This window comes from Enterococcus sp. DIV0294 (genome assembly GCF_050558155.1).
In the GTDB taxonomy this organism is placed as follows: domain Bacteria; phylum Bacillota; class Bacilli; order Lactobacillales; family Enterococcaceae; genus Enterococcus; species Enterococcus faecalis.
Map to the genome: position 1 here is coordinate 937,501 of NZ_CP187889.1, position 57,671 is coordinate 995,171.

Sequence of the window (57,671 nt, forward strand, 5' to 3'; positions counted from 1 at the left end):
ATAAGTATAGTGCGAATAAATACAAGGGTTACAGAAGAATGTGGGGGTTCTGCATCATCGTCATTAAATGTTCCTGCAGTAGGAATATGAATTTCTGTCATATTATATTCAATAACTTGAACTGTGATGATTGCAACAGTTCCAATGATTGCTAACATAGTAGTCATACTTTCACTCCTCTCTTAATTTTAAATAAAAGTACTTACTTAACTGATTGACTAGAGACTAAAAAGATACATCAACATGAACGTTGAGCTTTAGCACTATACAACGTAAAGATCACTCTTAGCTATTTTGAGAAAAGCCTTCTCCTCGACCAGTCTTGTTCTACTCATTGGTGTCTCTCGACATTTCTGAGCAATAGCCTATGTTTGTATAGGAGCCTCACCTAACTTATTACAAAGAAATAATAGTCTTTTAAGTAACTCTTTGTCAAGACATAAGCAGAAGTCAAAACAGTTCTATTTACAAATGAATGCGACGAACCATTTCTTCTGTTATTTGTTCTACAATATCAATGGTTGTTTTTGGCGAACGTTGATTTCTGGGGATATCGATTGAGTAAATTTTGGCAATACGACCAGGATTTGCATCCATTAATACAACCCGATCAGAAAGTTGAACTGCTTGTTGAACGTCATGCGTGATCATTACAATTGATTTAGTTGCAATTTGATTGTTTAACCAAATTTCTAATAAATCGTTAGATAATTGACTGGCTGTAATGATATCTAAAGCTGAAAAAGGTTCGTCTAAGAGCAATAAGCTAGGTTCGATGGCTAAAGCACGAGCAAAGCCTACACGCTGTTTCATTCCACCAGATAACTCTCTAGGATAAGCTTTTTCAAAACCAGTTAAACCAATCATTTCAATGAGATTACTGACTCTTTTATTTATTTGTTCACGGGAAATTTCTTTACGGTTTTCTAAGCCAAAGCTGATATTTTTTTCAACTGTCAACCAAGGAAAAAGGGCAAAATGTTGAAAAACCATGCCGATATTGGCATCAGGCTCATTAATGATTTTATCTTCAAAAGTAATTTCACCTCTAGTTGTACGAAGAAGTCCAGCAATACTTCTGAGCAACGTTGATTTTCCTGTTCCTGATTGTCCGATAATACTTAAAAATTCATTCGTTTTAACTGTTAAATCAATATTTTCAAGGACTTTTAAATGTTCTGAATGTCCTTCAATTTCAAATTCTTTATATACTGATTTTATGCTTAATAATTCTTTATTTTCCATCGTCTTATTAGATAGGTCAAGGGAAATCACCTATCGTTCTCCTCTCTAGTTTATCTTAAAAATTTAGTCGAGTTGAGTCGTCCAGCTATTAATAGTGAAATTTTTGTTTTGCTGCTCGATATAAAGGTTGCCAAACAAATGCGATACATAAACCAACAACGAAACACATCGCTAAGGTTCCTAAGGCAGATTTATCTTTTACGCCATCGTTTGCCGCAATATATTGTCCTAGGCCAGTAACATCTATTGATTTTTTGCCCCATTGAATGCTTTCTGCTGCGATATCAGCGTTCCAAGCAGCACCAGCAGCGTTAATAATTGCTGTAATGAGGTAAGGTAAAATAGAAGGGATCAAAAATTTTGTCCACCATTGCCATTTAGATAATTTAAAAAGTTTGGTTACGTCACGAATATCATCAGGGATGGCTAAGTAGCCAGCAATTACATTAAAGAAAAAATACCATTGGCAACCAACCATGATGAGTGGTAAAATCCACCATTCTAATTTGTTGAAGCCCATACTAATAATCAACACAATGAATGGAGTATAAACATTTGACGGAATGGAGCCTAAAATTTGTCCAATCGGTTGAACGATACTTAAGCGCCGATTATCATTCGCAACCCAGATTGCTAAGGGAGTAAAGATAATGCCAGCAACGACCATAGCCAAGGTAACCCGTAGCGTAGTATAAAGGGTTAATCTAGGAATCATGCTGAAATCTTGATGGGGCAAGAAATGATAGAGCTTAATAGAACAATAAACTCCGATAATGGTTAAGCTGACATACCATAATGTTTTGAAGAAATGGCGTAATTTTGCTAGTAACCGATAGAGATAGTCTAGCTTGAAAAAGTACCAAACTTTTGGTAAATCGTAAATCCAAAAATGACTGAATTTCACAAAAGCTTTTGAAAAGTATTTCGTTAAAGTTGCTTTTTTTAATAAATGATAAATGATGGATTTAGGTGGCGTCGTACTTTCGACATCTGTTTCATATTTAAAATAATAAGTGGCTCGAACTAAAGGTTGAAAAACTAAAAAGTTTAAAATCACCACATTGATTAATAAGGCAAAAACAGCCCATAAACAGGATTTAAAGTCGGCTCGATTTAATGCTACTTGGATATAAGAACCAATTCCTGGTAAATAAAGGTTGGTTTCTTTAGGAAAGGCAACAGAAGCTTGCTCGCTGGCCACCAAGGCAAACCAAGCCGCAGTTTGAGAAATAATAACGTTCCAAAGTAAGCCAGGAATTGAGTAAACAAATTCAAGACGCCAAAATTTTTCCCAAGCATTGTACTTGAACTGATCGGTCACATTCACTAGATCTGAAGGAATAACTTCCATTATTTGATAAAGAGTCAACATGATGTTCCAAGCTTGACCTGTGAAGATGGCAAAAATAGCAACCGCTTCTGCGCCCATCACATTTCCTGGAAATAAACCAAGTAACCAAGCAGTTGTAAAGGTCAAAAAACCTAGCAATGGAACAGATTCAAGGAAATTAACTAATGGTAAAATGACTCTTCTTGCCGTTTTATATTTTACGGCTAAAATACCAAAAACAAAGGAAAACAGGAAGGACCAAGCCATCCCCACAATCATTCGAAACATGGTTCGAATTGAAAAGTAAAAAAGATTTGATGGAGATAAGAAATCATCTGTTTTACTTGGTGTTGCGAGGAATTCTTCTGAGGGAAGGGTGTGGAGAGGGCGATTCATTTTTAGCCAAGAGAAGACGATGATAAAAATGAAAATGCCTAAAATGATGAGCAAGGTAAGATTCCCGATACTTTTAGCAAGTAGGGTATTTTTCTTAGATGATGCAGTGACAGCTTTCAATTTAAAAACCTCCAATTAATCATATTAAAGAGGTCGCCGAATAAAAGAAGAAGATTATAGGGTAATCACAATAATTGAGCTTTGGCTTTCTGAGACGTAAGAAAAAAATTCTAGTTATCTTAGGAAAGCCTTAATTCGACAATCCCTGCTTTACTCGTTACTGTCTCTCGACATTTCCGAGCGATAACCTGTGTTCTTCAGAGTAACCTCACCTAATATGATTCTATTTGATTTACATGCTTATCATACTCGTGACTAAAAATAAAACAATTTCTAGCTAGTTATACCTGAATTACTGTTTGTTGTTATTCTATTCAATGATTCTTAAAAAGATTGCCCACATTCTGTTTTTTTAGGGGAAAATTATCAGATGAGTATGTTATGTAACCCGAGGTTAATAGCGTAGGATGTTGTATTTTTAGTTTGTCTCGTTTACTGTTAAAGATGTAAGTAGTAACTATAAGTGAATGGCTAAAAAAATTAAAAGTAATCTAGCACCTAAATTAAACAACAAAGAAATTTGTTCAGAAGAAAGGAAATTATGATGATTATTTGGTTAAACGGTGCGTTTGGAGCCGGAAAAACGACCATTGCACATGAGTTACAACAAAAACTTCCCAATGCAATCATTTATGATCCAGAAATTATTGGTAGTGCATTGATGGAGTTAGTTCCCGAAGAAATGAAAGAAAATGATTTTCAAGAGTATCAGGAATGGCGTTGCTGGAATGCTCATTTATTAAAACGAATGTCCAAAGAGTCTGGACGGCCGATTATTGTTCCAATGACCCTTTATAAAAATGAATATGAAGAAGAGCTGATTGGATATCTGAGACGAGCAGGCATTGACGTTTATCATTTTTTGTTAGCGGTCGAGAAAGAAGAAATTTTACAGAGATTATTGAAAAGAAATGATGGAACTTTTGAATGGGGGAAAAATAAGTTGCCCGAAGTACTTGAAGGTTTTCGTCAGATTAAGTTTACCGAGATTTTTAGAAATCATTCAGCTGACACGACAGAAATTGTAGCATCCATTCTTAATAGAATAACCGAATAAAAATAAAATAAGGGACCTAAGCCGAAATGACTTAGGTCCCTTATTTTCTACTTCTTAAGATAATCAACTACCAGCTACCCTGATTTCTTCAAACTTTAAGACCGCACATTTACGACAATCTATTTTTACACTGTCAAAATTTTCTTTCAAGTCTTGCATTTTGTTATTTTTAGCAGTATATTTTAGGTGTACCTAAAATATATTAGAGGTTAACCTTCTAACGGGAAGGGCCTTTTAAAATTATTGCAAAACGAAAGAAGGAATTGAATTGAAAAATTCAGAAGAACATGAACCAAAGCAAAGACATCATTTGATTGAATATGCAAATGGTCCTTCGCTTGAAGAAATTAATGGCACCATCGACGTGCCTAAAAATATGAGTTTTTGGAAAACGTTATTTGCTTACTCAGGTCCAGGAGCATTGGTAGCAGTGGGGTATATGGATCCAGGAAACTGGTCTACTTCAATTACTGGGGGACAAAATTTTCAATATTTATTGATGTCGATTATTTTAATTTCCAGTTTGATTGCAATGTTGCTCCAATATATGGCTGCTAAATTAGGCATTGTTTCACAGATGGATTTAGCACAAGCGATTCGTGCTAGAACTAGTAAGACGTTAGGTATTGTATTATGGATTTTAACAGAGTTAGCAATTATGGCTACAGATATCGCTGAAGTTATCGGGGGCGCAATTGCCTTATATTTATTATTTCATATTCCTTTAGGTCTGGCTGTCTTCATTACGGTATTTGATGTTTTACTTTTGTTGTTATTGACAAAAATTGGTTTTAGAAAAATTGAAGCTATTGTTGTTGCTTTAATTGTTGTTATTTTTGTGATTTTTGCTTATCAAGTGGCATTGTCAAATCCAGTATGGGGAGATGTAATTAAAGGGCTGGTTCCTAGCGCAGAAGCTTTTTCTATATCACATGCGGTGAATGGGCAAACGCCATTGACAGGTGCATTGGGGATTATTGGTGCAACAGTGATGCCTCATAATTTGTATTTACATTCTTCTGTTGTGCAAAGTCGTAAAATTGATCGTAAAGATAAAACCGATATTCAACGCGCTTTACGCTTTTCAACTTGGGATTCTAATATTCAATTAACGATGGCATTTTTTGTTAACTCTTTATTATTGATTATGGGTGTGGCCGTTTTTAAATCCGGCAGTGTCAAAGATCCTTCATTCTTTGGTTTGTTTGATGCTTTATCAAATCCAGCGGTTATGAGTAATTCTATTTTAGCGCATATTGCAGGTTCTGGAATTTTATCGATTTTATTTGCGGTAGCCTTATTGGCATCAGGACAAAATTCAACAATTACAGGAACGTTAACTGGTCAAATCATTATGGAAGGGTTTATTCATATGCGTGTGCCAATTTGGTTACGTCGGATGGTCACACGTTTGTTATCTGTTATTCCTGTCTTAATCTGTGTTTTAATGACCAGCGGGAAAAGTACAGTGGAAGAGCATATTGCGATTAATAATTTAATGAACAATTCACAAGTTTTTCTAGCATTTGCTTTGCCATTTTCGATGTTGCCTTTACTGATGTTTACAGATAGCCGTGTTGAAATGGGTGAACATTTTAAAAACTCGTGGTTAATTAAATTGTTAGGCTGGGTTTCTGTCATTGGCTTAATTTACCTCAATATGAAAGGCTTACCTGATCAAATTGAAGGATTCTTCGGTGATAATCCGACAGCGAGTCAAATTACGTTAGCCGATAATATTGCTTATGTCATCATAGCACTCGTCATCCTCTTGTTAGTTTGGACGGTTGTGGAATTATATAAAGGTGATAAACGATACGCACAGCAGCTTACAGCTATGGAGCAACAAGTAGAGGAGGTTAAATAATGAAATTTTCAAAAATTATGGTTGGTGTTGAAGAGTCGCCAGATGCGTTAAAAGCATTTCATTATGCTATCCAAAAAGCAAAAGAAGAACAAGCTGAATTGGTTATTGTTTCGATTTTAGAAGAGAAAGAGATTAATGTTTACCAATCGTTAGATAAAAATTATTGGCAAGAACAGTTGGCGAAATTAGAGAAACAAACGGAAAAATATCAACAAGAAGCGTTAGCGAATGGCATCGATAAAGTAAGTGTAATTGTCAATGAAGGGAACCCAGGAGAATTAATTATTAATAAGCTTATTCCTTTGAATAAACCAGATTTGTTAATTATTGGCTCCAAGTCAACTAGCAAATTAAAAAGCTTTTTTGGTAGCCAAGCAGCTTATATGGCTCGATATGCACCAATTTCTGTAATGATTATTCGCTAACAAAATTGAAACAGTTAAAAAAGCCGCCACGATTTACTATTCGTGGTGGCCTTTTTATAGTAATTTTTGTTTATATAAATAAACAGCCAAACTTAGTTGTAGCGAACTATCAGGAAATTCTAAAGTTAAGTGAAGAATCTCTTCTATTTTTTTTAAGCGGTAAATAATTGTATTACGATGTACATACATATTTGTGGCAGTCAACGAAATATTTTTATTCGATTGAAAGTAGGTATTGATGGTTTCTAGTAGGGAACTTTCATGTTTTTGATCTTCTTTTTCTAATGGTTCAATCAATCGTTGATATATTTTTTGTTTGGCTTGTTTGGTCAGGGTTTCGATCATTAAACGATAAAAAAAGAGGTCGTCATAATTCAAAATAGTTCGTTGTTGTAATTCTTGACTTGCTTGTGCTAAGTGGAATGTTTCTTGTGCTAATTTATAAGAATCACACAGATTGGTGATTTTCTTGACAGTTGGACCAATCGCTAATTTAAATGATAATTTTGGATTCAGTTTCATTAGTTGCTCTAGTAAATTCTTGGCAAGATGAGTGGTTTGTGCAAGATAGGTGGCTTCCTCTTGTGCTGGATTTTCTAGTAATAAAATAAAGCCAGTTTGTGTAGGAAAGGCAGTAATTTTTTGTCGATATCCTTCTAAAATATGATTCAATTGATGGCCAATGCTATTCATTTGAATAGTCGGATTAAACAGTTGTTCCAATTGTTCAATGGCTACAAGCAAGAGACTAAATGTATCTTTTTCATTTAATTGCAGATAATTACTAAATTCTTGCCAAGCTTGAGGATTTGTATTTTTTTCTTGGATAAGGTCTTGAAACAGCGCCCCAATCTTTTGCCTCGTTGTTAAATTTTCCGAAGATTCTAATTGAAGTTGTGGTAAAAGGTAGTGAGCACAGACCTCTACGGATAATAAATCAATCGTCTGTAATTTTTTGGTAGTTTGCCAAATCACTAAGTAAGATAAGCTGAGATTTTTCTTTTTGATGGGTAAAATTCGCAAAGATAACTGATGGTTCGCTAAGGAAAATTCAACAGTCAATGGTTCTTTATAAAATAATAGGAGCTCATTGTTCTGGGCTTTTAAAGCTGTCTCAAACTGTTTTTTGAGAGTCGCGTTGTTTAAAATACTGGTGATTCTTGTTGGCGCATCAGGTAAATCAAAATGATTCATAATCTGAAAACGCTCGTCTAAAAGCATTACAGGCGCTTGAATCGCGGCACTTAATACTTCCAGTAAATGGGTACTTTTTCCGCCAGCTTTGATAATTGTATAAAATTTATTATGCATATGAACAGAATGTTGGCTAATCGTTTCGTCAGGTTGATTGACTCGGCGATTGACCAATGAAATAATTTGAGAAAAGTTGTAATTATAAGGGATTGAGAGAATTGGTAATCCGACGTCATTCGCTAATTGGATCATCTCTTGTGGAACTTCATTGAAATAACGTTGGACTTTAAAACCTAGAGCAGCGCAGTTCATATTTGCTAGTTCTTGAATAAGACGTTTTTGCAAGCAAGGCTGATCTTTGAAAATATAGCCGGTAGTTAATAAAATTTCTCCTGGCGTTAACCAGTCAAAAGCATCAGGATTTTCTAAAATATTAGCTTGTAGAATTGGCGCATCTAAATTGGTCTCGTGCGTCAATAAGGTTAAACCAGGTAGTTCTTCTGCATGGAGTAGATCATTGACCGTCATCATTAGCAAGGCCTCCTTTTGTATGAATTATCTAAAAATTAAGTGTATTTATTGTAAGATGTTACAAAACTATTTTAGGGAAAATAAGGTATCCTTATACTAATAGAAAAAAGTTCCAAGTCATCACGTGATTGGTAGTCACAAATGACCAAATAAGAACAATCAGCGCTTACAACCTATAGAAACGCATCGTTTAAAGATATAGCAATAGTATACTTAATTTTTAATGCTTTTACTATTGTTTCAGCTACTTTAAATTTCTCAAGTATTTCTATGATCTGTAAGTTTTTTGAGACTCTTATCAGATAGGCTTCTTTTTCTATATTTTATCAGAAAATTCTGGTAACTTTGAAGGTTATAGTTTGTAAAATGGAGGGATCGGTATGAAGAAATTAAAAATGTTAGGATGCGTCGGTTTGCTTTTAGCTTTAACGGCTTGTCAGGCGGGAACGGGAAACTCGGCTGATAGTAACAAAGCAGCGGAACAAAAAATTGCAATTAGTTCTGAAGCGGCTATTTCGACAATGGAACCACACACAGCGGGGGATACGACCTCGACTTTAGTCATGAATCAAGTTTATGAAGGACTCTATGTTTTAGGTAAAGAAGATGAATTAGAGTTGGGGGTCGCTGCCGAAGAACCAGCGATTTCTGAAGATGAAACCGTTTATACATTTAAGATTAGAGAAGATGCCAAATGGTCGAATGATGATCCAGTAACAGCAAATGACTTTGTTTATGCATGGCAACAAGTTGCTTCCCCTAAATCAGGGTCGATTCATCAAGCTTTATTTTTTGATGTCATTAAAAATGCTAAGGAAATTGCTTTAGAAGGCGCAGATGTGAATACTCTTGGGGTTAAGGCGCTAGATGATAAAACGTTAGAAATAACTTTAGAACGGCCCACCCCTTATTTGAAATCATTACTTTCGTTTCCTGTTTTGTTTCCACAAAATGAAAAATATATCAAAGAACAAGGGGATAAATATGCCACTGATGCAGAACATTTGATTTATAATGGTCCTTTTAAATTGAAAGAATGGGATAATGCCTCTTCCGATGACTGGACCTACGAAAAAAATGATACGTATTGGGATGCTGAAAAAGTTAAATTAACAGAAGCGAAAGTTTCAGTAATTAAGAGCCCAACGACAGCGGTGAATTTGTTTGACTCGAATGAATTGGATGTAGTGAATAAGCTAAGTGGTGAATTTATACCTGGTTATGTTGATAATCCAGCCTTTCTTTCAATTCCTCAATTCGTCACATACTTTTTAAAAATGAACAGCGTTCGTGATGGAAAAGAAAATCCGGCTTTAGCGAACAACAATATTCGTAAAGCGTTGGCACAAGCTTTTGATAAAGAAAGTTTTGTAAAAGAAGTCTTGCAAGATCAATCAACGGCTACAGATCAAGTAATTCCGCCAGGACAAACGATTGCGCCAGATGGAACAGATTTCACAAAACTAGCTGCTAAGAAAAATAACTACTTAACCTACGATACAGCGAAAGCAAAAGAATTCTGGGAAAAAGGGAAAAAAGAAATTGGGCTGGATAAAATAAAATTAGAATTTTTAACAGATGATACAGACAGCGCCAAAAAAGCTGCTGAGTTTTTCCAATTTCAATTGGAAGAAAATCTAGACGGATTAGAAGTGAATGTTACTCAAGTTCCTTTTACTATTCGTGTTGATCGTGATCAAACGAGAGACTATGATTTAGAATTATCTGGTTGGGGAACCGATTATCGTGATCCATTAACAGTTATGCGCATCTTTACTTCGGATAGTACCTTGGGCGGCGTAACGTTCAAGAGTGATACGTATGATCAATTAATTCAAGAAACTAGAACAACACATGCGGCTGATCAAGAGGCTCGTTTAAATGACTTTGCTCAAGCACAAGATATTTTGGTGAATCAGGAAACGGTTTTAGCACCAATCTACAATCGAAGCATTTCTGTATTAGCTAATCAAAAAATCAAGGATCTGTATTGGCATTCATTTGGACCTACGTACAGTTTAAAATGGGCTTATGTTAACTAATTGAATGAAGGTAGGAAGGGGTTTGTCATGCTTTTAAAAAACTGTAAATTAGAAACAGGATTTTCTACTGTGAATCAGCGAATTGTTGCGACAGAAACAGCTAGCTATGATATTCGAATTGAAAACGAGGTCTGTACTGCGGTCGCACCGCAGTTAAGGCCTTTAGAGAACGAAACAGTTATCGATGTGAATCAGCAACTCGTTTTACCTGCTCTAAGAGAAATGCATATTCATATTGATAAAACGTATTTTGGGGGACCTTGGAAGGCCTGTCGTCCACTAACGAAAGGAATTTTAACACGTATTGAAGAAGAAACTTGGCTGTTACCTGAACAATTACCAACTAGTTTAGAACGTGCTTGCCAAGTTATTGAGCAGTATATTCAACAAGGCCATTATCATATTCGCAGTCATTGTAATGTAGATCCATCTATTGGAACGAAACATATTGAAATCACTAAAGAAGCATTTAGTCGATATGAACAATACATTACTCATGAAATTGTGGCTTTTCCTCAACACGGATTACTCCGCTCACAAGTCGAACCTTTGATGCGCGAAGCCTTACGCATGGGGGCAACTCATGTCGGCGGCGTTGATCCAGCCCTTGTGGATCGTCATGTGGATCATTCAATCGCAAAAATATTTGAATTAGCTACCACATTTAATAAAAAAATTGATGTTCATTTACACGCCCGTGATACTTTGGGACTTTATGAATTTAATAAATTTGTTGATTATACAGAACAAGCAAAGATGTTTGGCGAAGTCACTTTAAGTCATGCTTTAGCTTTGGGGAGCTTAGAAGAAGCAGAAATTAGAGATATTGCGCAAAAATTCATCGAAACAGGTATTGATTTGACTTCGACTGTACCGATTGGAATGCCCACCATGCCGATTCCAACCTTGGTTGAACAAGGTGTTAAGATTTCCGTTGCTCATGACAGTTTGACGGATCATTGGTCGCCTTTTGGCAGTGGCAATACAATAGAAAAATTAAATACAGCCGCTCAAAGATTTAAAATTAGCGATGAGTATCGCTTGAATCGTTTATGGGGCTTAGCGAGTAATTTTGTAACGCCTCTTGATCCTAACGGGCAGCGAGTTTGGCCTAACGTCGGCGATTCTGCAGATTTCCTACTATTTAATGCTGAGAGCACTGCTCACGTGATTGCACGCCAACAGCCAATCCAACAACTGATACTAAAAGGACAACTGGTTGAAGCCGTTCAAAAGGGGGAAAAAGAATGACAGCATCCATTGTTTATTTGAATAATGTTCGTTTAGAAACTGGTTTTGCTAAAGACCACCACGAATTAACGTATACTAAAACCGCACGCTATACTTTAGCGATTCAAGAAGGGAAAATCCAAGCGATTATTCCGCAAAATCAAGTCACTGAAAAGCAACAAGGCACTGATTTAAACGGACAACTGGCTATTCCCGCTTTTCAAGAGAGCCATAACCACTTAGATAAAACCTACCTTTCATTAGGCTGGCGTGCTAGCCAACCTGTTAAGAATTTAAAAGAGCGTTTAGCAGACGAAGCCAGTGAACTTAAATTGTTAGCTCCGTCAACAGAACAACGAGCGACGGCCATGATTGAAAAATTGATTGGGTATGGAGCCTCTTATATTCGGACACATGTCAACATTGATCCTTATGTAGAACTAGAAAACTTCTGGGGCGTCAAAAGAGCCTTAGAAAAATATGCGCATGTGATTGATTATGATATTGTTGTCTTTCCACAGCATGGATTATTAAAAAATCCCCAAACGGTTTTACTCATGAGAGAAGCTCTAAAAAATGGTGGAACAATGGTTGGTGGTTTAGATCCTGCAGGCATTGATTATGCAATTGAAGAATCTTTAGAAACTATTTTCGATCTGGCAGAAGAATTTCAAGTAGGAATCGATATCCACTTGCATGATACGGGGGAAGTTGGCGTTTATACAATTGATAAATTTTTAGACATTTTGGAAGAACGAAAATTTACTCAGCGAACCGCTATCAGTCACGCCTTTGCGCTGCTAGATGTACGTCCAGCAGAAAAAGAAAAACTATACCAACGCTTGGCAACGCATCAAACGGCGATTATGTCTACAATTCCCTATGATCCTCGTTATTTATTGCCACCAATTGATGTGTTACGCCAAGCTGGTGTATCGGTTCATTTAGGTAGTGATGGCTTTTTTGACTCTTGGAGTTCTAATGTTTCAGGTGATTTATTTGAAAAATTACGTAATTTTTGTGAAATGACAGGAAAGATTACAGAAGAGCAACTTACTCAAGCTTACGTCCATGGCTGTGGCAAAGAAGCACCTTTTTCATTTGAAGAAGAACGTCTTTGGTTTACAGAAGGCGACGAAGCAAACTTTATTTTTACAGAAGCAGCTTCTACAGCAGAAGTGATTGCTAGAAAACCACAGAAACGCCAGATTATGTTGAAAGGACAATGGGTTTAACTTGCTTTAAAATTAGGTAGAAATAGAATGCTAAAAAGCCAAACAGAGGAAACGGGGTTCAGCTCTGAGCAACGCACAGTGTCATTCCTGCGGTTACTCGTCACAGTTTAATGCGTATAAAGTGCTTCTGCTCACAACGTGTATCAGCTTTTCAAGTTTGTTTGACTCACTTTAACATAGCACTTTTGCGTATCTTCCTTTATAATAAGACAAAATGAAGGAGATGAACCAAGCATGACTGAACAAACGAGAGAAAACAAAAAAGCAGCCTACGAATTGTGCTTACAACAATTGAGCGGTTTGTTAGAAATAGAAATGGATGCTATTGCAAATTTAGCAAACTCGTCTGCGTTACTTGCGCAAACGTTACCAGACACTGTTTTTGCTGGGTATTATTTATATAAAAATGAAGAATTAGTTTTGGGTCCTTTTCAAGGGAAAGTCTCTTGTACCAGAATTAAAATGGGCAAAGGTGTCTGTGGTGAGTCCGCGGAAAAACAAGCTACATTGATTGTTGATAACGTGAAGACACACGCCAATTATATTTCTTGTGACTCAGCTGCGATGTCTGAAATCGTTGTACCGATGGTAAAAAATCATCAATTGGTCGGTGTTTTAGATATTGATAGTGGTGTAACAAATAGCTATGATGCGGTTGACCAACTGTATTTGGAAAAATTTGTTACCTTGTTACTAGAAAAATCAGATTTTTAAGCAGACTATTTTTGCTTTCTGACAAATCATGAGAAAATAAAGTATAAAATTTGATCATGAAAGAAGGTGAGTCATTTGTTAGAGCTGTATATAAATTTTAAAGGTGAAGCAAAAGAAGCAATTACGTTCTATGAAGATGTTTTTGATACAAAATGTCAAAATTTAATGACTTTTGGCGAAGCACCTGAAGATCCTGAGCATCCTATAAACGACGAGATAAAGGATTTAGTGATGAACGCAAGTATCATTATTGAAGGAACCTATGTAATGATTTCAGATGTTCCTGATATGTTTGGTTTTGAAGTTACGGAAGGAAATAACCTTTCGCTCGTGGTTAGCACAGATGATGATGAAAAAATTGATCGCTTATTTAAACGATTATCTGAAGGTGGCACTGTTACAATGCCATTATCTGAAACTTTTTGGTCCAAAAAGTATGGTTCCCTAAAAGATCAGTTTGGCATCCATTGGATGTTTAATTATTATGAAGAAAATTAAAATAAAAAATCCCCAATCCGTTATTTTCATTGGATTGGGGATTTTTTATTCATGAAAGAATTGCTTCTTAGCGATTTGATACTGCCGTTGCTTTTCTGTCCAAAATTGCTGATCGTTTTCATCAATTTTGCGAATGACTTTTGCTGGATTACCTCCAACAATCGTGTTGGCAGGAACGTCTTTTGTAACCACAGCACCAGCAGCGACAATAGCATTTTTTCCAATTGTAACGCCAGGTAAAATGGTGGCACTTCCGCCAATCCACACGTTATCTTCAACAATAATTGGCGCCCCGAATTCTAATTCTGCAGTTCGAATCGTTGAATCAATTGGATGGCCGGCAGTATAAAAACTAGCACGAGGGCCAACCATGACATTATCACCGAAGATGATTTTGTTTACATCTAAAAAAATGCAATCCATATTTGCATAAAAATTTTCTCCTACCTCAATATGGCGACCGTAATCTACATGGAGGGGTGGGGTGATATATAACTCATTGCCAGTTTTTCCTAATAATTCTTTTTCTAGGGCCACAATTTCTTTCACATTATCGATAGGAAGTTGATTGATTTTTTGAGCTAACACCTTGCCTTTTGTTGATTTATTTTCGGGTAAAATGGTGGGGGCGTAATATAATTCACCTTTTAACATTTGCATATAATCAAAGTCATTTTGTTTCATGTAAGCGCTCCTTTAGGCTTTTTCTCTATTGTATCAAATTAATACAATAAGTCGAGGAATATGTAAAATAAAAAAGGACAGATAGCAAAATAGCCTTGCTTATCTATCCTTTACCTAAGGTTATCCAATTTTTTTAACTCTCCCGCCAATTTTATCTGCTAATTTTTGTGCTTCTTTTTCAGAGTGGTAAACTAAACAACCTGATTTATCTCGCGTACGTTTACCATCTGCAGTTAAATAGCCATGAAAAAATTTGATTGCATACATAGACATCACCGCCTTTCTAATTGAAAATAGTGTAAATGGAGCGATTAAAAATGTCAAATAATAGAAGTGCTCTTAACCATTCTTATCTTTTTTAGTTCGAAGATAAGCTTGGTTAAGAGCACCATTTCACTTAATAAATTAGTTTGAAACGGGTCGTTGAGTGAAATTCCTGTTCAGGTGAGAGGGTGATAGAACCGAACAACGGAAATCTTTCAGCACCAGGACAGACTTGGGTTTCAAATGTGAGCGCTCCGTGATTGACTAATTTTTGCCCTTGAATATCGGGACCGTTATCAGCAAAATTTGCTGAAAAAATAACAACTGAAGGTTGATCAGTGAACATCTCTAAGGTGATATCTTTAGTAGGACTTTTTAAGATAACATCCGGGTTAATTAAATCATGATTGGTTAAGATGAAAGGGTGATCGAAGCCGTTCATCTTTTGGATTTGTTCATCGTTACTTGAAAAAACCTCAGCTAATTTTTTAGGTTTTTGTAAATCAAAAGCTGTCTGGTCGACGGAAGCTAATTCTCCAAGCGGTAAAACTCTTTCATCAAGCGGGACATACTTTTGGGCATTTATTTGTAACTCATGCGTATCAATGGGGATTGCGGGATTTCCAGTTAAATTAAAGTAGACATGATTGGTTGGATTAAAAAGTGTTTGTTCATCTGTAGTTGCCTGATACTCAATTTGCCATTCATTTTCTTCAGTCAATGTATACGTGACTGAAACGGTGAGATTTCCAGGAAAACCATTTTCACCAGCAGGACTCTCTAGCCAAAATTTCACAGAAGGATTCACTTGTGCCTCTTGGATTTCGCTGTGCCATTTTTTACTTTCAAACCCAGGTGTGCCGCCGTGAAGTGTTGTTTGAGTAGGAGTATTAATCATCGTTTGATACGTTTTACCCGCTAGTTCAAAGGAGCCATCGGCAATTCGGCCAGCTGTTCGACCAATTGTTGCACCAAAATATAAGTCTTTAGACAAATATTCATCTGCTGAGGGAAAGCCTAGCACGAGTGATCGTGATTCATTTTTTGTAAGAGGAACGTCGAGCGCAACAATTCGCGCACCAAAATCTGTTACTTTTAAAGTCACACCATTTTTATTCGTCAGTGTGTAAAGAAGCATTCCTTGTCCAAATGATTCAGTTGAAATAGTCAAAATAATCAATCCTTCCTTCAAGTAAATATTTAGTAAATTTAACTTTGTTTTTTAGATTATTTAAATAGTCAAAAAGAAACACTAAGAAAATAAATCTTTATTTAATTGTATTGTACACGTTTTCAGACGAAATGACAATTAAGAAAATATTAAGTAAATATTTGCAAAAGTTTAGTAAATATTATACAATTTGTTTACTAGTGAAAGGAGCGATTAGTGATGGAAGAACTGTTAATGAATCGATTTGTAGAAATATTTGGTGAGAAAGGGACAGCCTGTTATTTTGCCCCTGGAAGAATTAATTTGATTGGTGAACATACAGATTACAATGGCGGTCATGTTTTCCCGGCGGCTATTACGTTAGGGACATTTGGTGTGGCAAGAAAAAGAGACGACCAAAAAATTCGGATGTTTTCTGATAATTTTAAAGAGGTTGGTCTCATCGAATTTACATTAGAAGATTTAACCTATTCAGATTCAGATGATTGGGCAAATTATCCTAAAGGTGTTTTAAATTACTTGATTGAAAGCGGACACAATATTGATTCTGGCTTAGATGTGCTCTTCTACGGTACGATTCCTAATGGTGCTGGCTTGTCTTCTTCTGCTTCTATTGAACTTTTAATGGGGACGATCTGTAATGATTTATATGCTTTACACTGTCCAATGCTTGAATTGGTGCAAATCGGTAAAAAAGTGGAGAATGAATTTATTGGCGTTAATTCAGGAATTATGGACCAATTTGCCGTAGGGATGGGAGAAAAAGATCAAGCTATTCTACTAGATACCAATAATATGCACTATGAAATGGTTCCCGCCAAACTAGGTGAGTATACGATTGTTATTATGAATACTAACAAACGTCGTGAATTAGCAGATTCAAAATATAATGAACGCCGTGCAGAATGCGAAGAAGCCGTTCGTTTGCTTCAAAAAGAGTTATCTATTGAATTTTTAGGTGAATTAGACAGCGAGACATTTGACCAATATCAAGCATTGATTGGAGATCCAACGTTGATTAAACGAGCGCGTCATGCCGTCACAGAAAATGAACGAACTTTATTGGCAAAACAAGCGCTAACTGAAGGGGATTTGGAAGAATTTGGCTTATTATTAAATGCCTCACATCGTTCGCTAAAAGAAGATTACGAAGTAACTGGCATTGAGTTGGATACCTTAGTGGCTTGTGCGCAAGAACAACCAGGCGTTTTGGGCGCACGGATGACTGGTGCAGGGTTTGGCGGTTGTAGTATTGCTTTGGTACCAAAGCGAAATATAGATGCATTTATTGAAGCTGTTGGCCAGAGTTATCAAGATAAAATTGGCTATGCTGCTGATTTTTATCCTGCATCAATTGATGATGGTGCCAGAAAGTTATTTTAGAAAGGAAGGCTTTAAATGTCTATTTTAGTATTAGGTGGCGCAGGCTACATTGGCTCACATGCCGTCGATCAATTAATTTCAAAAGGATATGCCGTTATTGTTGTTGATAATTTATTAACGGGACATCGTTCAGCAGTTCATGAACAAGCGACTTTCTATGAAGGCGATATTCGTGATAAAGCTTTTTTACGTAGTGTCTTTGAAAAGGAATCAATTGAAGGGGTGTTGCACTTTGCGGCCAATTCTTTAGTAGGAGAATCCGTGGAGAAACCGTTAATGTATTTCAATAACAATGTTCACGGCACTCAAATTGCCTTGGAAGTCATGCAAGAATTCGGAGTGAAACATATTGTTTTTTCTTCCACAGCGGCCACTTATGGCGAACCAAAAGCAATGCCTATTACAGAAGAAACCCCAACGAATCCTAAAAACCCGTATGGGGAAAGTAAATTAATGATGGAAAAAATCATGAAATGGTGCGACAACGCTTATGGAATGAAATATGTTGCTTTGCGTTATTTTAATGTTGCGGGAGCAAAAAAAGATGCCTCAATTGGTGAGGATCACACGCCAGAAACGCATATTGTGCCAATTATTTTACAAGTGGCATTGGGCCAACGAGCAGAGCTAAGTATTTTTGGGGATGATTATGATACACCAGATGGCACGTGCATTCGAGATTATGTTTACATTGAAGACTTGATTGCAGCACATATTTTGGCTTTAGAATACTTGAAAAATGGCGGCGAAAGTGACGTCTTTAACCTGGGTAGCAACAACGGTTATTCTGTTAAAGAAATGTTAGATGCTGCTCGCGAAGTGACAGGCCAAGAAATTCCTGCGACAATCGCGCCACGCCGAGCAGGGGATCCTAGTACGTTAATTGCTTCTAGTGAAAAAGCCAAACGAGTTTTAGGCTGGCAACCAGAAGTAACTGAGGTCAAGGACATTATCGCCACCGCTTGGCAATGGCATGTGAAACATCCTCAAGGCTATAATGAATAGGAGAACATCAGATGATGAAAGAAAGTAGTAAATGGATTGCTGCATTTGTAGAGATAATCATAGAAAATGGCGATTGGACGGAAACAGACCGATATTATTTGACGAATCGGATTGCCAAACTAGTTGGCTGTGATTTTTTTAAACAACCAGAAGTGGTTGCTTGTGAACAAGAACCGTTGCATGTGGTGGAACAGCTTTTAAACATTGCACAAGCCAATCACCAAATCGATGACTCAATTACGGAAGCAGAACAACTAGAAGCGGAGTTAATGGATTTTATTACGCCGACCCCAACCATCATTAATCGGAAGTTTATGGATTATTATCAAGAGTCTCCACGAAAAGCAACGGATTATTTTTATCAGTTATGTAAAACGAATAACTACATTAAAACGAAAGCAATCGCCAAAAACATTATTTTCCCAATGGACTCACCCTATGGTAAACTAGAAATTACCATTAACTTATCGAAGCCAGAAAAGGATGCTCGAAAAATTTTGGCTGAAAAGAAAATGAGTCAAAAAAAATATCCAGCGTGTATGTTATGTATGGAGAATGAAGGCTATTATGGCCGTGTAAATTATCCAGCACGTACAAACCATCGGATTATCCGACTAAATTTAGAGGACGAAGCTTGGGGCTTTCAATATTCGCCATATGCTTACTATAATGAGCATGCGATTTTCTTGGACCAACAACATCGAGAAATGAAAATCGAGAAAAAAACGTTTCAGCGGCTCCTTAAAATTACGGAGTTATTCCCTGAATATTTTGTGGGCTCTAATGCAGATTTGCCAATTGTTGGTGGTTCTATTTTATCTCATGATCATTACCAAGCAGGACGTCATACATTTCCAATGGATTTAGCACCAATGGAAAAAAGATTTTCTTTGAAAAAATATCCTGAGATAACTGCGGGTATTTTAAAATGGCCGATGTCTGTGATTCGTCTTCAAAGTAATCATCAAGAGGAACTAGTTGAGGCAGCCGAATTAATTTTGACCAAATGGCGCAATTATTCTGATGAAGGTATCTCAGTTCGGGCCTATTCAGAAGATGGCACACCGCATCATACGATTACGCCAATTGCCCGACGCAAAGGGTCATTATTTGAATTGGATTTAGTTTTACGAGATAATAATGTTTCGGAGGAATTTCCAGATGGCATTTTTCATCCACATCCAGAAGTACAACATATTAAGAAAGAAAATATTGGCTTAATTGAAGTAATGGGACTAGCTATTTTGCCACCAAGGCTGGCACAAGAATTAAGAGAAGTCGAAAAGTATTTATTAAAGCAACCCAATCAAATTGCTGAAAGTCATCGAGCTTGGGCGGATGAACTCAGTCAGCAAACCATCACTGAAGCCAATGTCAAAGAAGTGATCCAACAAGGAATTGGGACAATTTTTGTTCAAATTTTAACAGATGCCGGCGTCTTTAAACGTGATGAAGAAGGCCGTCGTGCTTTTGAACGATTTATTCAATGTATTGAAAATGATTAATTTGAGGTGAGGAACATCGTAACCATTAAAGATATAGCAGAGCAAGTCGGTGTTTCTTCAGCGACAGTTTCGAGAGTTTTGAACTATGATGAAACATTATCAGTTAGTGATGAAACGAAGAAGAAAATATTTGAAACAGCAGAAACGTTAAATTATAAAAAGCGAGCCAGAAAAAAACAAGCAGGCAAAAAGAAAATTCGGTTTGTCCAATGGTTCAGCGATCCAGAAGAACTGGATGATATTTACTATTTATCGATTCGTTTAGGTGTTGAAAAGCGGGCAGAGGAATTGGGTTTTCTTTTAGTCAAAGAATCTCTGACAAACCTGTCTCAAAAAAGATTTGATGGGACAATTGCCCTAGGAAAATTTGATGAAAAGCAAGTGGCGGCCTTAGCCGCCTTAGGCGCACCTCTTCTATTTGTAGACTTTGATGCAATGGCTTTTGGCCAAAACTCCATTGTTGTTGATTTTGCTGGAAGTGTTAAAACAATTGTGCAAGAATTTTTGGCGCAAGGGCATCAGAAAATTGGTATGCTTTCTGGGCAAGAATATACGAAAGAGTCCCACGTGGCATTGGTTGATCCACGTTTTGTCGCTTTTAAAGAAACCTTAAAAGATCTGGACCTTTATCATCAAGAATGGGTTGTCGAAGCAGCTTTTTCTGTTGAAGAAGGCTATCAAGCGATGAAAGACTTTATTGAAGAAGCGGACACTCGTCCAACCGCTTTTTTCGCTGCAAGTGATACATTGGCGATTGGTGCAATGCGGGCGTTACAAGAAGCAGCCATTCGTGTACCAGAAGATATTTCTATCATTGGTTTTAATGATATTAGTGTCGCAAAATATGTTTCACCAACATTAACAACAGTTAAAGTTCATACTGAATGGATGGGTGAGCTAGCCGTTGAGACAATGAAAGAGTTATGCTTGAATACCCCACCAGTTCCTAGAAAAATTATTGTCGGAACGGAATTCATTCAGCGAGATTCAACGAAACATTCATCAAAATAACAGCAAAACTTGGAGAGTTTTTTCCAAGTTTTTTGCTCTTTTCTGCTTGTTTTCAACAATCAAGAAAATGGAGGGAAACAGATGCAACCGAAATTAATTATTTTACGTGGTAATTCTGGTAGTGGTAAAACAACGATAGCTAAAGCGCTTCATCAGTGTCTTAAAGAACAATCGTTATTGATTTCTCAAGATGTGGTGCGCAGAGAAATGCTTCGTGTTAAAGATGAAACAGGTAATCTAAGTATTGCTTTGTTAAAACAGTTGGTAGCTTTTGGTTATCAAGAATGCCAGTATGTGATTGTTGAAGGGATTTTTCAAAAAGCCATTTATCATTCCTTTTTCCAGGAAATAATCCATCTCTTTGAAGGAAACGTTCAGGTTTATTATTTTGATCTTTCTTTTGAAGAAACACTGAAAAGACATAGCCAGAGAAACAAGAATCAAGAATTTGGTGTCGTGGAAATGAAACGTTGGTGGCTACCAGAAGATTATTTAGGGCTTCCGGGAGAACAGCGGTTATCTGAACAACTGTCTGAAAAGCAGATTATCAGGCAAATTTTAGCAGATATTCAGTAGTGAGTGCTGCGCTTTTTAGAGAAATGGATGTTGTGGTATGATAAAAAAGAAGGAGTGGTTTCAATGGATTACCAAGAACGATTAAAAAATTTACCACCTGAAGTCATGACAGCTTTTTCAGAATCATTTATTTTTTTAATCAGTAACGATAAAGTTCAACATTTTCCTGCACGAGACTTAACGCAAGCTGAAATGATTCAACGAGTGAAAGAGAAATTAGGTGAAACGGTGATGTGGTCCTTATGGCAAGGGTTCGTTATTGCTGTTAATTCAGAAAAAACATGTGTTGCTGTTTTGCCCAAATATCATCAACTCGATGGTTTTGAAAATGAATAAGGGAGCGAAGAATTATTCGCTTCGTTTTATAAAATGAAAACGTTTTTTTGGAGGAAATGCTGATGTCTGAGCTAGTGGTTATTAGAGAAATGCAAGAGAAAGATATCTTAGCGCTGGATACTCAATTTGTCCAACAAGGTTGGCCAAGTCGCCAAGAGATTTTAATGAACTATTTAGAAGAACAATTAGTCAAGCAACGAACGGTTTTTGTAGCGGAGAAAAAGGCAACGCTGTTAGGTTATGTGACGTTACTGCCATTAGCTAAGGAAGGACCTTTTAAAAATTTATATCCTGAAATAGCTGATTTCAATGTATTCTTACCATTTCAAAAACAAGGAGTGGGCGGTTATTATTAAATCGTGCAGAAAATGTTGCCAAAAGTTATGCAGATACTGTTTCTTTGGGAGTAGGCCTGCATCCTGGTTATGGTGCAGCGCAAAGATTATATATCAAACAAGGGTATGTGCCAGATGGTTCAGGAGTTTGGTTTCAAAATAAGCAGCTGAAACCAAACGATCGGTGTGTTAATGATGATGCGTTAGTTCTTTATTTATCGAAAAAACTATAGCAATTGTCAATCAATAATGGAGGAATAATCGTGGTTCATCAATTATTAGCTCAAATGGAAAATGGATATATGAAAATAATAAAAGAAAATTTAGTTGGAATATATCTTCATGGTTCTTATGCTTTTGGAACCTATTGTCATTCAGTAAGTGATTTGGATGTACTGATTGTGGTTTATGAAAAGCTTACTATTGATGAGAAGAAACAATTATTAGATTATACAATTAATATTTTAGATAAGTGGGCACCAAAAAAAGGGATAGAATTCCATGTGCTACAATTAAAAGATACAATAAATTTGAGTTATCTGATTCCCTTCGATTTACATTTTTCTCCGATACATCGTTCCAGATATCTGACTAATAAAAATAAATATATTGAAGATACGATGAGGATCTAGTGGCACATCTTATGATTACAAAATTATATGGAAAAGTACTCGTAGGAAAACCGATTGATTCCGTTTTTGGCTGGATAGATCAAAAGAAATATTTTGAAAGCATTGTAGCTGATGTGAAAGAGGCAAAAAAAGAAATTGTTCAACAACCTATGTACGTTATTTTAAATATGTGTAGAGTAATAGCGTTTAAGCAAGAGAATAAAATTTTATCAAAAAGGGCTGGAGGGGAATGGGGCCTAGTACATTTTCCTACTAATTATCATTCGCTGATACAACTAGCTTTAAAAGAGTATCGAGGCGAAACAGTTTTGTTAGAGCAATATAATGATTCAGAATTAAATGATTTTGCGGATATTACGCTTTCGTTATTATTTAAGTAAGAATGTAAAGGAGGGTGTTACCCTTGATTAGAAAAATGAAGCCAACAGATGCAGCGGCGTTAACTATCATTAATAAAGAACAATTGGGCTATGAAGTTTCCGTTGACGTGACCTGTAAACAGATTGAGAAATTACTACTAGCCAGTGACAGAGAGTTTTTATATGTTTATGAAGAAACGAAGATAGGCAAGATTTTAGGCTATGTGCATGCGCAACTGTATGAAACAATTTATTCCCAAACGTTATTGAACGTTCTGGGATTAGCAGTGGCAAAAGAAGCAGAAGGCCGTGGAATTGGCAAACAATTAATGACGAAACTAGAAACGGAAGCTAAAAAGTGTAACTTGTCTGCGATTCGCTTAAATTCGGGGGAACAGCGTACAGCAGCCCATCAATTTTATGAACACATTGGCTATATTTCTGATAAAAAACAAAAGCGATTCATTAAATACTTGGATACTTAATTTATGTCTTTAAAAAATAACAATTTCCTTTAAAAAAATAAGTAAAAACTAGTGAAATTTTCAGCGAATTAGTGTAAAATGTATCTCAATGACTCAACGAGTGTTTCAGCCGAAACACTGTCAAAGAAAGTACATACAAAGAAACAGAAATAGCCATTTTTGATGGCTGTTTTTTTATGGAGGAGGTAAATTATGACAAAAAAAAATAGTATGATGTACTTAGCAATTTCTAACTTATTTCTTGTTTTTCTAGGCGTAGGCCTAGTCATTCCCGTAATTCCCCAATTAAAAGAAGAAATGAATTTTTCTGGTACCACAATGGGAATGATGATTTCTATTTTTGCGATTGCCCAATTAATCACATCGCCAATCGCAGGTGTCCTTTCGGATAAAATTGGTCGGAAAAAAATGATTGCGACGGGCATGTTGGTTTTTTCAATTTCTGAGTTATTATTTGGTTTAGCCCAAGCGAAAAGCGGTTTTTATATTTCTCGTGGTTTAGGTGGGATTGCCGCCGCTTTATTAATGCCGTCAGTGACAGCCTTTGTGGCAGATATGACCACGATTTCTGAACGTCCGAAAGCGATGGGACTTGTGTCAGCCGCAATTAGTGGTGGTTTTATTATCGGACCAGGAGTTGGTGGTTTTATTGCTTATTTAGGTATTCGCGCCCCGTTTTTTGCAGCCGCATTTTTAGCGTTTATTGGTTTTATTTTGACATTAACTGTTTTGAAGGAGCCAGAGAAACGAATTTTAGCCGCTGTTGAAGCGAAAAAAGGTTCATTTATGGATATTTTAAGAAATCCAATGTTTACCTCATTATTTGTGATTATCTTAATTTCCTCTTTTGGCCTGCAAGCGTTCGAATCTATTTATAGTATTATGGCGACTATTAATTTTGGCTTTACCACAAGTGAAATAGCAATCGTGATTACGGTTAGTGGTATTTTAGCGTTGATTTGTCAGTTGTTTTTCTTTGATGCAATCGTCCAAAAAATAGGTGAAATGGGTTTAATCCAATTAACCTTTTTTGCAAGTGCCATTTTTATTGCCGTGATTGCCTTTACAAAAAATAATTTAGTTGTTGTATTTTCAACGTTTATTGTCTTTTTAGCGTTTGACTTGTTTAGACCAGCAGTAACTACTTATTTATCCAAACATGCTGGAGATCAACAAGGAACCATCAACGGACTAAATTCGACATTTACAAGTTTTGGTAATATTTTAGGACCAATGGCAGCAGGAGCTTTATTTGATATCAATCACTTTTTCCCTTATTATGTTTCAGCAGTAATTCTGTTAGGAACGGGCTTTTTATCGTTATTTTTAAATCGAAATAAGATGTAAAATAAAAAATAAGTATTTGGAATATAATAATTTCGAATACTTATTTTTTTTTGATCACCGACCGTTCTTGAAAAAAACAAAAAAATAAACAGTGTTCGCTTGATTAATCGAACATTTGTTCGTATAATGATTTTGCAAGTGAGGTGATGTTTATGAAATTTGATTATGAAAAAGAACCTAGTCGCGATATTCTTTGTATTGATTGCAAAAGTTTTTACGCTAGTGTAGAATGCGCAGAACGTGGGTTAGATCCGTTGAAAACGATGTTAGTAGTGATGAGTAATGCCGAAAATGCGGGGGGATTAGTTTTATCAGCATCGCCAATGGCAAAAAAAGTTTTAGGTGTTTCAAATGTTACGCGTAAAAATCAAGTGCCCGCTCATCCTGATTTATATGTGGTTCCGCCACGAATGAATTTGTACATGAAAAAAAATCAAGAAATCAATAATTTATATAAAAAGTTTGTCGCAGATGAAGATCACTCTGTGTTTAGTGTAGATGAATCATTTCTTGATGTAACGGCTTCTTTAAGTTATTTTCATTGTGAAACCGCCTATAAGATGGCTCGGATTATCCAAAGAGTCGTTTATAATCATGTGGGTATTTATGTGACCGTTGGGATAGGGGACAATCCGTTACTGGCTAAATTGGCGTTGGACAATGGCGCCAAACATTCGCCAGATTTTATTGCAGAATGGCGGTATGATCGTGTACCAGATACTGTCTGGCAGTTGCCTTCTTTGACAGATTTTTGTGGGATTGGTCGCAGAATGGCTAAACGACTGAATCGCTTAGGAATTGATTCTGTATATGAGTTAGCGCAAGCGAATCCGCATCTTTTACAAGAAACATTTGGCGTGATGGGGCTTCAATTGTATGCTCATTCATGGGGGATTGATCGTACCTTTTTAGGGAAAAAAGCGCAACATAAAGCTGAAAAATCATTTGGAAATAGTCAGATTTTACCGAGAGATTATGCGCGAAGAGATCAGATTGAACTAGTCTTAAAGGAACTGACAGAACAAGTGGCTGCTCGTTTAAGAAAAGCGCATTGTCAAACGGAATGTATCACAGTCTACGTTGGTTATTCCAAAGGTCAAATTGACCGTGAAGGACGAACTGGTTGGCGAAAACAACAAACGATTCCTGCAACAAACAATACAAAAGTTTTGATCACCTATGTATTAGCCCTTTTTAGAGAACATTATCTAGCGGGAACCGATGTCCGGCAATTAGGGCTTTCATATGGGAAATTAGTTTGGAATGAATCTTTACAATTAGATTTATTTTCGGAACCAGAAGAGCAAATTAGTGAAATGGAGTTAAACTATCTGATTGATAAAATCCGACAAAAATTTGGCTTTCAAGCTTTAATCCACGCCTCTTCTTTGTTGGAAGGCGCGACGGCAATTCATCGTTCAGGATTAGTCGGTGGACATGCTGGAGGAAATGTCGGTTTAGGAGGATAACATCATGAAACGAACAAAAAAAGAATTTACACCTTATAATGAGTACCATGATCGGCCCTTTGAACTGAAATGGGCGACCGCTTTTGCATTGGGGGAGTTACAAGAAGGAATCGAAGCTTCTGACGAATATTCTAAGAGAGCGTTTGAACGCTTACCGCAACAGACAACAGAAGAAATTGAAGAATACTTAGAGCAGTCTTTAAAAAATAACCAGGTTTTAGAAATCCAATTGAATACATTGGATGATTTTGGCCGTGTTCAACCGCCAATTGTTGGTGTTTTTGAAGGGATGAGTTCAATGGAGTATGCAAAAGTTGGACATACACATATTTTATTTGAAGAGATTCGGCATATTAAAAGTCATGAGTTTACAAAGTGGTCGAGCCTTGATTAAAAAACTATTGTTATACGTGCGTTTTGTGAAAACATATGAGATAATGTTCATAGGTAATAGAAATAAAAATTATGGAGGTGGCTAGGATGGGACATCATTTAAAAGGACGCCATGGCAAAAAAACAAACGCAAGTGGCGGCTTTTTAACAAAGTTATTGGCAGGCGGCGCCTTAGTGGGCGTAGGAAAAAAGTTATACGACAATCGTGAAAAAATTAAAGAGCTGTTAAGTGACGACAAAGAAAAAAGCAACGATACTGAAAACAAATAAAGGACTGGATTGACGGAATGGTAAAAGATGCAGCGTATATTATTGAAGAGATTACCACGATTTTAGAAGGAACCTATTTTGTGATAACCAAGAAAGCGAATAAGCGCCGCATGTGTTTACATGTTTCAGATACCGCGAAAGAATTTTTACGTTGTCGACGGGAGTATGAAACATTCTTAGAGCAACAGTTTGATTATGCCACAATGTTTTTAGAAACATGTACGGAAGATGTTTCTGTTGAAATTCAAACGGGACTACTTGAAGAAACAAATTATCAAGCATTAACCGTGGAAAAATTACAACAAATAGCCACTAAAATGTAACACAGCTGTTGTGTTAGTTTTGATTCTTAATTTGGTTAAGGAGGCGGATAAAATGTCAGTATATCAACATATTTTGGTTGCTCTTGATGGCTCAGATCAATCTGAAAAAGCTTTTCATGAAGCTGTCAGGATTGCCAAAGAGGAACAAGCTACTCTTTATTTAGCTACAATTATTAATGATGCTGAATTTACGACGAGTCCATTTTCTTTTGAAGAATTGTATGATTTAGAAAAACATAAGTCAGAAGAGATGCTCACTGAAAAGGCAAAACAAGCGAGTGAAATTGGCGTAAAAACAGTCAAAAAAATTGTTGAGCTTGGGAGCCCAAAACGTTATCTTGCCAACACGATTTCTGAAAATTATGCCATAGATTTAATTGTGCTAGGTGCCACGGGAAGAGGTGCTATTCAACGAACCTTAATTGGTTCTACTACAGATTATGTGGTTAACCATGCTTTGTGCAATGTCTTAGTCGTTCGCTAATTGTGAGTAAATAATCAAGGGAACAATGTTTTATCGGGACGTTTTTTTAAATTAAACGAGAGGTGAGTTTATGAAAACAAAAATCGGAAAAACAGTTATCTTGTCAGCGTTTTTATTCACAAGTTTCTTTTTACTGAGTGGTTGTACCTCGGCTGGCGAAGAGATGGAAAAAACAATTGATCGACAGAAAGAAAAAGTCGATAAGCAGAAACATAAAAATGAAAATTCCATGGAAAGTTACGACGAAAAAGTTGACCGTTCTTTAGATAGTCAAGAAGACAAAATCGATACTACTGAGTAACGGGAAAGCTTTCAACTATCGGCTAGTAAATAAATAATATACAAAAGGGAGCATCCACTGCAGTTATTTCTCACAGCGGATCCTCTCTTTTGTGGTTAAAAAGAAAAAGTTAACTGCTCCCCAACAGTTAACTTTTAATCATGTTGCACATAGTTAAAACACTCTATGTATCATTTATATCATTTGAAACGGGTAGTGTAAAAAGAAATCTCTTGAAAAGAGTCTCCATTTATAGGGAAGAATTCCCATAAAAAAGAGAAACGTATAATCACAGAGAGTTAGAGAAAGCAAAGGGAAATAAGTATGTTAAAATAAGAAGCAAGAAAGAATACAAGTATGCAGAAAATAACAACTAATTAGGTGAAAACAATGGAAATACATTTTGAAAAAGTAACAAGCGATAATCGTAAAGCAGTGGAAAACCTACAAGTTTTCGCTGAACAACAAACCTTCATTGAATCAATGGCAGAAAATCTAAAAGAATCGGACCAATTTCCAGAATGGGAATCGGCAGGTATTTATGACGGCAATCAATTAATCGGCTATGCCATGTATGGACGTTGGCAAGATGGGCGCGTTTGGTTAGACCGCTTTTTAATTGATCAACGGTTCCAAGGACAAGGTTATGGGAAAGCAGCCTGTCGACTTTTAATGTTAATGCTAATAGAAAAATACCAAACAAACAAGCTATACTTGAGTGTTTATGATACGAACAGCTCAGCAATTCGGTTGTATCAACAACTCGGTTTTGTATTTAATGGTGAATTAGATACGAATGGCGAGCGGGTAATGGAATGGACATATCAGAATAAGTAGATAGAACAGGTGAGACAAAAGCCATAGCGCATTTTGTTTCACCATTTTCTTTTAATTGGCTTCATTTGTTTACTTTTAGTAAGTAAAATGGTAAATTTAGTTCAATCTGTTTTGAAAAAAGAGTTACTAGAGGGTAAGGATGAAAATAGAATTTTTCCATGATGTTATTTGTAGTTTTTGTTTTCCAATGTCTGACCGCATTCATGAGATTCAACAATAATTTCCTGAAATTGAATTGATTCATCGGTCGTTTGCGTTGGGGTGGTCCGCAAACGATTTTGAAACAATGTTTGGCTCACGAGCAGCAGTAAAAGAAGAAGTTTTGACGCATTGGGTGCATGCCAATCAAAACGATTCAAAGCATCGTTTTAATATTGAAGGGATGAGGAAGCAACGATTTGATTTTCCAACATCAAAGAATGCATTATTAGCAGCAAAAGCAGCTGGATACATTGGCAACCAAGACACCTATTGGTTACTGTTTGATAAGTTACAAGAAGGTTTATTTATGAGAAGTTTAAATATTGAAGAGCCAGAAGTAATTGAGGAGCTAGTAAAAGAGACAACGATTGATTTTGCTTTATGGAAAGAAGCTGTTGCTTCCGAGGCTGTTTGGACGGCGGTTCAAGAAGATTTTGCGCTAGCTTCTGCTTATGGTTTACAAGGAGTTCCCGCACTAATCATTAATCAAAAATATTTAATTAATGGTGCAGTACCGAAACAACAAATCAGTCAAACTATTCAAAAAATTCTCGCAGAAGAAAAACAACAGCAACCGTTAGTTTCATTAACTCCTTCTTCTGAAGGGTCAGCTTCGTGTGAGTTTAAGGAAGGCACATGGACGTGTCATTAAGCGGCATAAAATAACGTTATTCTTTGACAAAACGAAAGACTTCTGTAATAGTTAATGCGGGGGTGATAATATGTTTAACGCGTATAGAGAATACTGGAATAATATTACAACAATGAATGCGTCAGCAACACGAGCACAATATTGGTGGCCACAATTAATTAATTATTTGGTGTTAGGGATTTATTCAGCAATTACGGGCGTTTACAGATATATTGAAGTAACACCCAATGATGGAACAATTATTAAAGAATGGAATACCGTGACCATTATCTTTTTCTTGCTGACTGCTTTAATTTGGTTGGCAAACTTTACTGTTCGAGCAAGAAGACTGCATGATCGCGACCACAGTAACTGGTGGATTTTATTCTATTTACTTCCTTTTATCGGTACTTTAGTGATCTTCATTACATTAATTTTGCCAAGTAAAAGTCACACAAGATGGCCAGTAAATCAATCAGAAATTTAATTTGCTGGTTTCGTTTAGCTGATTATCTTAAGAGTGAAAATAGGACATAAGTCATTTCGACTTATGTCCTATTTTCTTTTTTATTTCAGAAAAATATCTTCTGTATGATGGCACCTCACATTACGCGGTTCTTGCTAAAAGGGCTATCTTTTTGGTAGATAGGGAAAACCATTAAGACGTTAAAAGTTTAATAAATCGAGCAATTCTCTTTTGTTAGAAAATAAGATAGCATCATTAATTAAAATACTTGGAACGCTGGTTTCAATAATTGGTTGATTGGTAATAATCAAGTCAAATTCTTCGAGTCGATGGTCACCTAATTGTTCTTCCGTAATTGCTAACGTATTTGAACGAATCCGATGCAAAGCTAAAATATCGTGGACATAGTTTCCAATATATTGACTATGATTCAGGCCCATGTCGCTAATAATCAAAATCTTTTTTGAGTCGAAACTCTGGTTAATTTCTGGAAAAGTATTAAGCAACCAAAAAATATAAGAAGATGAATAGTTTAATAGATTTGTTTCTAAAAGAGCGGAAAAGAAATGCAATTCTGCTTTTAATCGTGCATATAAGTGAAGCTGAGTAAAATGAATTTGTCGAGTGAAAAAGGTGGCCCTTTGTGTCAATTCGGAGGTGTCAAAAGGCACTAATTGAGAAAACAAATAAAGACAGGTTAACAAGTGAACAGCGAAGTCGACGACTTCTTCTGTTAATTGTTCAATCTGTGAAAAAGCATTAAATTTTAAATTTTCACGTATTCTTTGACTGATGACTTCTTGGTCTTCGGAGTAGTATTGCTGAAAAGCGCCTCTTTGAAAATATCGGAGAACTTCCCGATAGGTTTCACGGCTGAGCCCAGTAAAATGACGACTGAGTAAAAGATAATCTTCCATTTTGATTGGACTCTTTTTATCTGTTTTTTTCTGGAAACGTTGTTGAAATCCCTGATGCTCTCTTAATAAATCAACAATAAAATACATAATAAAGAAATCGTGTTCATAACTGTTATCCATACTAATAATATTTAATTGGCATTGATTACGACGCATTAATTGTTTGATTTCTTGCTTATCTAATTGATAAGGCAATTCATAATGACCATAATACATTAAAAAGAAAAAGGTTGTAAAAATACGTAAAGGCAATTCTTCTGTTTGGCTAGTTAATTGATAGCCTTGATCAACGATAACGCGAAGAGAGTAAGTTTCCAAGACCTGATTACACTGCTTCAATTTTCGAGCAAAAGAAGAGCGACTAATATTGATGGTATCGCAATAATATTCGATGGTTTTGCCAGGATTTTGGATAAACTCATGGAGCAATTGGGTGGTCGTTGACGTTTTTGCCATATCCGTCAGTACGTTTAAATATAAGGACACATTAAAGTTTTCTAAACGATAGCCTAATTTATGCGATGTTTTAATGGTTAAACTTTCGCCCCAACGCTGTTTAATCTCCTCAATATAACGAATAAAAGTAGACTCAGAACTACCAATATATTTTGCAAGTTCTTTTTTAGTCATCCATTTATCAGAAATGGATAAGACACGAATGATTTCTTCCATTTTCCGATAATTTTTTTCTAAAAACCTAATCATATTGTTTCCTCCCAAGTCCTTTACTTTAATGAAACAATCATCGAAACAATAACGCAATTTCAGAAATGAAACCGCTTGGTATGAAAGCTGGTGTGATTTAATGAGCTCCTTCTCTGTATAATAATTATCAGATTAGAATAATGAAATTTTACGTGCTAGGCAATTCTAATTTAACTGTTAATTCATAAAAGAAAGGAGAGAACAGACATTAAATTACTAAAGAAATTTGGGGTTTTCGGCGTAGTCTTTTTACTTGTCTCATCCTATTTCATACCGCTCATTGGCTATGCAGAAACAGCCAAAGAAGTTGAAATTACATCCGCTCAAATGATAACAGATGAGAATGATAAAACGAATATTAATATCGAGTTAAATCTTCTCAACCAAACAGAGCAGCCATTACAACGAGAAATTCAATTGAAAAATGCACAGTTCATGGATACTGCTGTAATTGAAAAAGACGGATATTCTTACCAAGTGACTAATGGTACGCTTTATCTGACTTTGGACGCACAAGTAAAAAAGCCGGTACAGCTTTCGTTAGCAGTTGAGCAAAGTTCGCTTCAAACAGCTCAGCCACCTAAGTTATTGTATGAAAACAACGAATATGATGTTTCAGTTACTTCTGAAAAAATAACAGTAGAGGATTCTGCTAAAGAATCAACTGAACCAGAAAAAATAACTGTACCAGAAAATACGAAAGAAACTAACAAAAATGATTCGGCTCCAGAAAAAACAGAACAGCCGACCGCAACAGAAGAGGTAACCAATCCATTTGCAGAAGCAAGAATGGCGCCAGCTACTTTGAGAGCGAATCTGGCACTGCCTTTAATTGCACCACAATACACGACGGATAATTCTGGTACTTATCCGACAGCTAATTGGCAGCCCACAGGCAATCAAAATGTGTTAAACCATCAAGGGAATAAAGACGGTGGTGCACAATGGGATGGTCAAACGAGTTGGAATGGGGACCCTACTAATCGCACAAATTCTTATATTGAGTATGGCGGTACAGGAGACCAAGCCGATTATGCCATCCGAAAATATGCTAGAGAAACAACAACACCAGGGCTTTATGATGTATATCTTAATGTGCGTGGGAATGTTCAGAAAGAAATCACGCCATTGGATTTGGTCTTAGTCGTTGACTGGTCCGGTAGTATGAATGAAAACAATCGGATTGGTGAAGTACAAAAAGGAGTGAACCGTTTTGTTGATACATTGGCAGATAGCGGTATTACCAATAACATCAACATGGGCTATGTTGGCTACTCAAGTGACGGTTATAATAACAACGCCATTCAAATGGGGCCGTTTGATACAGTCAAAAATCCAATTAAAAATATTACGCCAAGTAGCACTAGAGGAGGAACTTTCACTCAAAAAGCATTAAGAGATGCTGGTGATATGTTAGCAACACCAAATGGACATAAGAAAGTCATTGTACTTTTAACGGATGGCGTCCCAACCTTCTCTTATAAAGTGAGTCGAGTTCAAACAGAGGCGGATGGTCGCTTTTACGGGACACAATTTACGAATCGACAAGATCAACCAGGTAGCACTTCTTATATCTCTGGTAGCTATAATGCGCCAGATCAAAACAATATCAATAAACGAATTAACAGTACGTTTATCGCCACGATAGGTGAGGCAATGGCCTTAAAACAACGTGGGATTGAAATACATGGATTGGGCATTCAATTGCAAAGCGATCCACGAGCTAATTTATCTAAACAACAAGTTGAAGATAAAATGCGTGAGATGGTGTCAGCCGATGAAAATGGAGACCTTTATTATGAATCCGCGGATTATGCACCAGACATTTCTGATTATTTAGCGAAAAAAGCGGTTCAGATTTCAGGAACGGTTGTAAACGGAAAAGTAGTTGATCCAATTGCTGAACCTTTTAAATACGAGCCAAATACATTATCAATGAAAAGTGTGGGTCCTGTTCAGGTTCAAACATTACCAGAAGTGTCGCTAACAGGCGCTACAATTAATAGTAATGAGATTTATTTGGGTAAAGGGCAAGAAATTCAAATTCATTATCAAGTACGTATTCAAACAGAGTCAGAAAACTTCAAACCTGATTTTTGGTATCAAATGAATGGTCGGACAACGTTTCAGCCATTAGCCACGGCCCCTGAAAAAGTTGATTTTGGGGTTCCTTCGGGAAAAGCACCTGGCGTGAAGTTAAACGTGAAAAAAATCTGGGAAGAGTATGATCAAGACCCAACAAGTCGGCCAGATAATGTGATTTATGAAATTAGTAGAAAGCAAGTAACTGACACAGCCAACTGGCAAACTGGGTATATTAAATTATCAAAACCAGAAAATGATACCAGCAATAGTTGGGAGCGCAAAAATGTAACCCAACTTTCCAAAACCGCGGATGAAAGCTATCAAGAAGTTCTTGGACTTCCCCAATACAACAATCAAGGACAAGCTTTCAATTACCAAACAACCCGTGAATTAGCAGTTCCTGGTTACAGTCAAGAAAAAATCGACGATACTACTTGGAAAAACACGAAGCAGTTCAAGCCATTAGATTTAAAAGTAATCAAAAATTCTTCCTCAGGTGAGAAAAACTTAGTGGGAGCCGTCTTTGAATTGAGTGGTAAAAATGTTCAGACAACATTAGTGGACAATAAAGATGGGAGCTATTCCTTGCCAAAAGATGTGCGCCTACAAAAAGGGGAACGCTATACATTAACTGAAGTAAAAGCACCTGCAGGACATGAGTTAGGTAAGAAAACGACTTGGCAAATTGAGGTGAATGAGCAAGGCAAAGTAAGCATCGATGGACAAGAAGTGACCACCACAAATCAAGTTATTCCATTGGAAATTGAAAATAAATTTTCTTCTTTGTCAATCAGAATTAGAAAATACACCATGCAAAATGGCAAACAAGTGAACTTAGCAGAGGCGACTTTTGCGTTGCAAAGAAAAAATGCTCAAGGAAGTTACCAAACTGTGGCAACTCAAAAAACAGATACTGCAGGATTGAGCTATTTTAAAATTAGTGAACCTGGTGAGTATCGAATGGTGGAACAATCAGGACCATTAGGCTACGACACTCTTGCTGGAAATTATGAATTTACTGTTGATAAATATGGGGAAATTCACTATGCAGGCAAAAATATTGAAGAAAATGCGCCAGAATGGACACTGACACATCAAAATCATTTGAAACCTTTTGACTTAACGGTTCATAAAAAAGCCGATAATCAGACGCCACTTAAAGGAGCGAAATTCCGTTTAACAGGACCAGATACGGATATTGAATTACCAAAAGATGGCAAAGAAACGGATACTTTTGTTTTTGAAAACTTAAAACCAGGGAAATATGTCCTAACAGAAACCTTTACGCCAGAAGGATATCAGGGGTTAAAAGAACCAATCGAATTAATAATTCGCGAAGATGGTTCAGTCACGATAGATGGGGAAAAAGTAGCAGATGTTTTAATTTCTGGAGAGAAGAATAATCAAATTACTTTAGATGTTACTAACCAAGCAAAGGTTCCTTTACCTGAAACTGGTGGCATAGGACGCTTGTGGTTTTACTTGATAGCGATTAGTACATTCGTGATAGCGGGTGTTTATCTCTTTATTAGACGACCAGAAGGGAGTGTGTAATCGATGAAAAACGCGCGTTGGTTAAGTATTTGCGTCATGCTATTCACTCTTTTCGGGTTTTCACAGCAAGCATTAGCAGAGGCATCGCAAGCAAGCGTTCAAGTTACGTTGCACAAATTATTGTTTCCTGATGGTCAATTACCAGAACAGCAGCAAAACGCAGGGGAAGAGGGAACGCTGCTTCAAAATTATCGGGGCTTAAATGACGTCACTTATCAAGTCTATGATGTGACGGATCCGTTTTATCAGCTTCGTTCTGAAGGAAAAACGGTCCAAGAGGCACAGCGTCAATTAGCAGAAACCGGTGCAACAAATAGAAAACCGATCGCAGAAGATAAAACACAGACAATAAATGGAGAAGATGGAGTGGTTTCTTTTTCATTAGCTAGCAAAGATTCGCAGCAACGAGATAAAGCCTATTTATTTGTTGAAGCGGAAGCACCAGAAGTGGTAAAGGAAAAAGCTAGCAACCTAGTAGTGATTTTGCCTGTTCAAGACCCACAAGGGCAATCGTTAACGCATATTCATTTATATCCAAAAAATGAAGAAAATGCCTATGACTTACCACCACTTGAAAAAACGGTACTCGATAAGCAACAAGGCTTTAATCAAGGAGAGCACATTAACTATCAGTTAACGACTCAGATTCCAGCGAATATTTTAGGATATCAGGAATTCCGTTTGTCAGATAAGGCGGATACAACGTTGACACTTTTACCAGAATCAATTGAGGTAAAAGTGGCTGGAAAAACAGTTACTACAGGTTACACATTGACGACGCAAAAGCATGGATTTACGCTTGATTTTTCAATTAAAGACTTACAAAACTTTGCAAATCAAACAATGACTGTGTCGTATCAAATGCGTTTAGAAAAGACCGCTGAACCAGACACTGCGATTAACAACGAAGGACAATTAGTCACGGACAAGCATACCTTGACTAAAAGAGTCGCAGTTCGTACAGGCGGCAAGTCTTTTGTCAAAGTTGATAGTGAAAATGCGAAAATCACCTTGCCAGAGGCTGTTTTTATCGTCAAAAATCAAGCGGGGGAATACCTCAATGAAACAGCAAACGGGTATCGTTGGCAAAAAGAAAAAGCATTAGCTAAAAAAATCACGTCTAATCAAGCCGGTGAATTTTCAGTTAAAGGTTTAAAAGATGGCCAGTACTTCTTGGAAGAAATCTCTGCGCCAAAAGGTTATCTTCTGAATCAAACAGAAATTCCTTTTACGGTGGAAAAAAATTCTTATGCAACGAACGGACAACGAACAGCACCGTTACATGTAATCAATAAAAAAGTAAAAGAGTCAGGCTTCTTACCAAAAACAAATGAAGAACGTTCTATTTGGTTGACGATTGCAGGCCTGCTAATCATTGGGATGGTAGTCATTTGGCTATTTTATCAAAAACAAAAAAGAGGAGAGAGAAAATGAAGCAATTAAAAAAAGTTTGGTACACCGTTAGTACCTTGTTACTAATTTTGCCACTTTTCACGAGTGTATTAGGGACAACAACTGCATTTGCAGAAGAAAATGGGGAGAGCGCACAGCTCGTGATTCACAAAAAGAAAATGACGGATTTACCAGATCCGCTTATTCAAAATAGCGGGAAAGAAATGAGCGAGTTTGATAAATATCAAGGACTGGCAGATGTGACGTTTAGTATTTATAACGTGACGAGCGAATTTTACGAGCAACGAGCGGCAGGCGCAAGCGTCGATGCAGCTAAACAAGCTGTTCAAAGTTTAACTCCTGGTAAACCTGTTGCTCAAGGAACCACCGATGCAAATGGGAATGTTACTGTTCAGTTACCTAAAAAACAAAATGGTAAAGATGCAGTGTATACCATTAAAGAGGAACCAAAAGAGGGCGTAGTTGCTGCTACTAATATGGTGGTGGCGTTCCCAGTTTACGAAATGATCAAGCAAGCAGATGGTTCCTATAAATATGGAACAGAAGAATTAGCGGTTGTTCATATTTATCCTAAAAATGTGGTAGCCAATGATGGTAGTTTACATGTGAAAAAAGTAGGAACTGCTGAAAATGAAGGATTAAATGGCGCAGAATTTGTTATTTCCAAAAGCGAAGGCTCACCAGGCACAGTAAAATATATCCAAGGAGTCAAAGATGGATTATATACATGGACAACGGATAAAGAACAAGCAAAACGCTTTATTACTGGGAAAAGTTATGAAATTGGCGAAAATGATTTCACAGAAGCAGAGAATGGAACGGGAGAATTAACAGTTAAAAATCTTGAGGTTGGTTCGTATATTTTAGAAGAAGTAAAAGCTCCAAATAATGCAGAATTAATTGAAAATCAAACAAAAACACCATTTACAATTGAAGCAAACAATCAAACACCTGTTGAAAAAACAGTCAAAAATGATACCTCTAAAGTTGATAAAACAATACCAAACTTAGATGGTAAAGATGTGGCAATTGGCGAAAAAATTAAATATCAAATTTCTGTAAATATTCCATTGGGGATTGCAGACAAAGAAGGCGACGCTAATAAATACGTCAAATTCAATTTAGTTGATAAACATGATGCAGCCTTAACTTTTGATAACGTGACTTCTGGAGAGTATGCCTATGCGTTATATGATGGGGATACAGTGATTGCTCCTGAAAATTATCAAGTGACTGAACAAGCAAATGGCTTCACTGTCGCCGTTAATCCAGAATATATTCCTACGTTAACGCCAGGCGGCACACTAAAATTCGTTTACTTTATGCATTTAAATGAAAAAGCAGATCCTACGAAAGGCTTTAAAAATGAGGCGAATGTTGATAACGGTCATACCGACGACCAAACACCACCAACTGTTGAAGTGGTGACAGGTGGGAAACGTTTCATTAAAGTCGATGGCGATGTGACAGCGACACAAGCCTTGGCGGGAGCTTCCTTTGTCGTTCGTGATCAAAACAGTGACACAGCAAATTATTTGAAAATCGATGAAACAACGAAAGCAGCAACTTGGGTGAAAACAAAAGCCGAAGCAACTACTTTTACAACAACGGCTGATGGATTAGTTGATATCACAGGGCTTAAATACGGCACCTATTATTTAGAAGAAACTGTAGCTCCTGATGATTATGTCTTGTTAACAAATCGGATTGAATTTGTGGTCAATGAACAATCATATGGCACAACAGAAAACCTAGTTTCACCAGAAAAAGTACCAAACAAACACAAAGGTACCTTACCTTCAACAGGTGGCAAAGGAATCTACGTTTACTTAGGAAGCGGCGCAGTCTTGCTACTTATTGCAGGAGTCTACTTTGCTAGACGTAGAAAAGAAAATGCTTAATTTCTAGCATCACCGAAGAAATTTTTAGAAAAACAAAGAGCCTGGGCCAATCACTGTCCCAGGCTCTCATGCTTTATTTTTAAGGAGGAAGCAATGAAGTCAAAAAAGAAACGTCGTATCATTGATGGTTTTATGATTCTTTTACTGATTATTGGAATAGGTGCATTTGCGTATCCTTTTGTTAGCGATGCATTAAATAACTATCTGGATCAACAAATTATCGCTCATTATCAAGCAAAAGCAAGCCAAGAAAACACCAAAGAAATGGCTGAACTTCAAGAAAAAATGGAAAAGAAAAACCAAGAATTAGCGAAAAAAGGCAGCAATCCTGGATTAGATCCTTTTTCTGAAACGCAAAAAACAACGAAAAAACCAGACAAATCCTATTTTGAAAGTCATACGATAGGTGTTTTAACCATCCCAAAAATAAATGTCCGTTTACCAATTTTTGATAAAACGAATGCATTACTATTGGAAAAAGGAAGCTCCTTGTTAGAAGGAACCTCCTATCCTACAGGTGGTGCGAATACACATGCGGTCATTTCAGGACATCGTGGTCTTCCTCAAGCCAAATTATTTACAGATTTGCCAGAATTAAAAAAAGGCGATGAATTTTATATCGAAGTTAATGGGAAGACGCTCGCTTATCAAGTGGATCAAATAAAAACCGTTGAACCAACTGATACAAAAGATTTACACATTGAGTCTGGCCAAGATCTCGTCACTTTATTAACTTGCACACCGTATATGATAAACAGTCATCGGTTATTAGTTCGAGGGCATCGTATCCCATATCAACCAGAAAAAGCAGCAGCGGGGATGAAAAAAGTGGCACAACAACAAAATTTACTATTATGGACATTACTTTTAATTGCCTGTGCGTTAATTATTAGCGGCTTCATTATCTGGTACAAGCGGCGGAAAAAGACGACCAGAAAGCATGGAAATTAACGATTCGTATAATAAAAGTGACTATGTTTTTATTTTTTTGGCTCTGTTAAAGTTAGTTGTTGATAATTGATTTTAAAGAACGAATGTTCTATAATCGAACTAACTACATTAGGGTTGGTGATGATTGTGAGAGCGACTGAAATCCTTAAAGCCATTCAAAAATTAAATCCCGCAGAGAAGCACAGATTGCGTGAATATTTAATTGATGCACTAAGAGCATCAAGTTCGACTGGAACCGTTCTTCACGAAATATCTGAACGTAAGAATAAGAATGGGTATGAATGTCCTGATTGTACATCAGAACATATTGTTCGCTTCGGTAAATATACAACAATCGTTGATGGTGAAGAAGTTAAAAAGCAACGCTATCGCTGTAAGGCTTGTAAAAAGACATTTACCGACCTCACAAATACAGTTCTCTATCGAACTCGTCACCTTAACCAGTGGATTAAATTTATTGAGTGTATGATTGAAGGTTATTCTCTTCGGAAGTCTGCTAACTTAATCGGCAACATTACTCACGTCACTTTATTTTATTGGAGGCACAAACTATTATCATCGTTAAAGCAAATGGAAATACCAAATTTTGAAGGTATCGTTGAAATGGACGAGACCTATTTCTTGTACTCAGAAAAAGGACAAAGAAAAATTAAAGGTAGAAAACCTCGCAAACGTGGTGGTTCAGCAAAGAAACGTGGCATAAGTAATGAACAAGTGTGTGTATTAGTTGCAAGAGACCGTGACAAGACCACTATTTCGCAGATATTAGGTATGGGTAGATTAACGAAAGTACAGTTAGATAAAGCCATCGGGCATAAGCTTTCAAATGAAAATATACTATGCACGGATTCTTGGCGTGCATTTAAAACATATGCTGCTGAAAAGGGAATGGATATTTACCAATTCAAGTCCGATGGTAAAATTCGTACAAAGGGGCTTTACCACATCCAGAACGTGAATAATTATCATAGAAGACTAAAAGGTTGGATACAACGATTTAATGGTGTTGCGACCAAGTATTTAAACAATTACCTTGCTTGGTTTCAGGTCTTAGAAAGTATCCAACATCAAAGAAATGAAGTAACAATGAATGATTTGATAATCAGAGGGAATTTAGTACAGAATTCAGAAACTTATGATACAATTAGGTTAACTAAATTTGCTGTTTAAACAGTGTTTCTTATTCAACTAACGGGCAGATTTGTTTAGTAAGGATTTCAATATGGAAATAGAAATGCATGGTAAAATAGGTTAAAAAGGATGTGGTCATTCTTGAAAATTTCTTTAATTGTTGCGATGGATAAGAAAAGAGTAATCGGCAAGGATAACGACATTCCATGGAGAATTTCTAGTGATTGGGAATATGTAAAAAACACTACAAAAGGACATGCAATCATATTAGGTAGAAAGAACCTTCAATCAATCGGAAGGGCTTTACCTGACAGAAGAAATATTATTTTGACTAGAGATAAAAACTTTAACTTTAAGGATTGTGAAATTGCCCATTCAATAGAAGCTGCATTTAAGTTATGCGAAAATGAAGAAGAGGTTTTCATTTTCGGGGGAGAACAGATATATGTTATGTTCTTGCCTTATGTCGAGAAAATGTACGTTACAAAAATTCATCATGAATTCGAAGGAGATACATTTTTTCCAGTAGTTAATTTTGACGATTGGAAAGAAGTATCTGTTGAAAAAGGAATAAAAGATGAAAAGAATCCTTACGATTATTATTTTCATATATATGAGAGAATTCGTTAAACTAACGGAGAACGTTAGTTGGATTGGTTAAAGGCAAATATGATCATATGATCTTCCGCAAAAGGGTGCTTTAGTTGAATAAAACATTATTATTTAATAGAACTTCCAGAAAAATGGAAGTTCTAATTTTTTACCTTATAGCAACAATAAACTTTAACATAGCCATTTTTTTAAACCCTTTACGTAGTAAATCAATGACCAAACCTAAGCAAAAATAAGTACAAAAATGAAGCCCAGAAGAAATCAACGTTCTGGTTGTTAAAGGCTGCTGGGAATAATAAGTATCCAGCACAGGCGTTTGGTGAATAATAGAAAAACCTAGAAAATCTGTAAGGGCCAATAGAAATCCCTTACTATCATATCCAGAAAACCAAAGTAGTATGACGAAAAGGCTAAACATACTAAAAAAAAGAGTAAAAAATAGCTTTTCAATTTTTAATCCTCCTTATCGTGCATAATTGAACCAGAGAAACAGAAGTATTAACGAAATAACTAAAAGAGCAAGCCCTGAATAAAAAGCGACAAAGGGCCAATCAATCGACTGTTTAAATTCCTGCCAAGTTTGGATTTTTCTGTTTTTTTTCGCGCTATCCTCAATCGTTAGTAAATAATTCAATAGTAGGAGGAGCAGCAACACCGTGAAATCATTTGTGGTAAAAAGCACATGTAAAAATAGAATGACAAAGACAACACGGGATAACACTCGATTCCGCAAAATTAAAAATAACTTAGCACGCATAATAAACCACCATTTCTTATCAGAGATAATGAATCTGTTTTTGTCTACTCTTTAGTTATATCATAAAATTCTTAATAATGAAAAAATGATTCGAGAAAATAATTGAAAAAAAGTTTTTTTTCTGAATCATTATTTTCGTAAATAAAGAATAAACGTGTTACTCTTGGCTTATCAAATTTGGAAGGAGTGTTAAAAATGAAATATCTGGATATTATTGCTTTAATTTTATTGATTGTCGGAGGTTTAAACTGGTTATTAGTTGGTGCATTTAATTTTGATTTAGTTGCAACAATTAGTGGCGGTGCAACCACACCATTAGCAAAAATTATCTATATTATTGTCGGAATTTGTGCGATTTATTCTATTAAGTTTTTAGCTCCTTTGTTCCGCGAACCATAGGATTGATTTAAAAGATTTAGATAACGTGAAGTTATTTTGACTTAGCAATTGAGAGTTTCCTTGAGAAAGGGGACTCTTTTTTTATTTTCTATATTCGTTTCAGAAGGTTTAGACAAGCTCAAAAAATATTTCAAGAGAGCTGCGTTGTTTTCAAAATAGAACCTAGCATTACCTCGAACGTACCTCAAATAACCTGTGTCTTTTTTTGAATCATTAGTTCAAATTGATGTGATCACTAGTGAGAAAAATCAGCTCTAGGATATATAGGAAAATATAAGCATCAAATAGGGATTTTGATGATAAATTATCTTTTTCCTTGTTATGATTATAACAAGGAAAAAGAAAGTAGGGATTTATTTATGGAATTACAGGTGACAAAAAAGGCTAAATTTTTTTGTTTGGCGATGGCATTACTAATGACATTAGGTATTTTTATCAGCGCTGGTACAAGTGTTTATGCATCTGACCAGCTAGAGGATTCAGAAGTTGAGGCTGTAGCAAAAGGACTGGAAGAAATGTATGCGAATGGAGTGACGGAAGATAACTTTAAAAACTATGTCAAAAATAATTTTGCTCAGCAAGAGATTTCTTCAGTTGAGGAAGAATTAAATGTAAATATTTCTGATGCTTCAACAGTAGTTCAAGCACGTTTTAATTGGAATGCATTAGGAAGTTGCGTTGCTAACAAAATCAAAGATGAGTTTTTTGCAATGATTAGTATCAGCGCAATTGTAAAAGCTGCACAAAAGAAAGCCTGGAAAGAATTAGCAGTGACTGTATTACGCTTCGCTAAAGCCAATGGGTTAAAGACGAATGCTATTATTGTAGCTGGACAACTAGCTTTATGGGCAGTTCAATGTGGGCTAAGCTAATGAATTTAAAAGATCATGTTACGGAAATAGTAATTACTTTTATCATCGCTTTTGTGTATACTTGGATAGATTCAGGAGAAATTGAAATCTTAAAAACTATTTTGATAACAATAATATTTTTAGCCATGTTCTATGCAATACCCAAAATCACCAATAGAAAAAGAAAATGAAGTGGTTTTAGAAAGATAATGTGATAGGAAGTGTAAGAGGAGGTAACGAGCCTTCTCTTGCTTATAGAAAAAAGAGCTAAAACCTTTATTTTATAAGGTTTTAGCTCTTTTTTGTTTTTCTCTACTTTTCTAAAAATGGAGACGGCGGGAGTCGAACCCGCGTCCAAACATATTGCCACTTAAATCTCTACGTTCATAGACACTCATTTAAAGGTTCGCTTTACAGCGTGCCGAGTGACAGGCATTCTGTATTGCTAGTCTGGTAAGCTCCTCTAAATTTTACAGACGGAAAAATTTAGCGTATCCCACTTCGATTAGGACCCTGACCCGAGCACATGGGCGATGCCGGGAGGATCTTCGCTAGCTGGTTTTTAGGCAGCTAAAGCGAAAGAATTGTTTTCGTTTTTAGCAGTTATATTTAACTGTAACGTTTTAACGTAGCCGTAACCTACGAAACGCAATTCAAGCTCAACTATGCCTGTCGAATCCGTAACGCCCCCGAAATAACATGAGTATCCCTTGATACTTATCAAAGTATAGCATAAATTCCTTGTTTTTTCAAAGAGTAGGATAACACTCTGTTAGATATTCATAAAAAGAGGAAGGATGGACCATAACTCAGTTCATCCTTCCTCTTTTTATGAAAGTGTGTGGGTATGTTTTGTAATCCATTGTTGCAAACGGATATTCAACCAAAAACCATAAATTCCTAAAGTAATTATAGTTAATAAAAGCCATTTAATCCAATGACCGAATAATTGCATAGCTGTACCGTCAAAATAAAGGCGTTTACCATCAATAACGGTATGCTTGATTTTCCAGTTGTACATCATACAAATTCCCCAAGGTGCGCAAATGCCTAATGTAAAGACAGTAATCAAGGTTGCTAAAATTGAAGTCCCGATATACGTTGCTAAACCACCGTCAAAATATGAATTTTTCATTCTTTTCCTCCTTATCTCATAAACTTTATTATAACAAGAATAAATGGCCTGGGAAACAAAATGAGGATGAAATAAGTATTTTTATTCATTATTGATGTGAAATATGTTATTTATGCAACTCAAACTTGGCAGCATGAGATATTTTGTAACAAATGTTATCTAATGTAACTACCATAATAAAACGTTTTCCTTAGGAAGTGAATTAGAAATTTAAAAAAAAGGCTACTTAAATGAGCATTAATATTGTACGAGACATATCTTTTTGCTATTGTCAACTTCTGAAAAAGACCACTAAGTGGAAAAAATAAGAGAAAAGAAGGGTGAATAATTTTTTATGACAAAAAGTGTAAAATTTTTAGTGTTACTGTTGGTAATGATTCTACCAATTGCGGGGGCGTTATTGATTGGTCCAATTTCGTTTGGCGCCGAATTGAGCAAAAGTCCAATCGTTGACAAAGTAGAATTAGATCACACTACTTTATATCAAGGGGAGATGACCTCAATTAAAGTATCTTTTAGTGACAAAGAGAATCAGAAAATAAAACCTGGAGATACTATTACTTTAACTTTACCAAATGCATTAGTTGGAATGACCGAGAACGATGGCTCACCACGAAAAATCAATTTAAATGGTTTAGGGGAAGTTTTTATCTATAAAGATCATGTTGTAGCAACATTTAACGAAAAAGTTGAATCTTTACATAATGTGAATGGGCATTTTTCTTTCGGGATTAAAACGCTTATCACCAATAGTTCGCAACCGAATGTAATAGAAACGGATTTCGGAACAGCAACGGCGACTCAACGTTTGACGATTGAAGGAGTGACTAACACAGAGACTGGCCAAATTGAGCGAGACTATCCGTTTTTTTATAAAGTAGGCGATTTGGCTGGAGAGTCAAATCAAGTACGTTGGTTTTTAAATGTGAACCTCAATAAATCCGATGTCACAGAAGATATTTCAATTGCGGATCGACAAGGAAGTGGTCAACAATTAAATAAAGAGAGTTTTACATTTGATATTGTGAATGACAAAGAAACTAAATATATTTCACTTGCCGAGTTTGAGCAACAAGGTTATGGCAAAATTGACTTCGTAACAGATAATGACTTTAATTTACGTTTTTATCGGGATAAAGCACGCTTTACTTCCTTTATCGTCCGTTACACTTCGACAATCACAGAAGCAGGCCAACATCAAGCAGCATTTGAAAATAGTTATGACATCAATTATCAACTAAACAATCAAGACGCAACGAATGAAAAAAATACATCACAGGTTAAAAATGTTTTTGTAGAAGGCGAGGCAAGCGGCAATCAAAATGTGGAAATGCCAACAGAAGAAAGTCTAGACATTCCTTTAGAGACAATAGATGAATGGGAACCAAAGACACCTACTTCGGAACAGGCAACAGAAACAAGTGAAAAGACAGACACAACAGAAACCGCAGAAAGCAGCCAACCAGAAGTTCATGTCTCACCAACAGAAGAAGAAAATCCAGATGAAGGTGAAACACTAGGCACGATTGAGCCAATCATACCTGAAAAACCAAGTGTGACAACTGAAGAGAATGGCACGACAGAAACTGCAGAAAGCAGCCAACCAGAAGTTCATGTCTCACCAACAGAAGAAGAAAATCCAGATGAAAGTGAAACACTAGGCACGATTGAGCCAATCATACCTGAAAAACCAAGTGTGACAACTGAAGAGAACGGCACAACAGAAACCGCAGAAAGCAGTCAACCAGAAGTTCATGTCTCGCCAACAGAAGAAGAAAATCCAGATGAAAGTGAAACGTTAGGTACAATTGAACCAATCCTACCTGAAAAACCAAGTGTGACAACTGAAGAGAATGGCACAACAGAAACGGCAGAAAGCAGTCAACCAGAAGTTCATGTCTCACCAACAAAAGAAATTACTACAACTGAGAAAAAACAGCCATCCACAGAAACAACTGTGGAGAAAAATAAAAATGTTACATCAAAAAATCAACCACAAATACTAAACGCTCCATTAAATACATTGAAAAATGAAGGAAGCCCACAGTTGGCTCCCCAACTGCTTAGTGAACCAATTCAAAAATTAAATGAAGCAAACGGGCAACGAGAACTTCCCAAAACAGGCACAACAAAAACACCGTTTATGCTAATAGCAGGAATACTGGCAAGTACATTTGCCGTTTTAGGTGTAAGTTATCTACAAATCAGAAAGAATTAACAATAGAAAAGCCATCCAGCTTTCGCTGGGGGGCTTTTCTATTATCTGGAGATAAATTGCTGATAGGCGCCAATCAAAAACTATGCTACAGTAAGGTATATAATGCTCGAAAAGGAGGGAGTAAATGACTAAAAAAATATGGTCGCACTTTCGGAAACGCTTCACTTGGTACATTTTGATTGGTGTGATTGTTTCATTATGTAGTGCTTTAGCAATTTATTTTTTTCAACAGTTGTTAGATCATTATCAAAAAAGTTTCCAACTAGGGTTGTTAGTAGCGTATGGAACGACAATTATTTTAATTCCGCTATTGTCTTACTGTGAACAGAAACCGAAAGCTTACTTAACTAATGGCATCTATTTCTATTTGAAGAAATTAAGTTTAATAAAAATGAGCAAGATTTCCTATGAAGAATATCTAAAACTGGGAGCGGGAGCTTTACTAGAAAAAGTAGAAGTTGGTGCAGCAGCTGGGAGAAATATCCACTTGAATTTTTATGGGCGCTTATTTCGAGAGCTAATTCCAGAGACGTTATTTAATTTGTTTTTCATAGCATTGATTGATAAAAAATTACTGCCAGCAATTCTAATTGGTTATGTGATTGTATTTATTTTAACCAAAACGCTTTTGAAAACGCTACAAAAAATGAAAGAAAAAACACTTATTTCTGAAGAAGCAATGAATGCTACTTTGATACGAGGGATGACAGAACTAGTAACTTTTAGAATTAATCGAAAATATAAAAAAGAGATTGAAAATTACGCGTTAATGGCAGAGGAAAATAGTCAAAATATAACAAAAATGACTATGATCCATGAATTTTTCTTTGGCTTTTTTGCCTTGTTAGTCGCACTAATCAAAGTAAGTATTGTCGTACTTAGTTTTACTAACGTCGTGACGTTAAGTTTAGGTGGACTTGTAGCGATAGTGATGTATATCGATCGAATTTATACGCCGATAGCCATATTTAATGTTTTATTTGTTCAATATAATTTGGATAAAGTAGCCTATCAGCGCTTGGAAGGTTTTTATAAAAAAGAAGATGATCCTGATTTAGCGGTTTCCGGCAAAGCGTTACCTGAAATTCAAACAATTTTATTAAAAGATGTGTGTTTTAGCGTAGATAGTCAAACGATTATGTCCCAACAAAATCGACAATTTTCAATGAATAAAACCTATGGCTTGATTGGAAAAAGTGGGACAGGCAAATCTACCCTGATTAAATTGATTTTAGGATTATTGAAGCCGACAGAGGGGACAATTTATGTGAATCAATTTCCTCTAACACAATTCAATTTGGAAGATTATTATGAAAAAGTTTTTTATTTATCTCAAGATGTGCCAATATTTCAAGGAACGTTGAAAGAAAATATTGTATTGAATCAAGAAATTTCTGATGAACAAGTAATTGAAGCTATGTATCGTTTTCAGTTGGGGGAACTTTATGAACGGTTGCCGGAAGGTTTAAACACTATTGTGAGTGAAAAAGGAATGAATTTTTCTGGTGGCGAGAAACAACGGATTGCTTTCACGCGCTTAGCATTTACACAAGCAGAGATCCTTATTTTAGATGAGGCGACTTCCGCATTGGACGAAAAGACCGAAGAAAAAGTGTTACAAGAAGTACAAAAATTTACCCACAATAAGTTGACTATTTTGGTTACTCATCGACCTAAAACCCTGCGATTTGTAGATGAAATTATTGATTTAAATGAGTGAACTTGTTAGCTCTTTGGCGCTTCTTTTGCTACACTTTTTATAAGAATTGAGAGAAAGGGGCAACTGTTGATGAATAATAATGAGCAAGAATTAGCGGAATTTTGGGATGAATTTGCAGAAGAATATGAAGAAATTCAACAAGAATCGCCATTTCCAATTGCCCGAGAATTACGTGATTTCTTGGTCCAAGAAGGTCTTTTTCCGTGTCAGACATTTCTGGATATCGCAGGTGGGACGGGACGATATTTACCTTTTTTTCAAGAGCAAGTCACGGAGTATACGCTAGCCGATATTTCTCAGAGAATGTTGGAGATTGCGGAAGCAAAAGCACAAAGCAACGTTGTTTTTCTTCACCAAAGCCAAGAAAGACTGATTGAGACTGGGAAAAAATTTCAAGTCGTTTTTTCAGCGATGAACCCTGCTTTGGATACGCCGGAAAAAGTTAATGCATTGTGCCAATTAAGTGAAGAATGGTGTCTTATATTTCGGCTAGTGGAAGAGCAAGATTCGTTGTTTTCTCCTTTTGAGCAAGAGAGCAACCCGCAGTTAAATTGGATGGCAAAATACAAAGCATTTCTAAAAAAAGAACAGCGACCTTTTTTCACAAAAAAATTTTTCTTTGAAGCATCAGAAACTATTTCAAAAGACTTTTTCCGCAGCTATTTTGAAGAACAATGGTCACTTCCAATTTTAGAACAACGCATACAAGAAATTTTTGGTTCTCATGAAATTAAGCAAAATCAGCGTACCATTATTTATGAATTAATTGCGATTCCATGTAAAAAAACAACCAGCGATGACTAATTATCGCTGGTTGTTTTTCGGTTATTTAATTGTGTGAAAGCTTTTTCTGGAATCTCTTTTTTATCAATTTTAACAGGAGATTGGATGATTCTTTTTTTACTAATGGTTGCTTCTATGTAAGCATTTGGTTCCAAAGGTTGCGGATTTTTGTCTGTCCGTTCGTAATCCATGACTTGTGTTTTTCCATTACTTTTAACAAAAGTTAGTCGATAGTGTAAAGAATATTGGCCATCTATGCTTTTTTGATTGTCATCTACTGTTTGTTTTCGTTCAGGAATTTCTAGAGGAACTTGTGCATAGGCTTTTTCACCCTTATATGTATCTGCATAATAACGATAGCCTGTATAACCACCAACAATCAATAAGCCAATAAATAAAATAGCGCCGATTTTTTTCATTTTTTCTCCTCCTAACAATTTACAAAAATAGCATAGCAAAAGAAGAAGGAGATGGAACATCGAAAAAACGAACAGTTCTCTTACAAAACTGTTCGTTTTTTTCAGTCTATTTAGCTTTCATCAGAGAGTAGAAAGGAATCATTTTTCTTACGATAACTAAAGAAAATAACAAAGTACAATAGGCCTGTTAAAAGAGTAACGCCTAACGAATTTGTAAATAAGATGCCAATAAAGATGAGGCCTAAAATGATTAAAGCAAGGAGATTAATACTTTTTTCAAAGAGAGACCCTCGTTTTAAAGACAGAACAAACGCCGCAGCGCTAATTAAAATCCAAATTAGCAAGACAGTGTAAGAGAGAGAACCGGCTAAGTAACCAAATAATTCATCGCCAACAAAATAAGAAAGAATAACGCCCAGATATAAAACACTTGCGCAGAAGAAAACTGAACGTTGAGGTACTTGGTGCTTGTTTAAAACCGCTAGTTTACTCATGGGTCCTTTTTTATCTTTTAAGCGAAAATATAAAAGGCGAGAAGAGGCGTATACCCCAGAATTAATAGAAGAAAACAAGGCTAAAATAATCACAAAATTTACGATGTCAGCAGCAAAAGGAATATTCATTTTTTCAAAAACCATAACAAATGGACTCACCGTTGTGCCTGCTAATGTATTCCAAGGGAAAATAATCAAAAGTAAGAATAATGGAATGATATAGAAGGAAATAATCCGTCCCATCACACCACGAATCGCTTTAGGAATGGCTTTTTTAGGATCATCTGCTTCACTGACAGTAATCGCGATTAATTCTGAACCGCCATAAGAATAAATAACTACTAATAAAGAATTAACAATACCTTTCATGCCATGTGGGGCGAAGCCACCATGATCGGTGATACTTTGTAAAGTAGGGAAGACACCACTGCCTAGCATTTGTTGTCCCACCAGATAAACACCAAAAATAATTAACAAAATGATGACACTAATTTTAGCAAACGCCAACCAATATTCTGTTTCTGCAAATAAACGAACCGAGTAAAGATTGATGAGCGTCGTTAAAATAGCTAAAATGAAAACAAAAAACCAAGCAGGAATATTAGGAAACCAAAGTTGTAAAAAGGAAGCTGCGGCAACCGCTTCTGCGATAATATTAATTGTCCACATGGAATAATAAACCCAATCAATAAAGTCAGCAGAATGTGCACCTAAAAATGGTCGAACTAAGCCAGACAAACCATGATGTGTGTCTCCGCCATCTAAAACGAGTTTTCCTAAACCACTCATGACGATGAAGAGAACAGCACCGCCAATTAGAAAGGCGATTAAAACAGAAGGACCAGCAATACCAATTGCTTCGCCACTTCCTTTAAAAAGACCTGCGCCAATCGCTCCCCCTAAGGCTAACATCGTAATGTGGCGCGAGCTTAATTGTTTTTTTAAGGTTGTTTGTTGTGTTTCACTCATAGGATTCTCCTTTAATTGAAAAAAATAATATGAAAATAACTTTCTTTATTATATACAATTTTCTGACAATTACAACTATTCTGTCAATGAAAATGAAAAAATAAGTGAAAAATATTATGAAAATAAAAAAATTGAGCAATTTAAGTGATTAAAATCGCTCAATTTTTTTATTAATTTTTATTTTTTAATAGAGTCATAATAGTTAATGGAACAGTAATGACTACATAGCCTATGATACTAGCCACTACTAAATAAGCTATAGGACTCGAGAAATTAAATAAGTCCGTTAAAAGTATTGCGACAATCATTGAAATAGCATAACAAATGAATAATTGAATAAACCGCTTTGCAGACAAAAAATCACCTCTTCCTAATTAGTTAAAGTCTCTTTTCAATCATTTAGTATACACCTGAAAAGAAGAATAAACTATCATTAATTAAAAGAAAAAGTGAAATAACTAGCGGATTTTTTGTTCAGCTGATTATCTTAAGAATTAGAAAATGGGACATAAGTCATCTCGACTTATGTCCCATTTTCATTTATGACGTTGGCTTCGTGTAAATTGAGAAGTCTCGTCCTCTCTAGTGGTTGGTTGTTGTGTTCGTTGTACGGCTTGCTTTTCCGGCTCGCTCTTTTTTGCAACATCAGTCACAACGTTTGGCTTCTGAGAAGGGGGAACGGTTGTTTTTTTGTTTAAAGTTGGCGTAGTTCTTTTTGTTTCTTTCTTTTGTTTCTTTTTATTATTTTTATCATTTCCAGTGACTGTCAAATAGATAATCAGAAAAATCATTAGGATCGTTGCAACAATTAATAGAATAAACATGTTAAATGAAATGAACATGCATGGCCCTCGTTTCTCGTTTTTTCTTAGTTTACCAAAATTTCAAAATTTCGTCACTCTTTTCTTCAGAAAAAACGAATTTCAAAGGGGTTAAAAGAAACTTTTATAAAAAAGCCTCCTTTTTTGTGTGAAAATGCACAAAATTTCTGGAATCGTTTGCTGTTAAAACCAGATACTGGTAAAATAATTATTGTATAAGAATCATTTTAAAAAACGATTTTTGTTACAAATAACGTATTTGTTGAAAAGGCACTGTGAAGTAGTTAGAGACGACAGCCAAGTGACTTTTAATGACAGCCGCCCAATTAATTTCATGGAGCCTTTTCGTAGAAAACGAGGAGGTTATTTTGCGTGAAAGTGAGTATATTTTCGACATGCGTGGTGGATTTACTTTTTCCAAATGTAGGGCAAGCAATGGTAGAGGTTTTGGAACGGTATGGCTGTGAAACGGTTTTACCAACAAGCCAAACGTGTTGTGGTCAGCCAACGTATAATAGTGGCTATGTGACAGAGAGCACGACAACGCTTAAGAATCAAATTGATAGTTTTGACGGTGCCGATTATGTGGTGGGACCTGCGGGGTCTTGTGTCGGCATGATGAAAGAATACCACAAATTTTTAGCAGATGATCCTATTTATGGGCCAAAAGCACAACGTTTAGCTGAGCGAACTTACGAGTTTAGTCAGTTTCTTTATCGTGTCTTAGGGGTCAAAGATGTTGGCGCAACGTTACATGGGAAAGCAACTTATCATCGTTCTTGTCATATGACGAGAATTTTAAATGAACGAGAATCACCCTTTGTTTTGTTGGATCATGTGAAAGGATTAGAAATGATTCCTTTAGGACATCTTGAAAATTGTTGCGGATTTGGCGGAACGTTTTCAGTGAAAATGCCAGCTATTTCTGAACAAATGGTGACGGAAAAAATGAACGATGTGATTGATACAGGCGCAGAAATTTTAATTAGTGCGGATATGGGTTGCCTGATGAATATCGGGGGTAAATTCAATCGTGATGGGAAAAAGATTAAGATTATGCATATTGCAGAAGTCCTTAATCACGAAGTGGATGAAGCACGCATGGACCAACCGCAAATCATATCGGTAGGGTAAGGGGGAAGAACTGTGGGATTATCAACGAGCAATAAGCCGTTAAGTGAACGAATTGAAGAAAGTAAAAAAGATGTGTTTATGCAAAAGGCTGTCGCCAAAGCACAAGATGCCCAATGGGAGAAACGAGAAGGTGCGCGGGAAGCTTTAGGCAATTGGCCACAATGGCGTGAACTGGGAGAACAAATTCGCCAACATACCATTCAATATCTGCCTGACTATTTAGAAGAGTTCAGTGATAACGTCGCCAAACGAGGTGGCAAAGTCTTTTTTGCTCAAACCGCCGAAGAGGCCAATGAATATGTGAAACAAGTGGTTCTAGAAAAAAAGGCGAAAAAAATTGTGAAATCTAAATCAATGGTGACGACCGAAGTCGATATTGATCCAATGTTATTGGGATTAGACGATGTCAGTGTGATGGAAACAGACTTGGCGGAATTCATTTTACAAATGGATGACTGGGATGAGCCGTCACATATTGTTTTCCCAAGTATTCATAAAAATCGCGAACAGATTCGTCAGGTTTTTGCGAAAAAATTAGGGTATCAAGGGGATAATGACCCAGTAAATTTGGCACGCTGTGCACGAGAAGTGATGCGCAAATTCTTTTTGGAAGCGGAGATTGGCATTACAGGTTGTAATTTCGCTATTGCGGATAGTGGCTTAATTAACTTAAATACAAATGAAGGAAATGCTGATTTGACCATCAGTATTCCTAAGACACAAATCGTGTTAATGGGGATGGAAAGAATCGTACCAACAATGCGTGAAGCAGAGGTTTTAGATAACCTTTTAGCCAGAAGTGCTGTTGGTCAAAATTTAACAACGTATGTGACGTTTGCCGGGCAAAAAAATGCGGATGAATCCGATGGTCCAGAAGAATTTCACGTAGTCATTTTGGATAACGGGCGTTCAAAAGCTTTAGGAACAGCCTTTCAGCCAGTCTTACAGTGTATTCGTTGTGGGTCTTGTCTGAACGTTTGTCCGGTCTATCGCCATATTGGAGGGCACGGTTATGGCTCTATTTATCCAGGACCAATTGGTGCTGTACTTTCTCCAATTTTAGGTGGATATAAACAGTTTGGGGAATTGCCTTATGCGTCTAGTCTTTGTGGGGCATGTACGGAAACGTGTCCTGTAAAAATTCCATTGCACGAACTATTAATTGAACATCGTAAAGTGATGACCGATGATCTGAAAATGAAACATGGATTTGAAGATTTCCAAATGCGTATGGTAGGTAAAGCCACTGGTTCACCAGCAATGTTTAAAGCAGCCATGAAAGTCGATCATGCTGCAGCGGGCATTTTAAGTAAACAAAAAGAAATTACTGTTGAAAACATGTATAATCATGGGGGCTACCTTGATAAAGGACCAGGGTTAGTAAAAGGTTGGACCGATGTTCGTGATTTGCCAAGACCACCAAAATCTTCAGAAAACTTCAGAAGTTGGTTCAAAAAACATCAAGAAGGTGAAAAAAATGACTAACGAAGCGATTCAAAATCGAGAACCTTTTTTACAAAATCTACGAGAAAAATTAGGCGTAGAAAAACAGCCTGTTTCGGCCCATCCATTTGAGCCAGTTAATCATTTACCAGAAGAACAGTTGGCAGATAAAACACCAGCAGAGCTATTAACGATTGTGAAAGAACGTGTGGAAACGATTCACACGAACTTAGTGGAAACCACACAAGAAAATTTACTGACGACGATTCAGCAAATTGTTGCTGAGTTTGGTGGGGGCAATCTTTTATTGCCAACAGATGCACGTTTTGAAGCCTATGGATTAGCTGATTTAGCTAAGTCATTAGAGGCTGTTTCTGTTAAGCAATGGCAACCTGGAAGTGAGCAACGAGAAGCGAATATTCAAACAGCTGCTCAGGCAAATATTGCGATTGCCTTTGCTGAGTTTTTACTAGCTGAATCAGGAACGATTGTGGTGGAGTCCAATGCGGGACAAGGCAGAGCCTTACATTTTTTACCGAAGCATTATATTTCAATTATACCGTTTAGTAAACTCGTTCCACGTTCGACTCAGCCAGCAGCTTTTTATACAGATAAAATAGAAAAAGGCGAAAAAATCGGCTCAGCGATTCACTTTATTTCAGGGCCTTCTAATTCAGGAGATATTGAAATGCAACTGGTTGTCGGGTTGCATGGTCCTTTAGAAGTTTGTTACGTGGTTGTGATGGATCGCTAAAACGCTAGAAGCATAATCAATTCAGCCCTTTTTAGAATTGATTATGCTTTTTTTTATGAGCAGGATCAAAAAAGTAAGAATCAAATTTGAAAGAAATACGTTTTTTTTCTGACCATTTTGTAAAAAAAGCGTACATAAAAATTAATTGAGTGTTAAGCACTATAGGATTGATTTACTTTGTGGTAGAATATGAGACATAAGATAATAAGGTTTTTGGAGGAATGAGTTTGAAATCAAAAGAATTAATTAAAACAGTAGTCTTTTTTGCCTGCTTAGCTTTGGGTCTGTTTTTACTGAGACAATTTGTATTTACGCCTGTCGTAGTGAGAGGTCATTCAATGGATCCAACGTTAGCAGATGGTGAACGGGTAATTACATTAAAAAACACAGAAATTAATCGTTTCGATATTATTACTTTTCCAGCGCCAGATGAACCAGATAAAAATTATATTAAACGTGTGATTGGTTTACCTGGAGATACAATTGCGTACAAGGATGATACGTTGTACATCAATGGAAAAGAAGTTGACGAACCCTATTTAGATGAATTTAAAAAAGCCTTAACAGATGGTCAACCTTTGACAGGCGATTTTTCACTAAAAGAAAAAGTACCAGCAGATAGCTACTTTGTTTTAGGTGATAATCGACGGAATTCAAAAGACGGTCGTGTCATTGGTTTTATTCATAAAAAAGATATTTTGGGTGAAGTGAAATTTGTGATGTGGCCATTCTCACGGTTTGGTCCAATACCAGAAGTGTCAAAACAATAAAAGATACAATGAGTAAAAGAGAAGGACGGAAATGTGTAAAAACAAACACATGTTTCCGTCCTTCTTTTGTGGTAAAATAAAGGCAGTGCAAAGGAAAAGGATGTGAAACCATGAGTGTGCAGTTTATTAGAGGAACCGCCGTGGCAGATTTAGAAGCGCCACTTATACAGGCGACAAAACAATGGCTAGAGGAAGACGCACAGCATGAAGTATTCTATTTAGTCCCGAACCATATTAAGTTTGAGCAAGAAATTCAAGTCTTGCAAAAGTTACGTCAATTACAGACAACTACGTCTGATTCAATAACCAGTACCCGTCTGCAGGTTTTTAGTTTTTACCGTTTGGCTTGGTACTATTTACAACATACACCTTTTTACTCGGCAGATGTTTTATCTGATGCAGGCGCTGCGATGATTTTCCGCAAAATTTTAGTAGAAGCAGAAGAAGAGTTACAAATTTTTAGAGGTGAAATTAACAAGCCTGGCTTTATTCAGCAACTATTTCAGCTTTATCAAGAAATGCGCGAAGGCAATATTGAGATTGCGGAGCTTTATCCATTTTTAGAAAAACAAACGGAGAACCCTAAAGGACAAGATTTACAACTTAAGTTTCAAGATTTAACGTTAATTTTTACACGATTCCAATTACAAATGAGTCAGTATGGCTATGAATCAGCGGAGATTATTCAACATTTAAGCGAGTATTTACAAACGGTTGATTTGTCGAATGTCCAATTCGTTATTTCAGGCTATCAGCAGTTTACTGCCAGAGAATTAAAGTTGATTGAAGTGCTAATGGCGCAAGCAGGTTCTGTGAAAGTAGCCCTCGTATTGGACAAACAATATCCGCATGACTTACCTGATCCGCGGTCGTTATTTTATGAAGCGGGACAAACCTATCATCAGCTTTATCAACTAGCAAGACAGAAGCAAATCCCGATTCTTTCAGATTATGTGGAAAAGAAAGAGGTATTAATTACAAACCCAGACTTGCAAGGATTAAATGATTATTGGATTCAATCGCAAGAACACCTGCCTCCATTAAGCACAACTGACTGGAGTGGCGATGGCTTATTTCTGTGGCGTGCTGAGAACGTTAAAGAAGAATTAACACATGTTGCAACCGAAATTCGCCGTTTAGTAGTGGAAGAAGGGTATCGGTACAAAGAAATTCAGGTGTTGACTCGTGATTTAGATTGTTATGAAAATTTATTAGAACCGATTTTTGCGGAACACGAGATTCCTGTTTATGTCGACCGAGATATGGCTATGGATCGGCATCCTTTAGTCGAATGGATTGAATCTTTATTTGCTATTCATTCGTACAATTATCGTTATCGCGATGTGCTCCGTTTTTTGAGAACGGAATTATTTATGCCAATGAATCAACTCGCTACTTCTGAAG

At 36.4% G+C, this 57,671-nt stretch carries 57 protein-coding genes, 1 other RNA gene, 2 pseudogenes and 2 riboswitches (2 of these 62 only partly in view); of the genes and pseudogenes, 45 read left to right on the forward strand and 15 right to left on the reverse strand.

All coding sequences use genetic code 11. The features are described from left to right. The 3 genes from IGJ20_RS04700 to IGJ20_RS04710 all read right to left on the reverse strand — a co-directional run. On the reverse strand, window positions 1-167 hold the 5' portion of the coding sequence (locus IGJ20_RS04700; protein ID WP_002363651.1) for a hypothetical protein. It extends 94 nt beyond the left edge of the window; the window shows 167 of its 261 coding nt (coding positions 1-167); its start codon is at window positions 165-167; the stop codon falls past the left edge of the window. A gap of 68 nt (window positions 168-235) precedes the next feature. Next, window positions 236-403: riboswitch (M-box (ykoK) riboswitch) on the reverse strand. Window positions 404-465: 62 nt separating this feature from the next. Next, window positions 466-1,245, reverse strand: coding sequence for an ABC transporter ATP-binding protein (locus IGJ20_RS04705; protein ID WP_002360638.1), 780 nt, complete (start codon window positions 1,243-1,245; stop codon window positions 466-468). A gap of 88 nt (window positions 1,246-1,333) precedes the next feature. After that, window positions 1,334-3,106, reverse strand: a complete 1,773-nt coding sequence (locus IGJ20_RS04710) for an ABC transporter permease subunit (protein WP_002384764.1) — start codon at window positions 3,104-3,106, stop codon at window positions 1,334-1,336. Between the two features lie 44 nt (window positions 3,107-3,150). Continuing rightward, window positions 3,151-3,318: riboswitch (M-box (ykoK) riboswitch) on the reverse strand. A 314-nt stretch (window positions 3,319-3,632) separates the two neighbouring features. On the opposite strand from IGJ20_RS04710, the gene IGJ20_RS04715 reads away from it, so the two are divergent. The 3 genes from IGJ20_RS04715 (at window position 3,633) to IGJ20_RS04725 (ending at window position 6,440) form a co-directional block, all read left to right on the forward strand. Then, window positions 3,633-4,148, forward strand: coding sequence for an AAA family ATPase (locus tag IGJ20_RS04715; RefSeq protein WP_033918208.1), 516 nt, complete (start codon window positions 3,633-3,635; stop codon window positions 4,146-4,148). A 268-nt stretch (window positions 4,149-4,416) separates the two neighbouring features. Beyond that, a complete protein-coding gene (locus IGJ20_RS04720; protein WP_202522412.1) occupies window positions 4,417-6,015 on the forward strand; it encodes an Nramp family divalent metal transporter in 1,599 nt (532 codons plus the stop codon). Next, window positions 6,015-6,440 (forward strand): universal stress protein, encoded by a 426-nt coding sequence (locus IGJ20_RS04725; protein ID WP_002358161.1) that lies wholly within the window; start codon window positions 6,015-6,017, stop codon window positions 6,438-6,440. The genes IGJ20_RS04720 and IGJ20_RS04725 overlap by 1 nt, the downstream gene beginning before the upstream one ends. Before the next feature lie 54 nt (window positions 6,441-6,494). Here the strand turns inward: IGJ20_RS04725 and IGJ20_RS04730 are convergent, their stop codons facing one another. Beyond that, window positions 6,495-8,165: a PucR family transcriptional regulator gene (locus IGJ20_RS04730; RefSeq protein WP_430605258.1), complete on the reverse strand. Its 1,671-nt coding sequence runs from the start codon at window positions 8,163-8,165 to the stop codon at window positions 6,495-6,497. A 380-nt stretch (window positions 8,166-8,545) separates the two neighbouring features. On the opposite strand from IGJ20_RS04730, the gene IGJ20_RS04735 reads away from it, so the two are divergent. From IGJ20_RS04735 to IGJ20_RS04755, 5 genes are all read left to right on the forward strand, one after another. Beyond that, window positions 8,546-10,207 (forward strand): peptide ABC transporter substrate-binding protein, encoded by a 1,662-nt coding sequence (locus IGJ20_RS04735; protein ID WP_002363656.1) that lies wholly within the window; start codon window positions 8,546-8,548, stop codon window positions 10,205-10,207. Next, a complete protein-coding gene (locus IGJ20_RS04740; RefSeq protein WP_202522413.1) occupies window positions 10,208-11,458 on the forward strand; it encodes an amidohydrolase family protein in 1,251 nt (416 codons plus the stop codon). It abuts the gene before it with no gap. Continuing rightward, window positions 11,455-12,672, forward strand: a complete 1,218-nt coding sequence (locus tag IGJ20_RS04745; protein ID WP_002406990.1) for an amidohydrolase — start codon at window positions 11,455-11,457, stop codon at window positions 12,670-12,672. The genes IGJ20_RS04740 and IGJ20_RS04745 overlap by 4 nt, the downstream gene beginning before the upstream one ends. Before the next feature lie 234 nt (window positions 12,673-12,906). Beyond that, a complete protein-coding gene (locus IGJ20_RS04750; RefSeq protein ID WP_202522414.1) occupies window positions 12,907-13,386 on the forward strand; it encodes a GAF domain-containing protein in 480 nt (159 codons plus the stop codon). Between the two features lie 66 nt (window positions 13,387-13,452). Beyond that, window positions 13,453-13,884, forward strand: coding sequence for a VOC family protein (locus IGJ20_RS04755; protein ID WP_002395025.1), 432 nt, complete (start codon window positions 13,453-13,455; stop codon window positions 13,882-13,884). A 45-nt stretch (window positions 13,885-13,929) separates the two neighbouring features. Here IGJ20_RS04755 and IGJ20_RS04760 read toward each other — a convergent pair whose 3' ends face one another. From IGJ20_RS04760 to galM, 3 genes are all read right to left on the reverse strand, one after another. After that, a complete protein-coding gene (locus IGJ20_RS04760; protein WP_202522415.1) occupies window positions 13,930-14,568 on the reverse strand; it encodes a sugar O-acetyltransferase in 639 nt (212 codons plus the stop codon). A gap of 120 nt (window positions 14,569-14,688) precedes the next feature. Further along, the gene (locus IGJ20_RS04765) at window positions 14,689-14,835 is read right to left on the reverse strand and encodes a hypothetical protein (protein WP_002384758.1); all 147 of its coding nucleotides are present in this window, start codon (window positions 14,833-14,835) and stop codon (window positions 14,689-14,691) included. Between the two features lie 130 nt (window positions 14,836-14,965). After that, window positions 14,966-16,024 (reverse strand): galactose-1-epimerase, encoded by a 1,059-nt coding sequence (gene galM, locus IGJ20_RS04770; protein WP_285704376.1) that lies wholly within the window; start codon window positions 16,022-16,024, stop codon window positions 14,966-14,968. A 198-nt stretch (window positions 16,025-16,222) separates the two neighbouring features. On the opposite strand from galM, the gene IGJ20_RS04775 reads away from it, so the two are divergent. From IGJ20_RS04775 to IGJ20_RS04870, 20 genes and pseudogenes are all read left to right on the forward strand, one after another. Then, window positions 16,223-17,386 (forward strand): galactokinase, encoded by a 1,164-nt coding sequence (locus IGJ20_RS04775; protein WP_202522416.1) that lies wholly within the window; start codon window positions 16,223-16,225, stop codon window positions 17,384-17,386. 15 nt (window positions 17,387-17,401) lie between these two features. Next, window positions 17,402-18,391, forward strand: coding sequence for a UDP-glucose 4-epimerase GalE (gene galE / locus IGJ20_RS04780; protein ID WP_010773940.1), 990 nt, complete (start codon window positions 17,402-17,404; stop codon window positions 18,389-18,391). A gap of 14 nt (window positions 18,392-18,405) precedes the next feature. After that, window positions 18,406-19,896, forward strand: a complete 1,491-nt coding sequence (galT, locus tag IGJ20_RS04785; protein WP_202522621.1) for a UDP-glucose--hexose-1-phosphate uridylyltransferase — start codon at window positions 18,406-18,408, stop codon at window positions 19,894-19,896. Window positions 19,897-19,902: 6 nt separating this feature from the next. Further along, window positions 19,903-20,907: a LacI family DNA-binding transcriptional regulator gene (locus IGJ20_RS04790; RefSeq protein ID WP_002358146.1), complete on the forward strand. Its 1,005-nt coding sequence runs from the start codon at window positions 19,903-19,905 to the stop codon at window positions 20,905-20,907. A gap of 9 nt (window positions 20,908-20,916) precedes the next feature. Next, the gene (locus tag IGJ20_RS04795) at window positions 20,917-21,483 is read left to right on the forward strand and encodes a kinase (RefSeq protein ID WP_033595398.1); all 567 of its coding nucleotides are present in this window, start codon (window positions 20,917-20,919) and stop codon (window positions 21,481-21,483) included. A gap of 27 nt (window positions 21,484-21,510) precedes the next feature. Beyond that, a complete protein-coding gene (locus IGJ20_RS04800) occupies window positions 21,511-21,819 on the forward strand; it encodes a hypothetical protein (protein ID WP_016614412.1) in 309 nt (102 codons plus the stop codon). Between the two features lie 56 nt (window positions 21,820-21,875). Next, window positions 21,876-22,387, forward strand: a pseudogene (locus IGJ20_RS04805) (GNAT family N-acetyltransferase). Window positions 22,388-22,417: 30 nt separating this feature from the next. After that, window positions 22,418-22,786: a nucleotidyltransferase domain-containing protein gene (locus tag IGJ20_RS04810; RefSeq protein WP_231414768.1), complete on the forward strand. Its 369-nt coding sequence runs from the start codon at window positions 22,418-22,420 to the stop codon at window positions 22,784-22,786. Window positions 22,787-22,797: 11 nt separating this feature from the next. After that, window positions 22,798-23,166 (forward strand): DUF4111 domain-containing protein, encoded by a 369-nt coding sequence (locus IGJ20_RS04815; RefSeq protein ID WP_231414767.1) that lies wholly within the window; start codon window positions 22,798-22,800, stop codon window positions 23,164-23,166. A 23-nt stretch (window positions 23,167-23,189) separates the two neighbouring features. Further along, on the forward strand, window positions 23,190-23,630 hold the full coding sequence (locus IGJ20_RS04820) for a GNAT family N-acetyltransferase (RefSeq protein ID WP_285703115.1): 441 nt from the start codon (window positions 23,190-23,192) through the stop codon (window positions 23,628-23,630). A gap of 192 nt (window positions 23,631-23,822) precedes the next feature. Next, window positions 23,823-24,977: a multidrug efflux MFS transporter EmeA gene (emeA, locus tag IGJ20_RS04825; protein WP_231414766.1), complete on the forward strand. Its 1,155-nt coding sequence runs from the start codon at window positions 23,823-23,825 to the stop codon at window positions 24,975-24,977. A 152-nt stretch (window positions 24,978-25,129) separates the two neighbouring features. Further along, window positions 25,130-26,446 (forward strand): Y-family DNA polymerase, encoded by a 1,317-nt coding sequence (locus tag IGJ20_RS04830; protein ID WP_002361586.1) that lies wholly within the window; start codon window positions 25,130-25,132, stop codon window positions 26,444-26,446. A 4-nt stretch (window positions 26,447-26,450) separates the two neighbouring features. Further along, entirely contained in the window at window positions 26,451-26,840 is a 390-nt protein-coding gene (locus IGJ20_RS04835) for a hypothetical protein (RefSeq protein WP_002358138.1), read from the forward strand. A gap of 71 nt (window positions 26,841-26,911) precedes the next feature. Beyond that, a complete protein-coding gene (locus tag IGJ20_RS04840) occupies window positions 26,912-27,109 on the forward strand; it encodes a hypothetical protein (RefSeq protein WP_202522417.1) in 198 nt (65 codons plus the stop codon). A gap of 17 nt (window positions 27,110-27,126) precedes the next feature. Continuing rightward, window positions 27,127-27,432, forward strand: a complete 306-nt coding sequence (locus tag IGJ20_RS04845; RefSeq protein WP_002375233.1) for a hypothetical protein — start codon at window positions 27,127-27,129, stop codon at window positions 27,430-27,432. 52 nt (window positions 27,433-27,484) lie between these two features. Continuing rightward, window positions 27,485-27,916, forward strand: a complete 432-nt coding sequence (locus IGJ20_RS04850; protein ID WP_002391595.1) for a universal stress protein — start codon at window positions 27,485-27,487, stop codon at window positions 27,914-27,916. A gap of 70 nt (window positions 27,917-27,986) precedes the next feature. Continuing rightward, window positions 27,987-28,217 carry a hypothetical protein gene (locus IGJ20_RS04855; protein ID WP_202522418.1) on the forward strand — a complete coding sequence of 77 codons (231 nt, stop codon included), beginning with the start codon at window positions 27,987-27,989 and terminating at the stop codon, window positions 28,215-28,217. Between the two features lie 369 nt (window positions 28,218-28,586). Then, the gene (locus IGJ20_RS04860; protein ID WP_002390030.1) at window positions 28,587-29,033 is read left to right on the forward strand and encodes a GNAT family N-acetyltransferase; all 447 of its coding nucleotides are present in this window, start codon (window positions 28,587-28,589) and stop codon (window positions 29,031-29,033) included. 139 nt (window positions 29,034-29,172) lie between these two features. Continuing rightward, window positions 29,173-29,886: pseudogene (locus tag IGJ20_RS04865) on the forward strand (DsbA family oxidoreductase). Between the two features lie 70 nt (window positions 29,887-29,956). Then, window positions 29,957-30,352, forward strand: a complete 396-nt coding sequence (locus IGJ20_RS04870) for a DUF805 domain-containing protein (protein WP_002358131.1) — start codon at window positions 29,957-29,959, stop codon at window positions 30,350-30,352. A gap of 179 nt (window positions 30,353-30,531) precedes the next feature. On the opposite strand, the gene IGJ20_RS04875 is transcribed toward IGJ20_RS04870, so the two are convergent. Continuing rightward, window positions 30,532-31,953 carry a helix-turn-helix domain-containing protein gene (locus IGJ20_RS04875; protein ID WP_002382000.1) on the reverse strand — a complete coding sequence of 474 codons (1,422 nt, stop codon included), beginning with the start codon at window positions 31,951-31,953 and terminating at the stop codon, window positions 30,532-30,534. Between the two features lie 174 nt (window positions 31,954-32,127). On the opposite strand from IGJ20_RS04875, the gene ebpA reads away from it, so the two are divergent. The 6 genes from ebpA to dfrD all read left to right on the forward strand — a co-directional run bounded on the left by ebpA (window position 32,128) and on the right by dfrD (window position 41,618). Further along, window positions 32,128-35,592, forward strand: a complete 3,465-nt coding sequence (ebpA, locus tag IGJ20_RS04880; protein ID WP_202522623.1) for an endocarditis and biofilm-associated pilus tip protein EbpA — start codon at window positions 32,128-32,130, stop codon at window positions 35,590-35,592. A 3-nt stretch (window positions 35,593-35,595) separates the two neighbouring features. Next, window positions 35,596-37,026, forward strand: a complete 1,431-nt coding sequence (ebpB, locus tag IGJ20_RS04885; RefSeq protein WP_202522419.1) for an endocarditis and biofilm-associated pilus minor subunit EbpB — start codon at window positions 35,596-35,598, stop codon at window positions 37,024-37,026. Beyond that, window positions 37,023-38,906, forward strand: a complete 1,884-nt coding sequence (gene ebpC / locus IGJ20_RS04890; protein WP_202522420.1) for an endocarditis and biofilm-associated pilus major subunit EbpC — start codon at window positions 37,023-37,025, stop codon at window positions 38,904-38,906. The genes ebpB and ebpC overlap by 4 nt, the downstream gene beginning before the upstream one ends. Before the next feature lie 93 nt (window positions 38,907-38,999). Then, the gene (srtC, locus tag IGJ20_RS04895) at window positions 39,000-39,857 is read left to right on the forward strand and encodes an Ebp pilus assembly class C sortase (RefSeq protein ID WP_002360607.1); all 858 of its coding nucleotides are present in this window, start codon (window positions 39,000-39,002) and stop codon (window positions 39,855-39,857) included. Between the two features lie 126 nt (window positions 39,858-39,983). Next, window positions 39,984-41,027, forward strand: a complete 1,044-nt coding sequence (locus IGJ20_RS04900; RefSeq protein WP_076611814.1) for an IS1595-like element ISBsp6 family transposase — start codon at window positions 39,984-39,986, stop codon at window positions 41,025-41,027. A 102-nt stretch (window positions 41,028-41,129) separates the two neighbouring features. Next, window positions 41,130-41,618, forward strand: a complete 489-nt coding sequence (dfrD, locus tag IGJ20_RS04905; protein WP_063844481.1) for a trimethoprim-resistant dihydrofolate reductase DfrD — start codon at window positions 41,130-41,132, stop codon at window positions 41,616-41,618. A 445-nt stretch (window positions 41,619-42,063) separates the two neighbouring features. Here the strand turns inward: dfrD and IGJ20_RS04910 are convergent, their stop codons facing one another. Next, complete coding sequence (locus IGJ20_RS04910) at window positions 42,064-42,357, reverse strand: hypothetical protein (RefSeq protein WP_002366440.1); 294 nt, start codon at window positions 42,355-42,357, stop codon at window positions 42,064-42,066. 195 nt (window positions 42,358-42,552) lie between these two features. Between IGJ20_RS04910 and IGJ20_RS04915 the strand changes: the two genes are divergently transcribed. From IGJ20_RS04915 to IGJ20_RS04925, 3 genes are all read left to right on the forward strand, one after another. Then, window positions 42,553-42,756: a DUF378 domain-containing protein gene (locus IGJ20_RS04915; protein ID WP_002381996.1), complete on the forward strand. Its 204-nt coding sequence runs from the start codon at window positions 42,553-42,555 to the stop codon at window positions 42,754-42,756. Between the two features lie 359 nt (window positions 42,757-43,115). After that, a complete protein-coding gene (gene entV / locus IGJ20_RS04920; RefSeq protein ID WP_002358120.1) occupies window positions 43,116-43,628 on the forward strand; it encodes an enterococcin EntV in 513 nt (170 codons plus the stop codon). Continuing rightward, complete coding sequence (locus IGJ20_RS04925; RefSeq protein ID WP_202522624.1) at window positions 43,613-43,798, forward strand: hypothetical protein; 186 nt, start codon at window positions 43,613-43,615, stop codon at window positions 43,796-43,798. The genes entV and IGJ20_RS04925 overlap by 16 nt, the downstream gene beginning before the upstream one ends. Window positions 43,799-43,931: 133 nt before the next feature. Here IGJ20_RS04925 and ssrA read toward each other — a convergent pair. After that, window positions 43,932-44,298, reverse strand: a transfer-messenger RNA (tmRNA) gene (gene ssrA / locus IGJ20_RS04930). A 138-nt stretch (window positions 44,299-44,436) separates the two neighbouring features. Then, a complete protein-coding gene (locus IGJ20_RS04935) occupies window positions 44,437-44,742 on the reverse strand; it encodes a DUF898 family protein (RefSeq protein ID WP_002360604.1) in 306 nt (101 codons plus the stop codon). A gap of 334 nt (window positions 44,743-45,076) precedes the next feature. On the opposite strand from IGJ20_RS04935, the gene IGJ20_RS04940 reads away from it, so the two are divergent. The 3 genes from IGJ20_RS04940 to IGJ20_RS04950 all read left to right on the forward strand — a co-directional run bounded on the left by IGJ20_RS04940 (window position 45,077) and on the right by IGJ20_RS04950 (window position 49,484). Beyond that, window positions 45,077-46,960 carry a collagen binding domain-containing protein gene (locus IGJ20_RS04940; protein ID WP_202522434.1) on the forward strand — a complete coding sequence of 628 codons (1,884 nt, stop codon included), beginning with the start codon at window positions 45,077-45,079 and terminating at the stop codon, window positions 46,958-46,960. Window positions 46,961-47,084: 124 nt separating this feature from the next. Then, entirely contained in the window at window positions 47,085-48,680 is a 1,596-nt protein-coding gene (locus tag IGJ20_RS04945) for an ATP-binding cassette domain-containing protein (RefSeq protein ID WP_202522435.1), read from the forward strand. Window positions 48,681-48,749: 69 nt separating this feature from the next. Further along, the gene (locus IGJ20_RS04950; protein WP_010822689.1) at window positions 48,750-49,484 is read left to right on the forward strand and encodes a class I SAM-dependent methyltransferase; all 735 of its coding nucleotides are present in this window, start codon (window positions 48,750-48,752) and stop codon (window positions 49,482-49,484) included. Here IGJ20_RS04950 and IGJ20_RS04955 read toward each other — a convergent pair. The 4 genes from IGJ20_RS04955 to IGJ20_RS04970 form a co-directional block, all read right to left on the reverse strand. Further along, the gene (locus tag IGJ20_RS04955; protein WP_202522436.1) at window positions 49,481-49,882 is read right to left on the reverse strand and encodes a YxeA family protein; all 402 of its coding nucleotides are present in this window, start codon (window positions 49,880-49,882) and stop codon (window positions 49,481-49,483) included. The genes IGJ20_RS04950 and IGJ20_RS04955 overlap by 4 nt on opposite strands. 110 nt (window positions 49,883-49,992) lie before the next feature. Further along, window positions 49,993-51,345 (reverse strand): amino acid permease, encoded by a 1,353-nt coding sequence (locus tag IGJ20_RS04960; RefSeq protein ID WP_002382100.1) that lies wholly within the window; start codon window positions 51,343-51,345, stop codon window positions 49,993-49,995. Between the two features lie 170 nt (window positions 51,346-51,515). Then, complete coding sequence (locus IGJ20_RS04965) at window positions 51,516-51,701, reverse strand: hypothetical protein (protein ID WP_002358046.1); 186 nt, start codon at window positions 51,699-51,701, stop codon at window positions 51,516-51,518. A 180-nt stretch (window positions 51,702-51,881) separates the two neighbouring features. After that, window positions 51,882-52,169, reverse strand: coding sequence for a hypothetical protein (locus tag IGJ20_RS04970; protein WP_002386008.1), 288 nt, complete (start codon window positions 52,167-52,169; stop codon window positions 51,882-51,884). A gap of 369 nt (window positions 52,170-52,538) precedes the next feature. Here IGJ20_RS04970 and IGJ20_RS04975 point away from each other — a divergent pair, with 369 nt between their 5' ends. The 5 genes from IGJ20_RS04975 to IGJ20_RS04995 form a co-directional block, all read left to right on the forward strand. Beyond that, on the forward strand, window positions 52,539-53,300 hold the full coding sequence (locus IGJ20_RS04975) for a (Fe-S)-binding protein (RefSeq protein ID WP_002365495.1): 762 nt from the start codon (window positions 52,539-52,541) through the stop codon (window positions 53,298-53,300). A 12-nt stretch (window positions 53,301-53,312) separates the two neighbouring features. Next, window positions 53,313-54,785, forward strand: coding sequence for a LutB/LldF family L-lactate oxidation iron-sulfur protein (locus tag IGJ20_RS04980; protein WP_002358041.1), 1,473 nt, complete (start codon window positions 53,313-53,315; stop codon window positions 54,783-54,785). Next, window positions 54,778-55,497: a LutC/YkgG family protein gene (locus tag IGJ20_RS04985; RefSeq protein WP_010716939.1), complete on the forward strand. Its 720-nt coding sequence runs from the start codon at window positions 54,778-54,780 to the stop codon at window positions 55,495-55,497. Before IGJ20_RS04980 ends, IGJ20_RS04985 begins: the two co-directional genes overlap by 8 nt. 221 nt (window positions 55,498-55,718) lie before the next feature. Then, window positions 55,719-56,267: a signal peptidase I gene (gene lepB / locus IGJ20_RS04990; protein ID WP_002358039.1), complete on the forward strand. Its 549-nt coding sequence runs from the start codon at window positions 55,719-55,721 to the stop codon at window positions 56,265-56,267. Between the two features lie 110 nt (window positions 56,268-56,377). Further along, a protein-coding gene (locus IGJ20_RS04995) for a PD-(D/E)XK nuclease family protein (RefSeq protein ID WP_202522437.1) crosses the window boundary here: on the forward strand, window positions 56,378-57,671 show its 5' end (the start). The gene runs 2,297 nt beyond the window's last position; 1,294 of the gene's 3,591 nt are visible here — the first part of the coding sequence; the start codon lies at window positions 56,378-56,380; its stop codon lies beyond the right edge, outside the window.

Excerpts from the sequence above, each read along its gene's own strand:
- IGJ20_RS04760 (WP_202522415.1), bottom strand. The coding sequence starts at position 14,568 with ATGAAACAAAATGACTTTGATTATATGCAAATGTTAAAAGGTGAATTA.
- IGJ20_RS04850 (WP_002391595.1), top strand. The coding sequence starts at position 27,485 with ATGTCAGTATATCAACATATTTTGGTTGCTCTTGATGGCTCAGATCAA.
- emeA (WP_231414766.1), top strand. The coding sequence starts at position 23,823 with ATGACAAAAAAAAATAGTATGATGTACTTAGCAATTTCTAACTTATTT.
- entV (WP_002358120.1), top strand. The coding sequence starts at position 43,116 with ATGGAATTACAGGTGACAAAAAAGGCTAAATTTTTTTGTTTGGCGATG.
- galE (WP_010773940.1), top strand. The coding sequence starts at position 17,402 with ATGTCTATTTTAGTATTAGGTGGCGCAGGCTACATTGGCTCACATGCC.
- IGJ20_RS04750 (WP_202522414.1), top strand. The coding sequence starts at position 12,907 with ATGACTGAACAAACGAGAGAAAACAAAAAAGCAGCCTACGAATTGTGC.
- IGJ20_RS04860 (WP_002390030.1), top strand. The coding sequence starts at position 28,587 with ATGGAAATACATTTTGAAAAAGTAACAAGCGATAATCGTAAAGCAGTG.
- IGJ20_RS04960 (WP_002382100.1), bottom strand. The coding sequence starts at position 51,345 with ATGAGTGAAACACAACAAACAACCTTAAAAAAACAATTAAGCTCGCGC.
- IGJ20_RS04870 (WP_002358131.1), top strand. The coding sequence starts at position 29,957 with ATGTTTAACGCGTATAGAGAATACTGGAATAATATTACAACAATGAAT.
- ebpC (WP_202522420.1), top strand. The coding sequence starts at position 37,023 with ATGAAGCAATTAAAAAAAGTTTGGTACACCGTTAGTACCTTGTTACTA.
- lepB (WP_002358039.1), top strand. The coding sequence starts at position 55,719 with ATGAGTTTGAAATCAAAAGAATTAATTAAAACAGTAGTCTTTTTTGCC.
- IGJ20_RS04845 (WP_002375233.1), top strand. The coding sequence starts at position 27,127 with ATGGTAAAAGATGCAGCGTATATTATTGAAGAGATTACCACGATTTTA.
- IGJ20_RS04800 (WP_016614412.1), top strand. The coding sequence starts at position 21,511 with ATGTTGTGGTATGATAAAAAAGAAGGAGTGGTTTCAATGGATTACCAA.
- IGJ20_RS04765 (WP_002384758.1), bottom strand. The coding sequence starts at position 14,835 with ATGTATGCAATCAAATTTTTTCATGGCTATTTAACTGCAGATGGTAAA.
- IGJ20_RS04935 (WP_002360604.1), bottom strand. The coding sequence starts at position 44,742 with ATGAAAAATTCATATTTTGACGGTGGTTTAGCAACGTATATCGGGACT.
- IGJ20_RS04835 (WP_002358138.1), top strand. The coding sequence starts at position 26,451 with ATGAAACGAACAAAAAAAGAATTTACACCTTATAATGAGTACCATGAT.
- IGJ20_RS04815 (WP_231414767.1), top strand. The coding sequence starts at position 22,798 with ATGATTACAAAATTATATGGAAAAGTACTCGTAGGAAAACCGATTGAT.
- galT (WP_202522621.1), top strand. The coding sequence starts at position 18,406 with ATGAAAGAAAGTAGTAAATGGATTGCTGCATTTGTAGAGATAATCATA.
- IGJ20_RS04705 (WP_002360638.1), bottom strand. The coding sequence starts at position 1,245 with ATGGAAAATAAAGAATTATTAAGCATAAAATCAGTATATAAAGAATTT.
- IGJ20_RS04945 (WP_202522435.1), top strand. The coding sequence starts at position 47,085 with ATGACTAAAAAAATATGGTCGCACTTTCGGAAACGCTTCACTTGGTAC.
- IGJ20_RS04940 (WP_202522434.1), top strand. The coding sequence starts at position 45,077 with ATGACAAAAAGTGTAAAATTTTTAGTGTTACTGTTGGTAATGATTCTA.
- IGJ20_RS04925 (WP_202522624.1), top strand. The coding sequence starts at position 43,613 with ATGTGGGCTAAGCTAATGAATTTAAAAGATCATGTTACGGAAATAGTA.
- IGJ20_RS04775 (WP_202522416.1), top strand. The coding sequence starts at position 16,223 with ATGGAAGAACTGTTAATGAATCGATTTGTAGAAATATTTGGTGAGAAA.
- IGJ20_RS04840 (WP_202522417.1), top strand. The coding sequence starts at position 26,912 with ATGGAGGTGGCTAGGATGGGACATCATTTAAAAGGACGCCATGGCAAA.
- IGJ20_RS04950 (WP_010822689.1), top strand. The coding sequence starts at position 48,750 with ATGAATAATAATGAGCAAGAATTAGCGGAATTTTGGGATGAATTTGCA.
- srtC (WP_002360607.1), top strand. The coding sequence starts at position 39,000 with ATGAAGTCAAAAAAGAAACGTCGTATCATTGATGGTTTTATGATTCTT.
- IGJ20_RS04855 (WP_202522418.1), top strand. The coding sequence starts at position 27,987 with ATGAAAACAAAAATCGGAAAAACAGTTATCTTGTCAGCGTTTTTATTC.
- IGJ20_RS04735 (WP_002363656.1), top strand. The coding sequence starts at position 8,546 with ATGAAGAAATTAAAAATGTTAGGATGCGTCGGTTTGCTTTTAGCTTTA.
- IGJ20_RS04915 (WP_002381996.1), top strand. The coding sequence starts at position 42,553 with ATGAAATATCTGGATATTATTGCTTTAATTTTATTGATTGTCGGAGGT.
- IGJ20_RS04745 (WP_002406990.1), top strand. The coding sequence starts at position 11,455 with ATGACAGCATCCATTGTTTATTTGAATAATGTTCGTTTAGAAACTGGT.
- IGJ20_RS04725 (WP_002358161.1), top strand. The coding sequence starts at position 6,015 with ATGAAATTTTCAAAAATTATGGTTGGTGTTGAAGAGTCGCCAGATGCG.
- IGJ20_RS04730 (WP_430605258.1), bottom strand. The coding sequence starts at position 8,165 with ATGATGACGGTCAATGATCTACTCCATGCAGAAGAACTACCTGGTTTA.
- IGJ20_RS04715 (WP_033918208.1), top strand. The coding sequence starts at position 3,633 with ATGATGATTATTTGGTTAAACGGTGCGTTTGGAGCCGGAAAAACGACC.
- IGJ20_RS04910 (WP_002366440.1), bottom strand. The coding sequence starts at position 42,357 with ATGCGTGCTAAGTTATTTTTAATTTTGCGGAATCGAGTGTTATCCCGT.
- IGJ20_RS04970 (WP_002386008.1), bottom strand. The coding sequence starts at position 52,169 with ATGTTTATTCTATTAATTGTTGCAACGATCCTAATGATTTTTCTGATT.
- IGJ20_RS04955 (WP_202522436.1), bottom strand. The coding sequence starts at position 49,882 with ATGAAAAAAATCGGCGCTATTTTATTTATTGGCTTATTGATTGTTGGT.
- IGJ20_RS04830 (WP_002361586.1), top strand. The coding sequence starts at position 25,130 with ATGAAATTTGATTATGAAAAAGAACCTAGTCGCGATATTCTTTGTATT.
- IGJ20_RS04875 (WP_002382000.1), bottom strand. The coding sequence starts at position 31,953 with ATGATTAGGTTTTTAGAAAAAAATTATCGGAAAATGGAAGAAATCATT.
- ebpB (WP_202522419.1), top strand. The coding sequence starts at position 35,596 with ATGAAAAACGCGCGTTGGTTAAGTATTTGCGTCATGCTATTCACTCTT.
- IGJ20_RS04985 (WP_010716939.1), top strand. The coding sequence starts at position 54,778 with ATGACTAACGAAGCGATTCAAAATCGAGAACCTTTTTTACAAAATCTA.